We start from the raw sequence: 56,710 nt of genomic DNA, 5'->3' as shown, positions 1-56,710 counted from the left end.
GGCGGCCGGTTCGTGGACCGGTCGGTGACGGGCTCGGTGTTCGGCGGGCTGATCGCCGTCACTGTGATCCTGGTGCTGTTCGGGCTTACCGCGGACATCCCGGTGTTCCTGTTCGCCCTGCTGTTCCTGCTGGGCTTCACCATCCAGATCCTCGCGGCCGCCCTGCAGGTCAGGCTGATGGACGCCTCGCCGGACGCGCCGTCGCTCGCGGCCTCGTCCAACCACTCCTCGCTCAACGTCGCGAACGGCGCCGGTGCGTGGCTCGGCGGCCTGGCCATCGCGGCGGGCTGGGGCTACACCTCGACGGCGTGGGTCGGCGTGGCGCTGTCGGTGGCGGGCCTCGCGATCGCCGTCGCGTCGGTGCTCTACGAACGGCGTGCCTTCCGGCGCGAGACCACGAACCAGACGATGGCGATGGCCAGCGCGGCCAGCACCACCGTCGAGACCCAGCCCAGGTAGCGGTCGACGAGCTCGTAGTTGTCGCCCAGCGCGTACCCGGCGAGGATCAGCGCGCTGTTCCAGACGAGGCTGCCCGCCGCGGTGTAGACCGTGAACTTCACGATCGGCATCCCGGACACCCCGGCGGGGATGGAGATCAGGCTCCGCACGACCGGCACCATCCGCCCGAAGAACACGGCCTTGTTGCCGTGCTCGTCGAACCATCCGTCGGCCTTGTCCACATCGGACGAGGTGACGAACGGGATCTTGTCCGCGAGCTTGCGCAACCGTTCCAGCCCGAGCCACGCGCCGAGGCCGTACAGCACCAGCGCGCCGACGACCGAGCCCGCCGTCGTCCACAGGATCGCGGCGACCAGCGAGATCTTGCCCTGGCCGGCGGTGAACCCCGCCAGCGGCAGGATCACCTCGCTCGGCACCGGCGGGAACACGTTCTCCAGCGCGACCGCGATGCCCGCGCCGGGCGAGCCCAGCGCCTCCATGAGCCTGGTGATCCATTCCATGGTTGTCGAATTACCCGTTTCGCCCGGCTTCTCAACCCTCGGGTGGAGACGGATCTCCACCCAGGCTACTGCGCTGGGTCCACGCGCTGAACTGGGCGAATTCCTAGCGTTGACGGCATGAACACAACCCTGGAGATCGTCCTCATCGCCGCCGTCATCGTCTTCGTGCTGGCACGCAGGTTGATGGGAGAGCCTGCCGTCGGCAAACGGCTGTTGCTGCTCCCTGCGGTCCTGGGCGTGATCGGGCTGACGCAGGTGTCGGAGGGCGCGGTCGGGTTCCTGCTGGTCAGCGTGGCGCTGAGCGTCGTGTTCGGCCTGCTGCGCGGCCTGACCATCCGCACGTACGAGCAGAACGGCATCGTGATGCTGCGCTACACGGCCATGACGATCGTGCTCTGGGTGGTGAGCATCGCCGCGAGGCTCGCCGTCGGGTTCGTGCTGGCTCCCAGCGGGGCGCAGGGCAACGGGCTGATGCTCGTCGTCGGCGCCGGTCTGCTCGCCGAGGGCCTGGTCGTGATGTCGAAGGCCGTGCGGGTGCGTGGCCAGGTCGTGTGGTCGAAGGGTCGCAACGGGGCCCCGCACCGCACGTCGGCGCTCCTGGACTCCTGGCAGGAGAAGGTCCACGGAACCCGGCATGATTCGACCCGATGAGACTCGCCGACGAGATGTTCAGGCCGCTGGTCACGCTCGTGATCGCCGCGGTCACGGTGGTCCAGCTGATCGACCGGCCGCCGCGACTGCCTGAACTGACCTGGACGCTGACCGCCGTGGTGATCGCCGCGGCGGTCACGTCCGTGTTCCTGGCCGACCGCCTGCCCGTCCGCGCACAGGTCGTGCTGGCCTCGGTGTTCGTGCTGTCCAGCGCGCCGATGTTCGCGCTCGCCCCCTCGACGGCGGGGGTGGCGTTCGTCTTCGTCGCGACCGGGTCGGCCGGGCGTCAGCTGGCGTCGAGACGTACCTCGGTCGCGATCGCCGTGGCGGGCTCGCTGGTCGCGATGGCGTCGACGTGGGTCGCGCAGGCCTTGGGCGACCAGGACGTGCCGCCGTGGTGGCTGTGCCTCACCGCCGGGCTCCCGGTGCTGCTGGGCCTGATGCGCCGCGAACGCATCGCCGCGCTCGCGGCCGCCGAGTACACGGCGGTGCTGGAGGAACGCGGCCGCATCGCGCGCGAGATCCACGATGTCGTGGGGCACTCGTTGTCCGGTATCGCCGTGCAGCTGGACATGGCCGACGCCTTGCACGGCGCAGGCAAGACCACCGAGGCGAACGAGGCCGTGCTGCGCGCACGGGCGTTGGCGGTGTCCGGGCTGAAGGAGACCCGTCGCGCCGTGCACGCGTTGCGCGAGGACACCCTGCCGTTGCCGGAGACGATCGCACGGCTCGCGGAGAGCCACCGAGCGTCGTTCCGCGTCTCCGGTGACGCCGCGCCGGTGAGCGTTCAGATCACGCAGACCGTCATCCGCGCCGCGCAGGAGGCTTTGGCCAACGCGCACAAGCACGCGCCCGGTGCGGATGTCGCCGTGTCGCTGGAGTACTCGGCCTCGTCGGTCACGCTGACGGTGACCGACAACGGGACGCGGCACGGGCAGGGGAGCGGGATGGGGCTCGCCGGCATGCGGGAGCGGGCTGCTTTGCTGGGAGGAACGCTGTCCGCGGGCCCGGACGGTCCCGGATGGACGGTCAGGATGGAGCTACCCCGATGATCAGGCTGTTGATCGTGGACGACCAGGCGGCCGTGCGCGACGGGCTCGCCGTGATGCTCGACCTCGACCCGGACGTCACGGTCGTCGGCACCGCGGCCAACGGCCAGGAAGCCGTTGCGGCCGTGGGGGAACTGACCCCCGAGGTCGTGCTGATGGACCTGAACATGCCGGTCATGGGCGGCGCCGAGGCCACGCGCGTGCTGCGGCAGTCGCATCCCGATCTGCCGGTCGTCGTGCTGACGACGTTCGACGACGACGAGTCGATCCTGGAGGCGTTGCGCGCGGGCGCCCGCGGCTACCTGACCAAGGACGCCGACCGGTCCACGATCATCCAGGCCGTGCGCGGTGCACACGCCGGCAACGCGATCCTCGACCCCTCGGTGCAGATGCGGCTGCTGGACCTCGCGAGCCGCCGGCCCGTCGAGCAGCCCGGCGTCGACCTCACGGTGCGCGAGCGCGAGGTGCTCGACCTGATCGGCGAGGGCCTGCGCAACGGCGAGATCGCCCGGCGGCTGTTCATCAGCGAGGCGACCGTGAAGACGCACATCAACAACCTGTTCGCCAAAGCCGACCTGCACTCGCGCGCCGACGCGGTCCGGCTGGCCCTCAAGCTCCGATGAATCTTGTCAATCGCAGGCAACTCTAGTCATTTTCGTTGACATCGCAGGTCGAGACCTCCTACCTTCGGTAATGCCGCCAGGAAGGAAAGGCTCGATGAAAATCGCACTGACGGCTGCCGCGCTGATGCTGGTCACCGTCTCTCCCGCCCACGCCGCACCCGCGTGGAGCCCGAACCCCGCGACCGACGGCCTCAAGGCGTTCGAGGGCATCGAGGTCGACCGGGGCAACAAGTTCCCCGAACGCAAGGGCAAGTACATCGTCGTCCAGGGCGACGCCTACCGGTTCAACATCTGGAAGAACGACCGCGACACCACCGGTGGCGGCGACCGTCAACGCACCGAGTCCAAGGGCATGGTCTCGGGCGGCAACGCGCTGAAGATGAAGAACGGCGAGACGTGGGTCATCTCGTACGAGATGTACATGCCGTCATCGCTGCACGGCACGAGCAAGTTCACGCACATCTTCCAGACCAAGACGCCCAGCACGAACGGCGGCCCGTGGACGACGCTGTCCCTGAGCCGCAGCGGTAGCACCGAGACCATCCGGGCGCGCGCGTTCAGCACTGATGGCGCCCCGGACATCGCCGCCACGAACCTGGCCCCGTTGCGCGACAAGTGGGTCACCGTCGAGTGGACGATCACGCCCGGTTCCAGCGGCACCGTCGGCTTCGTGCTGCGCAACGGCACCGGGGCGAGCGCGCCGATCGCGGTGCAGGGCAAGCGGTCCGGCGTGAAGATCCCGGACGAGGGCGACTACGTACGGCCGAAGTGGGGGATCTACCGCTCGGTCGAGAGCGCTTCCTCGGACATCCTCGACACCTACATCAACTTCCGGAACTACTCGGCGACCAAGAAGTAGGACGTAGTCCGGGTGGCCCGCCGCTCGCGACCAGGTCTACCGTTGAGTGCCTTCACTTCTGGAGGTCGAACGGTGCGAGGCGCGATCGCGGCGGGCCACCCGCTCACCGCACAGGCGGGCGCGGCCATGCTGCGCGCCGGTGGGAACGCCGTGGACGCGGCCGTCGCGGCGATGCTGACGTCCTGCGTCACCGAGCCGTTGCTCACCGGGCTCGGCTCCGCCGGCTACATGATGATCGCACCGGCCGGGGAAACCCCTGTGCTGCTGGACTTCTCGGCCGTCGCACCGGGGCGTGGGCAGACCGGCGAGCGCGCGCCGCTCGACCCCATCACCGTCCACTTCGGTGACGCGGAGCAGGAGTTCCACGTGGGACCGTCGTCGGTCGCCGCGTACGGAATGCCCGCCGGCGCCGCGATTGCCGCCACCTACGGCCGTGCGCCGATGCACGAACTCGTGGCCACGGCGGCGAAGCACGCCCGCGAAGGCCATCGGGTCAACCGGTACCAGGCGTACGTCACGACGTTGCTGCTGCCGCTCGCCCGGAGTGCGGGCCTCACCGCGTTCGAGGAAGGCGACCTCCTCGTCCAGCCCGCCCTCGCCGAGGCGCTCGACCGGCTGGGCAGCGACGGCGCGGCGCCGTTCTACACCGGCGACATCGCGGGCGCGGTCTCCGACTGGATCATCTCCCGAGGCGGCGATCTGAGCCGTGCCGACCTGGAGGCGTACGAAGCCGTGCGGCGCGAGCCGTTGCACGTCGAGCATCGCGGCCGTGGCATCCACACGAACCCACCACCCGCGGCGGGCGGTGCGTTGCTCACGCAGATGCTGGAAGCGTTGCCGGACAAGCCGTCGCAGCAGGACCTGATCCGCGCGCTCGCCACCCCGAAGGCGCACCTGAACCGCCTCGGCTCCACCACCCACATCTCGGTGCTCGACGCGGACGGCACGGCCTGCTCGGTCACCACGACGAACGGCGCGGGCTCCGGCATCTCGATCGCCGGTGTGCACCTGAACAACATGATGGGGGAGGAGGACCTGTCCCCGGACGGGTTCTTCAGCCACGCGCCCGGCGACCGGCTGCCGTCGATGATGGCGCCGACCCTGGTCACCAGGAACGGTCAGGCCGAGCTCGTGCTCGGCAGCGCGGGGTCGAGCCGGATCTGCGGCGCGATCCTGCAGGTGCTCGTGAACGTCCTCGACCGCGGCATGTCCGCCCAGGACGCGGTCGACGCGCCGCGAATGCACCTGAGTGGGGACCACCTCCACGTCGAGCCGGGAATTCGACCGGAAAGCGAGCTCCCGGTCACCCGGTTCCGCGCGCCGAACATGTTCTTCGGCGGTTGCCAGGTGGTCGAAATGACCGAATCCGGCCTGCTCAGGGGTGGTGCAGATCACCGTCGGGACGGCGCGATCGTCGTCGTGTGAGACATTGCCCGCATCATGGGATATCTAGTTTCCTGATTGACCGGTCAACGAGCACGATTAGCGGGTGACGGCACTCAGCGAGAGAAGATCCTCGCCGCTCCTGTCCCGTACGTTCCTCCAACTCTCCGTCATCAGCGTCGTGTCGGGCGTGTCGATGGCGTTCGCGCTGCCGTTCGGCTCGCTGTTCCTGACGAGCGAGATCAAGGTCTCGCCGTTCCAGCTCGGCTTCTTCCTGATCGTGAGCCCGCTCGCGTCGGTGCTCGCCAGCACGATCATGGGCAGGCTGTCCGACGGCCGGGTGCAGCGCCGGTACATGCTCGCCGTGGGCGGTGTCGCCGGTGCGATCGGCTACGGCCTGTTCGCCGTGCTGCGCGACTACTGGTTCCTGCTCGGCACGTCCGTGGTGTTCATCGCGATCACGTCGTCGTTGCTGCCGCAGCTCTTCGCGTACGGCCGTCAGGTCTCACAAGGACCGTCGATGGTCGTCAGCGTCCTGCGCACGCTGCTCTCGGTCGCGTGGGTCGCCGGACCGCCGGTGGCCGCGCTGCTCGTCGCGAAGACCGGCTGGATCGGCCTCTTCGCCTCCACCGCCGTGCTGCAGCTCGGCGTCGCGGTGCTCGCGCTCACGCTGCCGATCCCGGCCGCCCGGGTCGAGGAGCAGGCGGAGGAAGAAGCGGCAGGTCCGGCGCGCGGCGGCATGACGGTCGTGTCCGCCGCTTTCCTGTTCCTGCAGGGAGCCGTGGCGCTCGCGGTCAGCGGCCTGCCGTTGTTCATCACCACCGAGCTGCAGGGCACCGCCGGTGACGCCGGGCTCGCGATGGGGCTGTGCGCGGCGCTGGAGATCCCGATGATGCTGTGGTTCGGCTCGCTGGCGAACCGGATGTCGCAGCACAAGCTCGTGCTCATCGGCGCCGTGATCGGGTTGAGCTACCACGGCGTGATGGTGTTCACCGACTCCATCTGGCAGGTGATGGCCGCGCAGCTGCTGCACGCCACCGTCATCTCGTTGATCATGGGCGTCGGCATCACGTACTTCCAGAGCCTCGACCCCGGCCGCCCCGGCCACGCCACGACGATGTTCAGCAACACCCAGATCGTCGGCGGCATGGTCGCCGGCGCGTTGCTCGGCGTCTCCCAGCAGCTGGGTTTCCGCTGGGTCTACGGCTTCAGCCTCGCGATGTCCGTGCTCGGCCTCGCCCTGCTGCTGGCCGCGGGCAGGCTCACTGCACCGTCGAGGCGGTGACCTTCGGCTTCTCGCCGACGCCGAGGTAGAAGATCCCCTTGACGGTCTCGAAACCGAGGCTCGGGTTGCGGCGCAGCGTGGAGCCCTCGACCGACATCGAGCCCGACTTGTCGTTGCTGACGAAGAACACCGCGCCGCCACCCTCGTTGGCCTGGTTGTCCTCGATCAGCGAGCCGGCGATGCGCAGCGTGAACGTGTTGCCGTCGTTGTAGATCGCGCCACCGCTGCCGCCGCCCGGCGTGCCACCGCGGGCCGGGTTGGCGCCGCGGCCGATGGCCTTGTTGTTCTTCATGAGGCTGTTGAGCACCACGAAGGAGGCGCCGATGCTGCTCAGCGCGCCGCCGTTGGAGCACACGCCGCCCTCGAACGTGCTGTTGACGACGTAGATCGGCGCCTTCTGGGCCCAGTCGGTCACCCGGATCGCGGCACCGCCGAGATCGGGTCCGTTGGCGTCGCACTTGTTGTTCACGAAGCGGGAGTTCACGACCTTGAGCTGACCGCCGAGCACCATGATCGCCCCGCCGCCACCGCCCTCGGTCTGGTCGCCGGTCGAGTTGCCGTCGGCGAGGGTGATGTTCTGGACCACCAGCCGCGGCCCGTTCTGGTCGAGCACCCTGCGCTGGCCCTGGCCGCTCAGCGTGATCCGGCCACCGCCGTCGAGCACTGTCCTGGTACGGATCTTCGCGGTCGCGGCCAGCGGGATGGTGAGCGGGTTCGGCCCGCAGTCGAAGGTGACGACACCACCGGCGGCGGCCGCGTCGACCACGGCCTGCGACGTGCAGGACGCGGGACTGCCGGTGCCGATCACGCGGGTGGGCTTCGAGGTGTCCTCGGCGGCGGCCTCCGGTGGCACGGCGGCGGTGCCGGCCGGGTTGCCGAACTTCGCGACGGGAGGAGGCGGCGGCGGAGGTGGCGGAGCAGGCGGGGAGACGGCGCTGCTGCTCGGCGGTGGCGTCGTCGACACGACGGTGACGGTCTGGGACGCCGAGGACGTCTGAGCCACCTGCTGTCCTGCGACGGGGGAACCGGGGATCGCCGTGCCGCAACCCGCCACGAGGGCGGCAAGCAGCACGACGGCCTGTCTACCTGAGGGCATGGCGGGCACCCTAAACGGGCTGCGGGAGCTTGGCTACTGCCGCTTTCGCCAGCAAGATCGCTCGGTGGCGGGGTCTTCGGTGTCCTTGTCCGCCAGCGTCACCACCACGACCTCGAACAGGGTCGTCTCGAGCAGGTGGAGCCACTAAGGACCCGCCGACAAGCCTGTCCCCAGCCCGTTGCACCCAGTTCCCGAAAGTGCCCCAGGGGCCTTCGCGCGCTCTCTTTTCTGCGGCACGCGGGGGCCCCGCGTGTGTTCTGAGAGTACGTAGGGTCCCCGCGTGAGGTTCTAGAGTTGAGCCGGGTGCGCTCAAGTTCTGGGCTGGGGGCGTAGCCCGTCGGGTTTGGGCAGGGCTTTCGGGCAGGTGATTGGAAGGTCGAACACGTGGTGGCCGCGGTCAGGGCCCGGTTGTCACGCGAGGGAGTGGCCGACGCTGGTGCCGCCGGATCTTGCGCTGATCGACGCCTTGTCCTGAACATGGCCGCACTTGACCGGTTCTGTTGCCCGGAATCACCACGAGATCAAGGCGTTCTGCAGGTGTTTCCGTTCTGTGACACGGAAACCGGGACAAGATCCGGTTTTTCGGGGGAGGGCTGGCGGGTGTGCGCAGGTGCGGCACGGTGCTTAGCTTGACTCACGAGTCAGGAATGAGCGTCCGCTCGGACCAGTGGTTGTGACGGTGCGTAGACGAAACGGGCTAACGGTCGACACAGCGTGCGGTCCATTGAGTGCAAACAACCCGTTCGTGAAAGAACCACACGTTCGAGTAGCCCTGTGTCCCTGGCACACTGCGCTCCGTGCCGACCCAGTTCCCCGACGAACCACCGACCGAGCGTCATCTGGCGCCCGACCCTGCGCTGATGGAGGCCGCGCGCGCCAGGGGAGCCGCGCGGTGGGCCTCGGCCGGTGACCAGCCGCAGCAGGAGGAGAAGCCGCCGGCCCGTCCGCTGACGCCCCGCACCGCCGCGATCGCCGCCATCGCCGCGCTGCTCGTGCTCGGCGGGATCGCGATCGTCACGTTCAACGGTGGCTCCGGCAACGGCACCACGGACGTCGCGAACCCCTCGCACAGCTACATCCCCGGCCTGATCACCCCGCCGGAGGAACTGCCGGCGGAGTCGACGTCGAACGGCATGGACCCCTCGATGGCCTCGTCCGCGCTGGGCCTGGTCCCGACGACGACGCAGAACGTCGCCCCGCCGCCCGCCGGTGACACGGGCAGGGCACCCGGCGGCGCCAAGTCGTTCACCACTGGCCCCGGCTGCGGTGGCTTCACCAGCGTCGGCTCGTACCGCGACGGCCGCAAGGGCTGGGTCGACCACGGCGACGGCAAGTGCGGCTCGACGTTCGTGTCGATCCCGATGTCGGGCGACCCGCGCCGCGACGACACCTCCGCGTACGGGCAGTGGACGTTCGCGGTGACCGGGATGTGCGACGTCTCCGTGCACGTCCCGAACGGCGGCCTGGAGGAGGTCGGGGGTAACCCGACCGTGTACAACGTCTTCGACCGCGCCGGTGTCGGCGGCGCCCCGCTGGCGTCGTTCGCGATCAAGCAGGTCGAGAAGCGCGGTCAGTGGGTCAGCGCGGGGAAGTTCAAGGCCAGCGGAAACCTCACCGTGCAGCTGCTCACCCGAGGTCAGGACTGGAACAGCTCCGGACCGACCCACGCCCATCACGCCGCGAGTGCCGTCAAGGCAGACTGCACGGCGTGACAAGAGATCTGCACCTGGTCCGGCACGGCGAAGCGACGAAGGACGAATCCAGGCTCACCGCGCGTGGCCGAAAGCAGGCCGAGGCGCTCGCGGAACGGTTGCGGGGAACGGGATTCGCGGCCGTGCACCACGGTCCGCTACCTCGGGCCACCGAGACGGCGACGATCCTCGCCGACTTGCTGCGCGTGCCCTGCCGAGTAGAGGCCGCGGCGGACGACTACGTGCCGCACTTCGTTCCCGACCACGACGAGTTCTTCGACCAGTTCCCCGAGGCGGAACGCACCCGCGGCCCCGCACTCGCACACGAGGCCGAGACGAGGTTCGCCCGGCCCGGCGACGGCCCGGTGCTGGTCGTGACCCACTCGTTCCTGATCAGCTGGCTCGTGCGGGACGCACTTGACGCCCCGCCCGAGCGGTGGCTGACGCTGAACCACGACAACGCGGCGCTGACGGTCATCCGCTACACGGCCGGCAAGTCACCCCGTCTGATCAGGTTCAACGACAGCGGGCACCTCAGCTCGCTTTGAGCGTCAGCAAGGTGATCTCACTGGGGGCGAACACGCGCATCGGCGGGCCCCAGAAGCCGGCGCCGCGGCTGGTGTAGAGCTGGGTGCGGTCGCTGTGCCTGCTCAGGCCGGCGACCACCGGCTGCTGCAGCCGCACCAGGTAGTGGAACGGCCAGATCTGGCCGCCGTGCGTGTGCCCGGACAGCTGCAGGTCCACGCCCGCCTCGACGGCCTTCTTGATCTCCGACGGCTGGTGCGCGAGCAGCACGACCGGCGCGGTGGAGTCGGCGTCGCGCAGCGCGCGCGTGAGGTCGGCGGCGTGGCCGGGCTCGCCGGAGTGGTCGGCCGTGACGTCGTCGATGCCCGCGAACACGAGCTTGGCGCCGCCGCGTTCCAGCGCCACGTGCTCGTTGCGCAGCGCCTTCCAGCCCAGGCGGGTCATCAGGTCGATCCAGCCCTGCGCGTTCGAGTAGTACTCGTGGTTGCCGGTGATGTAGAAGCGGTGCGCGGTGTTGACGTCGCCGAGCGGGGTGGCCTGCTCCAGGCGCTGGTCGGCGGTGCCGTCCGCGATGTCACCGACGTGCACGGCGACGTCCGCGTTGAGCTCGTTGACCGCGTCGACCATGCCCCGCGACCACTTCGCGCGGTTGATCGCGCCGTAGTGGGTGTCGGTGATGACCGCGACCGTCAGGCCGTCGAACGCGGGGTCGAGCCGGGGAATCGTCACGTCCTGCCGCTTGATCCGCGGCACGCGCATCGCCTCGTACACCCCGTAGACCGTCACGGTGACGATGAGGACGGCGAGCAGCACGGCGATGAACCGGGAGCGGAACGGGTTCTCGACACCGGCCATCGCCAGGCCGAGCCGGACGACGTCGGAGATCAGCGTCCACACGAACGCGATCCACACGAAACCGAGCAGGAACTGGGAGATCCGCGCGGCGCGGTCGCTGTTGCGCTGTGTGAACAGCACGATCATCGCGATGGCACCGGCCACGAACACGATGGCGGCGATCGGGCGGACCGGGTCCGGCCATTCGGCGCTGGCCGCGAACAGCCCCTCGAACGGCACCCAGAACAGCAGCGTGGTCACGGAGAAGAGGACGAGCGTGAACACCACCCGCCGAACCGTGATGCGGGGCCGGGTAGCGGTGGTCGTCATGCGCGGATCCTCCTGGGTGGATTGGCTCAATCCATCTCAACGCACAAACCGCCCAGTTTGTTCGCTGCGGCTCCGGTAGACGTCCGTCACAGGCGTTCTCGCTGCTCGGGAGCAACCGCCCGAGCGATGGCGCATCCTCATATCAGTACCTCGGTACCCGCCTGACCCGACGACCTAGAGTGGGCCACATGATCTTCTACACCGACGAGGAGAGCCGCACGCTGCGCACCGCCGTGTACGGCGCGATGCTGCTGGTCTCCCACGCAGACCCCGGCCCCGTGCTGGAGGAGCGGTTCGCCGGCCTGCGCGCGCTCGCGAACCTGTCGCCCGACCTGCGCGGCGTTCTCGGTGCCGCCCGCCCGTCCGTGCCCGCCGGCACCGACGAGGAGATCGAGCCGGTCGTGCTCGAGGCGCTGCGGTCCTCGATGAAGACCCTCACGACGAAGTCGCCCGAGGACGCAGCGGACTTCCCGCGCGCCGTACTGGCGATCTGCCGCGAGGTCGCCGAGGCCGACGGTGTCGTCGTCGACGCCGAGGACGCGATGGTCGCCCGCGTCGAGGGCGCGCTCGCTCTCTAGCAGTGTCGAGCCCAGCGTCCCGCCAGGTGGACGCTGGGCCGAATGGCCGATGGCGCAAGGCTTTCACGGTGCCAGGGTGGATCTCCAAGGGGATCGACACTGGGGAGTGCGCCACCATGGAACTGTCACGTCGTGAACTGCTGACCCGCACCGGCCAGGCCGCCGCCGTCGCCACCGCCGCGTCCACGCTCACGATCGGGACCGCGCAGGCGGAACCCGGCGAACGCGTGAAACTCACCCAGGGCACCAACATCTCGGTGTCGCGCTCGCGTGACGGCAAGTGGCTCGCCATCGATCTCGTCACGGCCATCTGGGTCCTGCCTTCCACCGGCGGTGAGGCGCGCAAACTCACCGACGAGCTGCAGGACGCCACGCTGCCGTCGTTCGGGCCGCGCGGTCAGATCGCGTTCCAGTCCTATCGGGACGGCAACTACCACCTCTATCTGATCGGGCTCGACGGCCATGGCCTGAAGCAGCTCACGCGGGGTAAGTACGATCACCGGGAACCCGCGTTCTCACCGGACGGCAAGCGCCTCGCGTTCGTCAGCGACCGGGCAGGCAGCTACGGCGTGCACGTGCTCGACCTGGCCACGAACGCCATCACGCAGCTGACCGGCGTGCCGGACGAGGCCGCGGCGCCACAGTGGTCGGCCGACGGCAAGCGGATCATCTTCACCGTCGGCAACGCGGCGGTCGACACCGTCACGCTGGACGGCAAGCGCGAACGGCTCGTCACGGCACCGGCGGGCACGCAGCTGTTCGGTGCCGCGTTCGGGCCGGGTGACCAGCCCAGCTACACGCAGATGAAGCCCGGTCAGGCCGATCTCGTGCTCGGCACGACGGCGATCACGTCGAAGGAGGACGTGTTCGGGTTCGCGCCGGTCTGGAACGGCGACACCGTCCTGTACACCTCGGACGGCAAGCTCAGGTCGCGCACCGGCGGCTCGGTGAAGGACATTCCTTTCGAGGCAACGGTTCCGGTGCGCACGACCAGGCGGCAGCACCGCACCAAGAACCTCACCGGCGGTGCGGCGAAGGGCATCGCGAGCCCGGTGGTGTCGCCGGACGGCGCGAAGATCGCGTTCCGCGCGCTCAACGCCCTGTACCTGCTCAGCGGTGGAAAAGCGGCGAAGCTGACGGACAACAGGTACTTCGACTCCGATCCGGACTTCTCGCCGGACGGCACGAAACTGCTCTACAGCAGCGACCGCGGCGGCATTCCGCAGTTGCGGGTTCGCGACCTGAAGACCGGTGACGACAAGGTGTTCGCGCCCGCCCCGCACGCGCAGACGACGCCGAGGTTCTCGCCGGACGGCACGAAGGTCGCCTACCTCGACCACGACGGGCAGGTCTGGATCGCCGAACCCGCCGGCCTCCGCCAGGTCACGCCGACGTTGTTCCAGCCGGGCAGGCCGACCTGGTCGAAGGACGGCACCACGGTCGCACTGGCCGCCGTGAAGCCGTTCTCGCGCCGGTTCCGCGAAGGCACCAGCCAGCTGCTGTTCGTCGACCTCGCCGGCGGCACGCTGACCTACACCGAACCGATGCCGTTCCGGTCGATCGCGACGCGCGGCGACGACGGCCCGGTGTGGTCACCGGACGGCAAGAACATCGCGTTCGTCGTGGAGAGCGTCGCCTGGGTCGTCCCGGTGGACGCCAAGGGCAGGTTCCTCGGCGAACCGCGTCAGGTCACCCGCGAGGTCACCGACTCACTGGCCTGGAGCGGCAACGACTCACTGGTGTACTTGAACAACGGTCGAATCCGGAAGTCCACACTGGACGGCAGGGTCACGACGATCCGGCACGACCTCACGTGGCGCAGGCCCAAGGCGCCCGAGCGCAAGGTGATCCGCGTCGGCGCCTACTGGGACGGCCAGGCGCACGAGCTCAAGCGGAACGTCGACATCGTCGTGGAAGGCGGCAAGGTCAAGGAGATCCGGCCACAACGCGGCAAAGCCGACGTCGACGCGGGCACGTTGACCGCCATCCCCGGCCTGATCGACGCCCACAACCACTGGCACCTGCGCGGGCGTCAGTGGGGTGCGCGGCAAGGCCTGACGTGGCTCGCGTACGGCATCACGACGGTGCGCTCGCCCGGTGACCCGGTCTACCAGATGGTCGAGACCCGCGAGGCGCTGGCGGCGGGAACCCTGACGGGGCCGCGGTTCTACGCGACCGGCGAGGCCGTCGACGGCTCGCGCGTCTACTACAACTTCATGCGCCCGACGCTCAGCAAGGCCCAGCTCGACCTCGAACTGCGCCGCGCCCACGAGCTCGACTACGACCTGATCAAGACCTACGTCCGGCTGCCCGTCGAGCTGCAACGCGCTGCCGTGCAACGGTCGAGGGTCCCGCTGTCGTCCCACTACCTCTACCCGGCCGCCAACCTCGGCATGGACGGAATGGAGCACGTCGGCGCCACCAACCGCCTCGGCTACTCCCACACCGTCACCCGCCAGGGCCGGGCCTACCAGGACGTGATCGCGCTCTTCACGGCGTCCGGCATGTCGATCACGCCCACCCTCTTCCAGTCACGCGCGTTGTACGCCAAGGACAAGTCGATCGTCACCGACGAACGCACCCGTGTGCTGTACCCGCCGTGGGAGTACGAGCGGTTCGTCGCCGACGCCAACAACCAGGGCACCCCCGCCGGCACGTCGTCGCTGGACGTCCTGCGCGGCTGGGTCGAGTTCGCCCTGAAGGTCCACCGGGGCGGCGGCTTCGTCATCACCGGCACCGACGCGCCGCTCGACAGCCCCGCCACCGCCACACACACGAACCTCCGCGCGCTGGTCGAGTTCGGTTTCACGCCGAGGGAAGCGCTCATCACCGCGACCCGCAACCCGGCGAAGTGGCTGGGCCTGCCGCTCGGCACGATCGAGCCGGGCGCTCCGGCCGACATCGCGTTCGTGGACGGCAACCCGCTGGCCGACATCAAGGCCGCGGCGAACGTCAAGCTGGTCGCGGTCGGCGGGAGGGTCCACGACATCCCGGAACTGCTCGCGCCGTACCGGAACCAGCAGACGCTCACGGCCCACACCGCTCAGCTGCCGGCGTTGCCCTCAGCCGAGAACAAGCACTGGTGGCACGAGCCGGAGTGGGCCGAGCGCGTCTGCTGCGATCACTGAGAAGGCGCCAGCACGATGTCGAAACGGGAGCGCGCCCACGGCTTGTCGCCGAGCGCCCTCCCGTCCGGCGTCGCCGCACCGGCCTGCTGCTCGTCGAACCGCTTGACCAGCGACTCCTTGACGCCGAACACCGAGTCGCCGATCTCCAGTTGAGGATCGCCTTCGACGAAGATGTGTGTGACGAGCGTGCGGAAGTCCTGCGCCGACACCATGAAGTGCAGGTGGGCGGCGCGCACGGGGGAGCGGTCCACCGCGTCCAGCAAGGCGCCCACGGGTCCGTCGTGCGGGATCGGGTAGGGCGTCGGAGTGGTGCACCAGAACGAGAAACCGCCGTCCTCGCCGGAGAACAGGTGGCCGCGGCCCGCCACCCGCGAGTCGCTGTACTGCACGTCGTAGAAGCCGTCCTCGTCGGCCTCCCACACCTCGATCCGCGCGCCCGGCACCGGGTTGCCCGCGGTGTCGCGCACGGTTCCCTCGACCCAGCAAGGGGTTCCGGCGGCACCCGCCGCGATGTCCCCGCCCACACCGACCAACGGCGACTCCTCCACGAAGAACGGGCCGAAGACCGTTGCCTCCGTGGCGTTCTCGTAGGCCTCGTTGTTCACCGCGATGGTCTGCATCGACGCGCCCAGCACGTCGGACAGCAGGATGAACTCCTGCCGCCTCTCGTCGGTGATGTGCCCGACGGCGGTCAGGAACTCGATCGCCCGCGTCCACTCGGCCTCGGTCAGGCGGGTCTCGCGGATGAACGCGTGCAGGTGCCGGGTGAGCGCCTCCATCAGCTCCTTGAGCCGCGGGTCCGGTGTGCGCGCGAACGACGCGACGACCTCGTCGGTGAGCTGTTCCTCGATGCGCTGTTGAGCGGTCATGCGTCGAGCCCCTTCTGGGCAGCGGTGAGCAGGGCGATCAGGTCGTCCTCGGTGACCGGGCGGGGGTTCGACGCGGGCACGGACGGCAGCACGAGCCGCGCGGCCTCGCGGACGTCGGGCACGCCACGAAGCTCGTGCGAGGCACCGATCTCGTCGTACAGGTCGAGGAGACCACCGCCCAGTGCCTCGGTGATCCTGGCGGCGGCCTCGGGAACCGCAGGGGCGTTGAAGGCCAGCACGTGCGGCAGGATCGCCGTGTGCGTCTGGGCGTGCGGGAGGTTGTAGGCGCCGCCGAGCACGTGGCAGATCTTGTGGTGCAGGCCGGAACCCGCCGACGCGAACGCCACCGCGGCCAGGTAGGCGCCGTAGAGCATCAGCTCCCGGCCCTCGACGTCGCTGACCAGGCGAAGGCCACGGCTCAGCGCGCGAATGCCCTCCAGCGCCAGCGCCTGGTTGATCGGGTCGGCGCGCGGGGCCCACATCGAGTCGACGCAGTGCGCCAGCGCGTTGCAGCCCGAGGCGATCGACAGCTCCCGAGGCAGTGACGACATGAGGTCCGCGTCGTAGATGACGGTCACCGGCAGGACCCGGTCGTCGACGCCGGTGGTCTTGCGGGAGGCCTCGGTCAGGCCCCACACGTTGGTCGCCTCCGAACCCGCGTACGTGGTGGGCACGGCGACGATCGGCAGCCCGGTGGTCAGCGCGACCGCCTTGGCGAGTCCGGTCGTGGAGCCGCCGCCGACGCTCACCAGCAGGTCCGCCCCGGACTCGGCGGCCAGCGCGCGGGCACGTTCGGCGTTCTCCACCGGCACGTGCGGCGCCACGTCCGTGCAGTGCTCGGCCACGTCGATCTTCGCCGTCACCGCGGTGGGCTTCCCGGAGATCAGCAGCACCCTCCGCGCACCGAGCCTGGCCACTTCCGCGGCCAGGTCGTCCGCCGCCGTGCCGGTACCGAACCGCACCCGCTGGCCGAGCGTGACGTGCTCGAACTGCCAGGTCACGCGCTCTCCTCCCGGCTCAGGACCGTGGTCAGGACGGACATCAGCTCCGCTTCCGGGTCGGCGGGCAACGACGAGCCGCGCCACGCGACGTGCTTGTCCGGCCGCACCAGCACAGCGCCGTCCTCGTCCACACCGGACAGTCGAGACCAGTCGAAGTAGAGGTCCGTGACCGCACGCCCTGGCCCGATCACGACGGTCCGCAACGGCACCCCGAGCCGGTCCGCCGCCTTCTGCGCCGCGTCGGCCCACGCCTCGCCGGTGATGCCCGTCAGCAACGTGAACTGCCCGTACGGCACCAGGTCGTGGGTGGAGAGCTTGCTCCTGCTGTCCCCGACCCAGGCGTGCGGCAGGCGCGCCCCCGGCCAGGTCGACGGCTCGTAGTACAGCTCCGGATCGCGCGACGGTGCAGGCTTCTCCCCGCCGTCGGCGACCACCGCGCTGGACTCGTACGACTGACCCATCTCCACTCCGTGAGCGTTGAACTCGTAGTTCTTGAGTTCCATGGCTTCCCGCACCGCGGCGCGCTTGGCGGCACCCGCGAGGCTGCTGTCCTTGCGTTCCTCGATGCGCGCGTCCATCTCGTCGGCGGACTGGGAGGCGTCGAGCCCGAGCGCCTCGAAGAGCGCACCGAACTCGCGGGCGGACTTGTTGGCGCGCGTTACGATCTGCCGTGCCACGGGGGCACGTTCGGCGGAGTAGGTCTCCAGCAGTTCGGCACCCGCCTGTCCATTGAGGACGAGAGCGAGCTTCCACGCCAGGTTGTACGAGTCCTGGATCGACGTGTTGGAGCCAAGTCCGTTGCTCGGCGGATGCTTGTGCACGGCGTCCCCGGCGCAGAACACCCTGCCGCTGTGCAACCGGGTCGCGTACTGCTCGTTGTTGCCCCACAGGGAGATTCCGGTGATCTCGGCGTCGAGTGCTGGGTCGCCGACGAGGTTGCGCACGATCTGCAGCGCGTCGTCCTCGGTCACCTCGGGCACGCCCTGCGCGAGGTCGAAGCCCCAGACGATCAGCCACTCGTTCCACGGCCGGACCATCCGCACGAGCCCGGCGCCGATCCCGCCGACGTTCGCACCGGGCTGGATCACCCAGTACAGCACCGAGGGGCGGTGCCGGCAGAGTTCGGACAGGTCGGCCTTGAACGTGATGTTCATGGACCCGGCCACGTCCATCTCGCCCTCGTAGGGCAGGTCCAGGCCGGCGGCCACGGCTGACCGCGCGCCGTCCGCGCCGATCAGGTACTTCGCCCTGATCGTGTACTCGGACCCGGTCAGCCGGTTGAGCACCCGCACGGTCACCCCGGTCGCGTCCTGCGTGTGCCCCAGGTACTCGGTGCTGAACTGCGTCTGCGTGCCGCGGGCCGTGGCGTTGCGGACCAGGATCGGCTCCAGGTACGTCTGCGGGATGTCGCAGTTGAGCGACGGCGACGCGAGCACGTGGTCGGCGTGCCGGGCGGGGTGGTTGCCCCAGGTGAGGATGCGGCCGATCTCCTCACCGGTGATCGAGGTGCAGAACACCGTGTCGCCGATCAGGTGGTGCGGGGTGGCGTCGGCGAGCACCTGGTCCTCGATGCCGACGTCCCGGAAGATCTCCATCGTGCGCTGGTTGGTGATGTGCGCGCGGGGAGTGTTCGCGGTCCACCGGTACTTGGTGATCATGATGTTCGGAACGCCCAGCGTGGACAGGAACAGCGCCGCGGAGGCCCCGGCGGGACCCGATCCCACGATCAGCACATCGGTCTCGACCGCGGTGCTCGTCGGCGGGGACGTGTCGGCGAGACCGTCGTGGAAAGTCACCATGACGGAACGGTGACAGTCCTGTGTCGTCACCAGGGCCGAGCGCCCGCACGTGGCGGAAACAGGCAAAAACTCAGGACCGCAGCGCCGCCCGGTCCTGCCGGGGCGTCACCCCGAACCTCGCCCGGTAGGTGCGCGAGAAGTGCGCCTGCGACACGAACCCGGTCCGCGCGGCGACCTCGGCCAGCGCGACGGGCTCGACGAGCAGGCGCCGGGCGGCGTCCAGGCGCGCGTTCAGGATCGCCTGCGGCACGCTCTGTCCCGACTTCGCGAACAACCGCGAGAGGTGCCGGTCGGAGTACCCGATCGCGGCGGCGATCCGTTGCGCGCACAGCTCCTGTTCGTGCAGGTGAGCGGCGATGAAGGCGTGCGCGGCTGCCAGATCACCCGTGGTCGTGCGGGCACCGCCCAGCAGCGTGCCGAGCAGGTCGGTCGCGGTGTGCTCCAGCCCGTCCCAGTCGGCCGGTCCGCGCAACGCACCTTGTAGTGCCACCACCAACGCTCGCGCGTGCGCGTCGTCCTGGAAGTTGAACACCTGAGGCTTCACGGTGCCGCGCAGCAGCGACCGCGGTGCCTTCAACACGAGCTCGGTGAGGCCCTCGCCGAACTCACGCCGGAACGGCTGGTCCGCGTCCAGCACGAGCGCCTGGCCTGGCGCGACGAGCTCGTGGCCACCCCGGTGCCGGACGTGGCTCTGCCCGGCCAGCATGAAGTAGACGACCAGCCCGTCGGCCGGGTGCTCGGCGATCTGCCGGACGTCCCGCTCGACGGCGTGCGGTGACCCGCTCACGCGTGCGACGTGCAGGCGGGGGAGGGACAGGTTCACCTCGGTGCCGTCGAACGGCCTGCCCGCCCGCGGCTCGACCCGCAGCCCGACCAGCGCGCGGGCGTTGTGCTCCTCCCACCCGGCGAGCCTGCGCGAGCCGGGCAGGTCGTGCGTCCGGAACCTGGTCAGGCCGGGCGGGTGCACGAGTGCCATCCGTCCAAGGTAATACGAGGCCGGGCAGAATGATCGGCGTGAGCCCGGACAAGCTGACCGTCGACCTGCACCCGATCTTCCGCAGCGACCAGGACATCGCGCAGGCCGTGCGCAACGCGCTGTTCCGCGCCGCCGGGCAGAAGGTGCCGCTGGTCGAGATCATCACGGGCAAGGGTTCCGGCAAGCTCAAGAGCCGCGTGCTCGCGATGTTGAGGCAGCCGCACGTGAAGAGGCTCTACCGGCGGGTGGAGGTCGCTCCCGGCAACGACGGGATGGTGCTCGTGCACCTCAGGTGAGGCTCAGCGTTCGCTGGTCCGCCGCATGACGCGGGCGAGCAGCTCGGCTTCCTCGCTGCCCTCGTCGTCGTTCGCCGTGAGGGCGAGCAGGAAGATGATGATCACGCTGACGCCGGCGCCGCCGATGATGAGCGACGTGATGAGTTCCTGGGAGTTGCCGACGACGATCGACGCGCTGTGGTCGTGCGCCATGCTCATCGCGTACATGCCGGTGTAGTGCATGCCCGTGACGGCAACGCCCATCACCAGCGCGGCACCGATGACGGCCGCGAAGCCGCTGACCTTCCGGGTGAACCACAGCGCGACGGTCGAGGCGACCACGGCGATCACGACGGAGACCAGCACGAGGCCGATGTTGTAGGAGACGTGGGCGTTGATCACGATCGCGGCCATGCCGGTGTAGTGCATCGCGGCGACGCCGAGCCCGGTGACGAGCCCGCCGGCGGCGAGCGGCCAGAAGCGCGTGTCGCCGTTCACCCCGTAGCGCCGCACCAGGAACAGGCCTGCGGCCACCACCACGATGGCGACGACCATGCTCAGCAACGTGATCGGGATGTCGTAGGAGACGTTCGCACCCATCCAGGTGCCGAGCATCGCGGTGAAGTGCATGCCCCAGATGCCGAGCCCGCCGATCGACACGGCGGCCACGGCGATCCACCAGTTCCGCGTCGTCCGGTTCGCGTTTCGCGCTCGCTCAGAAGACAGGAGACCGAGCACCGAGCCCAGAACCGCGACGACGTAGGCAGCGATCGGCGTGAGCGTCCCCATGTCCATGGTCGAGATGAAAACATTTCGAATCTATCTGGCACAAGGCCGGTGTGGACACTGGTACCAGGGAAAACGTTGTGCGATCAGGCAGACACACCGCGTGTGCGCTGTCCGTCCACAAAGGATTCACACGCGCAGTGACCGATCAGGTGCGGCGAGCATGCGCTGGGCCCTGGGAAAGTCCCGAAGTTCTACTGAGAGTAGGTCCAGGGTGGGTTTCAGCACCTGCGACGGCACTCCGCGGGCGTCGAGCACCTCGCCGGTCCACGACAGAAACGTTTGGAACAACGCGTCATCGTCCACGTACAGAGCGGTGGCGAGATATTCGACGATGTGCGCCAAGTCCTCCGCCGTGTGCTGGCGCTGGGCGTCGGTGTAGGACTTCATGGCGGGCACGCGTTCTTCCATAGCCTTGAACACCGAGCGCACCAGATCACGCGCACTGCGTGACACGAGCGTGTACTCCTGGTCGGCGAGGTGCGGCAGGTCGTCGATCGGCTGGTGCGGCGCCGACGGCCGGGGCATCGTCTGCGACATCAACATGTCCGCGGCCGACCGGGCGTCGGCGGCCCACGCGTTCGCGCCGAACCGCCGCGCATGCCTGCCGTCCGCGCCGAACGCCGCCCCGCCCACCATCACCGGCACACCCGCCGCCTGGCAGGCCGTCATCGTGGCGTGCGCGGCCGGCAGCCTGGTGGCGATCGAGCTGGACAGCGCCACCACGTCCGGGCCGGTGCGGTGCAGGTGCGTGATCAGGTGCGGTGCCGGCACCTGCGCGCCCAGGTAGTCGACGGCGAAACCACGCGACGCCAGCACCTCCGCCAGCAGTCGCGCGGGCAACGCGTGCCACTCGCCGTCCACGCACGCCACCGTCACGCGGCCGTGCACCGGTTTCCGCCGAGGCCTGCTGAGCGACAACGCGGTGACCGCGCGGTCGTTGATCGCGGTGATCGCGTGCTCCTGAGCCACGCTGATCTGGTTCGCGGCCCACTCCTGGCCGACCCGGCGCTGCACGGCGCCGATCACGTCGAGCAGCACGAACTCGTGGCCGTGGTCCTCGGCGGCCGCGAGCACCACGTCGGTCGCGCGGTGCTCGTCGCCGTCCAGCGCCGCTTCCCACAACGCGTCGACGGAGCTCACGAGGACCTCCTGCGCGGCGCGGTGATCGCGAGAACCGCCATGTCGTCGTGCACTCCGCTGCCGACCCATTGCGACGCAAGCATGTGCACGTGCTCGACGAGCGCCTCGGCCGGCATGCCCCCGCACGCCGTCAGGGCGCGCCGCAGCCGTTCCTCGCCGAACTCCTCGTCGCCGAGCGGGCCGCCGTTGGCCTCGGTGATGCCGTCCGTGTAGAGCAGGCACGAGTCGCCGGGCGCCAGCAGCACCTCGTCGGTCGCCGTGACGATCTGCGGCAGGATGCCGACGAGCGTGCCCTTGGTCGAGGCCGCCTCGACCGCGCCGTTCGCGCGCACGATCAACGGTGGCAGGTGCCCGCCCGAGGTCAGCGTCACGTGCAGATTGCCGTTCTCCGGCCGCACGGTGCCGACGACCGTCGTGATGAAGCGGGAGCTGTCCGTCGTCAGCAGTGCCTGGTTGAGGGCCTGCAGCATCTGGTCGTGGTCGGTCACGACCTGCAGCAGCGCGTGCAGGGTCGTGCGGACCTTGCCGGTCTGCGCCGCCGCGTCCAGTCCCTTGCCGCAGACGTCGCCGAGCACGACGAACAACTGGTCGTCGGGCAGCGGGTGCACGTCGTAGAAGTCGCCGCCGACGTGTTCGGTGTCGCCCGACGCCCGGTAGCGCCCGGCCAGTTCGACGTGCTCGTAGCGGCGGAGCACGGGCGGCAGCAGGTCGCGCGTCAGCCGTTCGGTGATCACGGCCTGGTGGGTGAACAGGCTGGCCGCCGAGATCGCCACGCCCGCCCTCGACGCGAACAGGCGCGCGAACGCCTCCTCGTCCTCGGAGAACCGCTTGTCCCGCCGGATGAGGATCAGCGCACCGGCCGGCACGCCATGACCGGGCAGCGGCGTCACGACGATCGAGACACCGTCGCTCGCCAGCCAGTCCGGCGCCGCGGCCGGGTCGATCCAGCGCGACGGCACGGGCGGGAAGCCGCGCAACGCCTCGCTGAGGCCCACGACCTCCTCGACGTCGACGTGCTGCAGTTCATACGTCGGCGCCTGGCCCCGCAGACAGCGCGTGACGGGATGGCCGTGGTCCGAGCGGGGAGCGATCACCAGTGCCTCGTCCGCGAGGTGCTCGGCGGCGAGCTCGGCGACGACGGTCATGCACCGCTCGGGGTTGAGCGAGGTCATCAGGGCGTTGGACATCCGCCCCAGCAGCGCGGCCCGTTCCCGTTCCAGCAGCAGGTCGGTCTCGTCGAGCAGCCACCAGGTGACAGAGCCGTCCTCGTGGTCGACCCTGTGAGCTGCATAACTGCGTTCCGCGACGTGCACGGACTCGCCGTGCTGCCACTGCGGCGGCAAAGCCTGTTCGGGGAAGAGCGTCTTGGCCGCATCGTTCATGCCGTGCACCGCACCGACGGCGTCGACGACGAGCGCGGGACACGGAGAACGCAGCCAGCTGGATACCGTGACCACGCTCCGAGTGTCGCATCAGAAGCCGATCAAGAACAACGTTTGAGATCGGCGTGGCGTGGGTATGAGGTCCTCAGAGGACGATCACAGCGCCACCTGCCCGGTGATGCCGAGCACGGTGTTCCCGCCCACCCAGATCTCGCCGTCCACCTGCGAGAGGTGCACGCGCCCGCGCCGCCCGAGCACCGTCCCCTGGGCCGCCACGTACTCCTCTTGAGCGATTCCGGCGGGAATCAGCCACTGCGCGATCGAGGCGTTGAGACTGCCGGTCACCGGGTCCTCCTCGAACCGGCTGCCCTCGTTGATGAACGCCCGCACCTCGAACGCGGCGTCACCACCCTCGCGATGCGGCCCGACCACCCCGATCCCCGTGAACTCGCCGAACCGCTGGTAGTCCGGCCTGGTCGCCAGCACGGCCTCGGCGGAGTGCAGCAGCACCGCGACCCAGCCGGGCCCGTTGTCGGCCCACTGAGCTCCTGCGATGTCCTCCGGAGTGATCGCCAGCGCGTCGGCCAGCGCCTGGTGGTCCTCGACGGGGCCGCCGCGCAGCAGCGGGGGAGCGGCGAACGCCAGCCGCTCGCCGTCCCGGCGCACCTCCACCAGCCCGGCGCCGCACTCCTGCACGACTTTGCCCTGGTCCTGCGGTGTGTGACCGGCCGTGAGCCACACGTGGGCCGACCCGAGCGTCGGGTGGCCGGCGAACGGCAGCTCGCGGCTCACCGTGAAGATCCTCACCCGGTAGTCGGCGGCGGGGTTCGTCGGCGGCAGCAGGAACGTGGTCTCCGCGAGGTTCGTCCAGTTCGCGAAGGCCGCCATCTGCTCCGTGGTCAGGCCCTCCGCGTCGTGCACGACCGCGAGCGCGTTGCCCTTCATGAACTCGTCGGTGAACACGTCGACCTGGCTGAACGTCCGCATGCGGCCAACCTACTGTCAATGGTGCGGTTCGACGTCTGCCCACCGTACGAGGTGGCGACCGCACACGTGGTGCCGTCCATTTATCGGCTCTTAACCTCAAAAGCATGTCCTGCCTGCAATGACGGAGGCGAACACATGCGACTGAGCAACGCGCTCCTGGCACTGGCCGCGGCCACCGGCCTGGCCGCGGCTTCCCTGTCGATCTCGCTGGCGGCGGTCCCGCCACCACAACCCGGCGGCCTGACCAAGTACAACATCACCGGCACCTACGTCAGCGGCCTGTCCTCCGGCGGCTACATGGCGAACCAGCTCCACGTCGCCTACTCCAGCGTGTTCCAGGGCGCGGGCATCTTCTCCGCCGGCGCCTACGACTGCGCCCAGAACAACGTGAACACCGCCCTGCTCGCCTGCATGGACACCTTCCAGGCCCGCAAGACACCCGCGGAACTCGAACAGCTGACCAGGACCCGTGCCACCGCGGGAACCGTCGACCCGCCGCAGAACCTCTCCGGCGACCCGGTCTGGCTGTTCCACGGCAGCGCCGACGACACGGTCGACCGCGCGGTGAACGACGACCTCGCCACCTACTACCGCGACTTCGGCGCACGCGTGGTCTACAACAACGCCACCGCGGCCGGTCACGCGTGGATCAGCCCGATCGGACCGAACGCCTGCGGCACCACGACTTCGCCGTACGTCAACAAGTGCGGCACCACCGACCCGGTGAAGGAGATGCTGGGCCACCTGTTCGGCCCGGTGAACGCGGCTGCCTCGACGTTGTCCGGCAAGCTCGTCCAGTTCGACCAGAACACCTACGCGCCCGGTGGCAACGCGGCTTCGATCAGCATGGGCCGTGAGGGGTTCGCCTACGTGCCACGTGCGTGCGAGACCGGTCCCTGCAAGCTGATGGTGACGCTGCACGGTTGCTACCAGTACTTCGGGCTGATCGGCAACGCGTTGATGGACAAGGCTTATCTCAACGAGTACGCCGACACGAACAACATGATCGTGCTGTACCCGCAGGCCACGACGATGACCGGGAACCCGCGCGGCTGCTGGGACTGGTGGGGCTATCAGTCGGCGCAGTACGCGCTCAAGGCCGGTCCGCAGATGGCGGCCGTGGTGAACATGGTGAAGGCGTTGAGCAACGGTGGGCCTCCGCCGACGACGACCACAACCACGACCACCACGACGACTCCGCCTACTTCGGAGTGCGTGACCGCCAGCAACTACGCCCACACCGTTGCCGGTCGTGCGTACGCCAATCTGGGTCAGACCTACGCGCTGGGGTCGAATCAGCTGCTGGGGCTGTGGAACACCTTCACCACCAGCGCGATCCGGCAGACGTCGCCGAACTACTGGGTGAAGTGCTGAGCGATGGAGATCAGAGACTGACGGATCGCTCTGCGGCCTGGTCGACCACGAACGGCTTCCCGGGGCAGCTTGGTGACCAGCCGGCGGCGAGGGCCGTGCGAATGCTGGTGGCGACGTCGGCCGGCCTGACCGGAGCGGTAGGTGCGTTGATCCAGTTGCTCGGGTGCGGCCGGCCGGTGTTCACGACCAGGACGGTTCCCGCGGAGTCGAAGTGTTCGACCGCATAGCTCAGCGGCGTCCAGGTGAGGCCTTGGCTGTACGTCGGCTTGTGTCGAACGCGCCAGCGATAGACCGTGCCGTCGACGACGATCCGCCGAGAGCGTTTTCTTGCCAGTGTCATGCCCGCCCCACAGATTTGCTTGTCAGGGCATGAAAAGTACCTGAACTGGCACTGTCGTCCACACTGATATCCACACCCGACGCCGCGCGAGAGAGCCCCGGGGTGGCGGCGAGCACCGCCACCCCGGTCCCGTCAGCAGTGGTCGAACGCGTAACCGGACTGACCAGGCCCGACGAGGTAGCGGTCGCGCAACGTGGTGGTGGCCGGCGTGTCCGGGTCGTTGCACACGTCCTCGAACGTGCCGCGCAGGTCATCGGTGTACTCGATGTCCATCACATGCTCTTTGTAAACGTCGGAGTAGGACGAGCACTCCTCCCAGCGGTGGCATTCCTCGGAGACCGCGAAGTCGAACCCGACCTCGGAGCGTCCGCGCGCGGCCTGCTCGGCGGAGTTCTTCTGACCGATGGCGAGGCCGCGGTTGTGCGAGCGGTCGGCGAGCAGCTTCGCGTAGGCGAGGTTGTTGCTGACGCTCAGCTTGCCCTTGGAACGCAGGTAGGAGTCGAGGTTGTCGACCTCGACGGCCTTGAAGCCCTTGTTCGCGCACTGGTCGATGGTCGCGCCGATGATGCCGGCGAGCTCGGTGCGCTTGGCCGAGGTCGAGGTGTCGAGCAGGAACTCGTCCGGCCAGTTCGGGTCGATGATCGGCTTGCCCGACGAGTCCTTGAGGATCAGGTGCTTGCGCTGGTTCAGCCAGACGTCGCGGTCTCCCGGCTGGGTCTGGAAACCGTTGACATAGCAGATGTTGTAGATGCCGGGCGCGGGCGTGGCGGTGCTGTCGCGGGTCACGAGGTTCACGCCCTGGGGCGGCGTGTACGCGGCGCCGAGTTGGTAGTCGAGGACCGCGCCGGCAGGGGGCAGCTCGAACGCGGCGGCCGAGAGGCCTTCCGCCTGGCTCGACGAGGTCAGGGGTCCGGCCACGCAGGCAGCCAGCGCGACTGCGGCCAACGCGGTTCCGGTGAGGGCGCGTGCAGGGGAGGTCATAGGCGCCAAACTCCTTGATCGCTCATAAGTGGTGATTGAGTGTGAGCGACTGTAGCGAGATAGGACGTGACGGGCCAGTAACCAATCTCAATCGGTCATAAGTATTGCTTGTTTGAGCGATTCGCGCTTAGTGTTCGCGACCACACAGCCGCATCCACGAAGCGAGGGAGTCGACATGGCGGACGGCAGAGGGCTCAGTCGCCGCACGGTGCTCACGATGGGTGCCGCGCTCCTCATGACGGCCGCCTGCGGCACGGGCTCCGGCGGGAACGGCAAGGTGAAGGTGTGGCACGGCTACACCGACAAGGAGGCCGCCGCGTTCGACAAGCTCGCGGCTCAGTGGAACACCGCGCACCCCGAACAGCAGGTCGAGCTGGTGTTCAACGGCGGCAACGACAACGCGCTGCAGAAGACGCTGGCGTCGTTCGCGTCCGGCAACCCGCCAGAGGTCTCCTACCAGTACGGCTCCTCGATCACCGGGCTCACCGGCCGTCCCCAGACCCAGGACCTGACCGAGGACCTGCGGCGCGACGCCGGGTTCGGCTGGGACGACCTGTTCCCCGCCGGGCGGGAGGCCGCGACGGTGGACGGGAAGATCTACGGCGTCCCCGCGCTCGTCGACAACCTCTCGCTCGTCTACAACAAGAAGCTCTTCGACGAGGCCAGGGTCGAGCACCCGACCGAGTCGTGGACGTGGGACGACTTCCGGTCCGCCGCGCAGAAGCTCACCTCCGACGGCAAGTTCGGCTGGGCCTACGTCAACGACGGCACCGAGGACACGGTCTGGCGCTTCCTCGCCCTGCTCTGGCAGGCGGGTGGCGACCTGCTCTCCCCGGACAACAAGAAGGCCGCCTTCTCCTCCGACGCCGGCCGGCAGGCCATGCAGCTGCTGCGCGACATGGCCGTCACGGACAAGTCGGTCTACCTGGACGCGGGCGACCAGCAGTACCTCAACCTCTTCAACTCCGGCCGCATCGGCATGCTGTGGACCGGCCCGTGGGACCTCGGCTCCATCAACGAGGACGTGTCCTACGGCGTGCAGATCCTGCCGGGCAAGGTCACCCACGCCACGATCGCCGGACCGGACACGTTCGTCGTCTTCGGTGACAACGGCCGCAAGAACGCGCTGCCGTTCCTGAAGTGGCTGCTCTCGGCCGAGATCCACCTCGAGTTCGCGATGGAGACCGGCCACCTGCCGATCCGCCAGTCCGAAGTGGACCTCCCGGGCTACGCCGACTACGAGGCCAAGTACCCCGGCACCAAGGTGTTCGTCGACAACCTCGCGAAGAACGTGACGAAGGCCCGGCCGAACATCCCGCAGTACCCGAAGATCTCGCAGATCCTCGGCACCGCCGTGCAGTCGGTCCTGCTCGGCCAGGCCGAACCGCAGGCCGCGCTCGACCAGGCGCGGACCGAGGTCGACCAGGAGCTGGCGGGCTCATGACGCTCGACAGGCGCCGGCTGGCCGACCACGCCGCCGGATGGGGGTTCGCCGCACCCGCGGTGATCCTGATCGGGGTGTTCGGGCTCGTCCCGGTGGTGTGGTCGATCGTGCTGTCCTTCCAGCACACCGATCTGACCTCGCCTGGCACGTTCGCCGGCGGCGACAACTACGCCAAGCTCGTCGCCGACCCGTTGTTCTGGGACGCGGCCCGCCGCACGCTCGTCTACGTCGTGCTGTTCGTGCCGATCACGCTCGCTCTCGCGCTGCCGATCGCGGTGATGCTCAACCAGAAGATCCGCGGCGTCGTGTTCTACCGGCTCGCCGTGTCCGTGCCGCTGGTGACCTCGACGGTCGCGACCGGCATCATGTTCAGCTGGCTGGCGAACCCGCAGTTCGGGCTGGTCAACGCCGCGCTGGAGGCGGTGGGACTGCCGAAGCAGGGGTTCTTCTCCGATCCCGGCCAGGCGCTGTTCGCCGTGGTGGCGATGACGGTGTGGGGCTGGCTCGGGTTCGCGGTCATCATCTACCTGGCGGCACTGCAGAACGTGCCGAAGGACCTGCTCGAGGCGTCCTCTTTGGACGGCTGCGGGCGGACCAGGTCGTTCTGGCACGTCGAACTGCCGCTGGTCGCACCCGCCTCCGGTTTCCTGCTGGTGTGGCTCACGATCAACGGCCTGCAGCTCTTCGACGCGGTCTACGTGACGACCAAGGGCGGCCCGCTGCGCGCGACCACCGTGCTCGTCTACCACCTGTACAACGAGGCGTTCGTGAGCTTCGACGGCGGGTACGCCGCGGCGATCGGCTGCGCGGTGTTCCTGATCATCGGCGTGTTCACCCTGGCCCAGCTGCGGTTCAACCGCCGCACGTCGCACTACGAGGTTCGATGAGAAGGCCCAGCGCGCTGCACCTGATCCTGTTCCCGCTCTCCCTCGTCATGGTGACGCCGCTGGTGTGGATGCTGCTGGTGTCCGTGTCGACGCAGGCGGAGTCGCGGCGCTTCCCGCCCGGCCTGCCGAGCGGGATCGAGTGGGAGAACTACCTCGCCGCGATGCGGGACGCGCCGCTGGGATCGTGGCTGGTCAACAGCTTCGTGGTGTCCGTCGTCTGCGTGGCCGGCAACCTGCTGCTCTGCTCGCTGGCGGGCTACGCGTTCGCGCGCATCCCGTTCTTCGGCAACAGGGTCGCGTTCGTGCTCATGCTCGCGACGCTGATGGTGCCGTTCCAGATCGTCATGCTGCCGCTGCTGATCATGATGCGGTCGCTGGGACTGATCGACACGCTCGGCGCGCTGATCGCGCCGAACCTCGCCACCGCGTTCGGGGTGTTCCTGATGCGGCAGTTCTTCACGACCCTGCCCAGGGAACTGGAGGAGGCCGCGCGCATCGACGGCGCGAGCAGGCTGCGGACGTTGCTGCAGGTGCTGCTGCCGCTGATGCGGCCCACCCTCGCGACCCTCGCCGTGCTCACGTTCCTGCAGACCTGGAACGACTTCCTGTGGCCGCTGATCGCGGTGCAGAGCCCCGAGGTCATGACCGTCCAACTGGGACTGCAGAGCTTCCAGGGCGCGCACACCACCAACTGGCCCAAGCTCATGGCCGGCACGGTGCTGAGCCAGCTGCCCGTCCTGCTCGTCTTCTTCTTCGCCCAGCGGTTCTTCGTGCGGTCGGTGGCCGCAGCGGGCATCAAGTGACTGATCAACCAAAGGAATCCGCCATGCACACCAGGTCCGCCGAGCAGCTGCACACCACCGCGGAGATCGCGTCGCAACCCTCCTGCTGGCGCCGGGCGATCGCACTCGCCACCGACCCCGCCGTCGTCGCCGCCCTGCCCGCCCCCGGTGAACGCGTCGCGGTGGTCGGCTGCGGCACGTCGTTCTTCATGGCCCAGGCCTACGCCCGGCTGCGGGAGGACGCGGGACTGGGCGAGACCGACGCGTTCGCCGCCTCGGAGTTCCCGTTCAGCCGCAACTATGACCGCGTCGTCGCGCTGTCCCGGTCCGGCACCACGACCGAGGTGATCGACGTGCTGCGGCGGCTTCAGGTGCCCACGACGGCCATCGTCGGAGCCCCCGGCACCCCGGTCACCGAACTGGCGGACCAGGTCGTCGCGCTGGAGTTCGCCGACGAACGCTCGGTCGTCCAGACGCGGTTCGCGACGACCGCGCTCGTGCTGCTGCGCGCCCACCTCGGCGAACACCTGGAGCGCGCGGTGCTCGACGCCGAGCAGGCGCTGGCCGACCCGATGACCGCGGACCTGGTGGAGCGCAACCAGTTCACGTTCCTGGGCGGCGCGCCCTGGACCACCGGACTGGCCGCCGAGGCCGCGCTGAAGATGCGCGAGGCGTCGCTGAGCTGGGCCGAGTCCTACCCGGCCGCCGAGTACCGCCACGGGCCGATCGCCATCACCGACGAGGGCTCGCTGGTCTGGGTGTTCGGCACGGCACCGGAGGGCCTCGACCTCGACGTCGCCGGGGTCGGCGGCCGCTGGGTCGCGCGCGAACGGGACCCGCTCGCCGAGCTCGTCGCGGTGCACCGCCTCGCCGTGGAGGTGGCGCTGCTGCGCGGGCTCGACCCGGACTCGCCGCGCAACCTCACCCGCTCGGTGATCCTCGACGGCACGCCATGAGGGCGTTGACCGTCACCCTCAACGCGGCACTCGACGTCACCTACCGCGTCGACGCCCTGCGGCCGGGTGCCACCCACCGGGTCACCGAGGTCGCCGTCCGCGCCGGTGGAAAGGGCGTCAACGTGGCACGCGTGCTGTGTGCGCTCGGCGTGCCCGTGGTCGCGACGGGACTGGCCGGTGGTTCTGCCGGGGCGGCGTTGCGCGACGACCTGAACCGCTCCGGTGTGCCGGAGGCCCTGTTCCCGATCACGGGGGAGACCCGTCGCACGGTCACCGCAGTGGACGGCTCCGGGCAGGCGACGCTCTTCGCCGAGCCGGGCCCGCACGTCACACCCGAGGAGTGGGCGGGGTTCCTCGGCCACTACCGGGATCTCGCCGCGGAGGCGGACGTCGTGGTGCTGTCCGGCTCACTGCCCGCGGGACTGCCGGTCGACGCCTACGCGGCGCTCGTGCGCGGGACGTCCGTGCCGGTGGTGCTGGACGCAGGCGGGCCTGCGCTCGCCGCGGGGGCATCCGCCGGACCCGCCGTCATCACCCCCAACCGCGGCGAGCTCGCGGCAGCGTCCGAAATGGACGATCCACTCGCTCTCGGCGCGGCCGCGGCACTCGTCTCCGATGGCGCACGAGGAATGACCGCCTACACCTCTGACGGCGTGTGGACGGCGGCCCCGCCCGAGGTGGTCACCGGCAACCCGACCGGCGCCGGGGACGCCGCCGTCGCCGCGCTGGTCGCCGCCTGGCACCTGCCGTGGCCGGAGCGCCTCGCCGAGGCCGTCGCGTTGTCGGCCGCCGCGGTGCGTGCCCCGCTCGCCGGAGATTTCGACCGCGCCTTCTACGACCAGCACCGGGCGGAGATCACGCCCAGGGAAGTTCACGAGGACTAGAACATGCCATTGGTCCAGCTCCGCGACATGATCGGCGGGCACTCACCGGTGCCCGCGTTCAACGTCATCCAGGTCGAGCACGCCGAGGCGATCGCCGCCGCGGCACAGGAGACAGGCGCCCCCGTGGTGCTGCAGATCAGCGAGAACGCCGTGCGCTACCACGGTTCCCTGCGCCCGATCGGTGCCGCCGCGCTGTCCGTCGCCGCCTCCGCGTCCACCCCGATCGCCGTACACCTCGACCACGCCACCTCCGAGGACCTCGTGCGCGAGGCCGTGCGGATCGGGTTCGGGTCGGTGATGTTCGACGCCTCCGCGTGCCCGCACGAGGAGAACGTCGCCCGCACCGCGGCGGTCGTGCGCGAGTGCCACGAGGCCGGTGCCGGCGTCGAGGCGGAACTCGGTGAGATCGGCGGCAAGGACGGGGTGCACGCACCGGGTGTGCGCACCGACCCGGACGACGCCGCCGCGTACGTGGCGGCGACCGGGGTGGACTTCCTCGCCGTCGCGGTCGGGTCGTCGCACGCCATGCTGACCCGCGACGCCGAGCTCGACTTCGAGCTGATCGCGTTGCTGCACAGGGCAGTGCCGGTGCCGTTGGTGCTGCACGGGTCGTCCGGTGTCGCCGACGAGAGCCTCGCGTCCGCCGTGCGGTCCGGGATGTGGAAGATCAACATCGCCACGCAGCTCAACAAGCACTTCACCGCGAGCGTGCGGACCGTGCTCGACGACCACCCGACGCTCGTCGACCCCCGGCGCTACCTCGGCGCCGGACGTGAGGCCATGTCCGCCGAGGTCGCTCGGCTCATCCGGGTACTGGAAGGCTGATCAATGTTCACCATCGCGTTCGTGGGCGCGGGTTCCGTCGAGTTCACCCGCCAGCTCCTCCGCGACGTCCTGTCGTTCCCGGAGCTCGCCGGTTGCACGATCTCGTTGCACGACATCGACTCCGAACGGCTGGAGGTCGCGGCTGCACTCGCCCGGCTGGCCGGCGCCGCGCACATCCGCACCTCGTTGTCGCGCCGTGAGGCGTTGGACGGTGCGGACGTCGTGGTCAACATGGTCGCGATCGGCGGCCACGCGGCGACGTTGCGGGACTTCGACGTGCCGGAGTCGTTCGGCCTGCGGCAGACCATCGGCGACACGCTCGGCATCGGCGGGATCTTCCGCGGGCTGCGCACCTTCCCGTTCCTGGACGGGCTCGCCGCCGACATGCTCGCGGTGTGCCCCGACGCGTGGTTGCTGAACTACACCAACCCGATGGCGATGAACATCCAGTACCTCGCGACGGTCGCCCCGCGGCTGAAGGCGGTCGGCCTCTGTCACTCGGTGCACTGGACGATCCACGACCTGAGCGCGCTGGTCGGCGTTCCGCACGAGGAGGTCGACTTCCTGTCCGCGGGCGTGAACCACCAGGCGTGGATCCTGCGCTGGCAGCACCGGGGCCGCGACCTCTACCCGGCTCTCGACGCCGCCGTCGAGGCGGATCCGGAACTGGCCCGCCGGGTGCGCGTCGACCTGTACCGCAGGCTCGGCTTCTACCCGACGGAGACGAGCGAGCACTCCTCCGAGTACGTGCCGTGGTACCTGCGGCACGAGTCCGAAGTGGAGCGACTGCGCATCCCGGTCCGCGAGTACGCGACCATCAGCGCCGAGAACGTTGCCACGTATGAGAAGACGCGGGACGCGCTGACCGCGGGGGAGTCGTTGCCGCCGCTGGCCGACGACGCGGTCGAGTACGCGCCGCAGGTGATCCACAGCCTGGTCACCGGCCAGCGGCGCACGATCCAGGTCAACGTCGCGAACCACGGCCTGATCGCCAACCTGCCGCAGGGCGCCGCCGTGGAGGTGCCCGCCACCCTCGACCGGCTCGGCGTGCACCCGCACCACGTGGGCGACCTGCCGCGCCAGCTGGCCGCGGTGAACAGGAACTTCCTCAACGTGGTCGAGCTGACCGTGGCCGCGGCCGTCGAAGGCGATCCGGACCACGTCCGGCATGCCGCGTTGTGCGACCCGGCGACCGCCGCGGCTCTCACCGTCGACCAGATCGGCGACCTCGTCGCCGCGATGACGGCCGCGCACGGAGACCTGCTGCCCGCTGCCCTGCGAGGCGCCTGATGCTGGATCTGCTGGTGGTGGGTGACGCGAACCCGGACGTACTGGTCTTCGGCGCGCCGGGCACTCCCGCGTACGGCCAAGCGGAAACCCTGGTGGAGCAAGGGGTTCTCGCGCTGGGAGGGTCGGCGGCCATCGTCGCGCACGGCGCCGCGCGGCTGGGACTGGCTGTCGGCCTCGCGGCGATGGTCGGCCGGGACGCGGCGGGTGACTTCGTACTGGACGAGCTGAAGTCCGCAGGCGTCGACATCAGCGCGTGCGTGCGGCACCCGGACCTGCCGACGGCGTTGACCGTCTGCCTCAACCAAGCCGGCGGGGACCGGGCGATCCTGACCGCACCGGGATGTCTGGCGGCGTTCGGGCCCGACGACGTCCCCGAGGTCGCAGCCCGGCACGTGCACGCGGCGTCGTACTTCCTGCAACCGCGCCTCGCGGCCGGTCTGCCCGAGGTGTTCCGGGCCGCCCGTCGCAGTGGTGCCACCACCTCGCTCGACACGAACGACGACCCTTCGGGTGCTTGGGCACTGCACCCGGACCTGTTGGGGCAGTGCACCTTCGTGCTGCCCAACCAGGCCGAGGCGGTGGCGCTGACCGGTGCCGCGGACCCGTTGCCGGTGCTCGCGGCCGCCGGACCCGTGCCGGTCGTCAAAGCCGGCGGCGACGGTTGTGTCGCGCTGCAGGGGCAGGAGCGGATCAGCGCGAGGCTGCCTGCCGTCGAACCGGTGGACACGGTCGGCGCCGGTGACTCGTTCGACGCCGGCTTCCTCGCGGGATGGCTGCACGAGCGGGATCTCCGCACCGCCCTGGCACTGGGCGTCGCCGCCGGTGCCCTGTCCACGCGCGGGGCCGGGGGAGTCGCCACGCAGCCCACCTCGGCCGAGGCTGCGGCGCTTGCACGGAACGTGGAGATAACGAGCATGCAAACTGCGTGATTACCGTTCAAAAGTCCCAAACCGAGCACCATTCGTGCGTTATAGTGATCGGATGCGTCAAGAGCAGCGCCTGGCTGCGATCCTGGGCAAGCTCGCGGAGGTGGGCTCGGTGAGCGTCGTCGGGCTCGCGGAGGAGCTGGGCACGTCCGTCGCGTCGATCCGCCGAGACCTCCAGTCGCTGGAGGAGCAGAAGCTGCTCAAACGCACCCACGGCGGCGCGGTCGCGGTCGAGGTCATCTACGAACTGCCGCTGCGCTACCGGGTGGGCCGCCGCGAGGAGAAGCGCCAGATCGCCGAGGCGGCCGCGCGGTTCGTCACCGAGTCCGTCCACTCCGTCGGCTTCAACGGCGGCACCACGACCACCGAGCTCGCGCGCCTGCTCGCGGTCACTAGGCCCCTGAAGGTCGTGACGAACGCGCTCAACATCGCGTCGGACCTGTGCCCGCGCCCCCTGATCGACCTGGTGGTGACCGGCGGCGGTGTGCGCCCCGAGAGCTACGAGCTGGTGGGCCCGCTCGCCGACCGCGCCCTCGCCGGCATCAGCCTCGACCTGGTCTTCCTCGGCGTCGACGGCATCGACGCCCGCACCGGCATCGCCACCCACGACGAGGTCGAGGCGCAGACCGACAACTGCCTGCTGCGCACCGCCGACCGGGTGGTGGTGCTCGCCGACGGCTCGAAGGTCGGCAAGCGCGCGTTCTCCCGCATCGCGAGCATCGCCGACGTGCACGTGCTGATCACCGACTCCTCCGCGCCCGCAGACGAGCTGGACCGGTTGCGGGCGGCGGGTGTCGAGGTCGTCGTCGCGTAGCTGTTGCGGCGCCGGCGTGGAATGTTGGCTGCACCGTGATCGCCCGCGCACGTCCTGTCGTTGTAGTTGTTGTGGGCAAATGGACTCCACCTGTTCGGGCTAAAGAATTGGGGGAGGCGGGAGCGGACGCTGGACGCTTGCAGCTCCGCCGTCCGATTGGAGGCCAGTCATGGCCGCTCCCGCGAACTCCGAGATCAAGGGTCTGCTCGGGGACACCTCCCGCGCCGACGTCGTCGCGGAGGTGATGCGGCACGTGGAGGACCTGGGCCAGATCGAGGCGGAGCTCGCCACCGACAACGCGGCGGTCGTCCGCAAAGTCGCGCCCGGACGTGCTGAGTACGGCACCGCACCGGAGGTCGGCGCCATCCCGAACTCGTTGCCACCGCTGGAAGAAGCCGCGCGAAGACGGCTCGAGTCCTACGTGGACGCCAGCCGCACCGCGGTCGCCCGGCTGCGGCAGGACGTCCCGGCGGAGGAGCTGACCCAGGACGAGCTGGACGGCCTCGAAGCCATCGTCCTGCTCATGGCCCGCCCGGCGATCCTGGTGCAGGACGGCCACTTCTTCGCCGCCCCGGAACCGTGGGGCGCCGACCTGGAGACGCGCCGGCCCGTGATCGAGTCGGTCATGAAGAGCGTCGGGCGGATCGAGGTCACCGGGCACCCGATGTTCGACTGGATCGGGACGGGATGGCTCGCGGCGGAGAACGTCATCATGACGAACCGCCACGTGGCCAACGAGTTCGCGAAGGCCGACGGCGCGAGCTGGACCTTCTGGCCTGGAATGAAGGCACAGGTCGACTACAACGAAGAACTGTCTCCCGGTGCACCGCAGGAGTTCACCATCACCGGCATCATCGGCGTCCACGACAAGGTGGACCTGGCGTTGCTGCGCTGCGAGACGGCCGCCGCGGCACCCCAGCCGTTGAGCATCGCCCGTCGGCCGGTGGTCCAGAACGGCAGGAAGGTCTACGTGGTCGGCTATCCGGCCTCCGACTCCCGCCGCAACGACCCCGCCGAGATGCGGCGGATCTTCTCGAACATCTACGACGTCAAACGCCTGCAGCCCGGCGCGATCCGCGAGGTCGACAACGCACAGCCGCTGCTGACCCACGACTGCTCGACGCTGGGCGGCAACTCGGGTTCGTGCGTCGTGGACCTCGAGACGTCCCAGGTGCTGGGCCTGCACTTCGGCGGCCGCTACCTCAAGGGCAACCTCGCCGTCGCCCTCTGGAAGCTGGCCGGCGACCCGTTGCTGCGCTCGGCGGGCATCAACTTCTCGTGACCTGGACTGGACATCCGGACACCGTGGTGGCGTCCTGCGCGGTGGCGTTGTACGGCCAGTGGGGACTCGGTTTCCCCACAGGCCCCCAGCTCGACGGCAGGCTGCGCGTCACGACCACCGAGATCGTGGTCGACTGCGGCGACGACGAGGAGGAGCTCGCGTTCTCGCTGGGCATCCTGTTCACGCCCCTGTGGCGCACGGCCACGCTCATCGGCTCGCGGATGGGCGTCGTCGAGATCCGCAGGGTGAGCGACCACAAGGCGTTCTACCTGCTCCTGATGACCGATGTCGGCGAGGCTCGTCGCATCCACGCGGCCGTCACGCAGGTCTGGCACGCCTACCACCACCGGTGGGCGTCGCGTCCGCCGCTGGGCCGGCCGGCGCCGTCCACGCCCGCGGAGGTGCACGCCCAGCTCGGCAGGTACTTCGAGGCTGCGCGGACCGGGATGGGCCTGGCGCCCCCGGTTCTGGCCGGCGACTCCTACCGTTGGGGCGTCTCGGGTTTCCCCGTGCACATACGCGTGGCGCCCACCTCCGAGAGCCTCGTCGTCGAGGTGGTCGCCGTTGTGGGGCACGGGGTTCGGCTGGACCGGGCCACGCCGGCGGCACTCGCCGAACTGGCCGCCGTCCCGGAGGAATCCTGCGCGTTGCTCCGCCTCGTCCCGGCGGGCGGCGGGTGCGACCTGGTCGCCACGAGCGTGATCACGGCCCACCCGCTGCTGCTCACCGACCTGGACGAGGCGGTCAGGGCCACCGTGGCCAGGGCGAGAGCCGCGCTGCCGCTCGTGGCCGCGCTGAACGGAGTCCCCGCCTCTTCAGCCGCGGCACCGCCGTTGCCCGCGAGGCCCGACCCCACCGATCACCCGTTGCGGGGGAACGAGGAGAGCACCTTCCTGCGGGTGCTCAGCACGGTGGAGACGATGGGCATGCCCGTGACCGACTACCGCTGGTCGGCAACGGAGGCCCGGTTCAGCGTCAGCGCGTTCGCCGTCAGTCTGCGAAGAGGCCCGGTCCCGGTCGTCACGCTGCGCATGATCCTCGGCGAGACGAGCCCGGCGGCACTGACGCCCGCGTCGGTCTGGGAACTGATCGGGCCGCGGACAGGTCCGTTCCGGATCGCCTGCCTCACCCACGCCGCCTCGGGGACGGTCTGGCTGACCAGGTCGGCCGACGTCGTGGTGTGCGAGCAGGGTGGCAACAACATCGCGACCACGCTGGAACTGCTGGCGGCCCCCGACGCTGCCATCGACGCGCTGCGGGTCCGCTTCGGGTGCCGCTAGGACGTGAACGTCTGCGCACCCAGAACGTCCAGCAGCGCCAACGCCTCGGCGTCGCGAGACCCCGGCGGCGCGCTGTACAGCACGAGGTGCTGGTCGCTGTCGGTGAGTGCGAGCGAGTCGCAGTCGACGGTGATCTCGCCGACCACCGGGTGCCGGAACGTCTTGGTGAGCATCGCTGCGGCCTGCACGTCGTGCCGTTCCCAGAGCCGGGCGAACTCGGCGCTGCCCTCGCGCAGTTCGTCGACCAGCCCGGCCACCGCGGGATCGGCCGGGTAGCGCGCGAGCGTGCTGCGCAGCTGCATGACGACGTGGTGCCGGAACTCGGTGGCGTCCGAGACCCCGTACAGCTCCGGGCGCGGGTCCAGGAACGCGCGGCGGGCGAGGTTGCGTTCCTGCGGGGCGAGCTCGCGGAAGTCCTCCATCAACGCGGCCGCGAGATCGTTGCACGCCAGCACTTCGAACGTCGCCGAGGTGACGAACCCCGCTGTCCGCGGCAGCCGTTCGAGCAGCGCGAGGATGCTGGGCCGCACGTCGCGCCGGTGTCGTCCGTTGCGGCTGGGCGCGGTGCCCGCGAGCACGTGCAGGTGGTCGGACTCGGCGCCGGTGAGCCGCAACGCCCCGCTGATGCCGGCGAGCACCTCGGCCGACGGTCGTGGCGCCCGGCCCTGTTCGAGACGGATGTAGTACTCGGTGGAGATGTGCGCGAGGACCGCGACCTCCTCGCGTCGCAGCCCCGCCGTCCGCCGCCGCGGGCCCGCGCTCAGGCCGACGTCCTCCGGCTTGAGTCGCTCACGCCGGCTGCGCAGGAACGCCCCGAGCTGCTGCTTGTCCATACTCCGAGTATGCGCGGCGGGTGGCCGCCCAGCCTGGTACAGCCTGTGCCTCCCTGCGACGCCGAACGCGCTCGACTCTGGAGTCCATGACGAACACCCACACCGGCCTGCTCGCCGGCAAGGTAGTGCTGATCACCGGCGCCAGCCGAGGCATCGGGGAGGCCGCGGCGAGGCTCTTCGCCGAGGAGGGCGCCTCCGTGGTCCTCGCCGCCCGCAGCACCGACGCCCTGGACCGCGTCGTCAAGGAGATCCGCGCCGAGGGTGGCACCGCCGACGCGATCACCCTCGACCTCGCCGACCGGGCGGGCATCCGTGCCGCGATCAGCCAGGTCGAGGAGCTGCACGGCCGGCTCGACGGCGCCTTCAACAACGCCGCGGTCGTCCAGCAGCCCGGCCCGCTCGACACGACCAGCGAGGACGAGATCGACGAACAGTTCGAGGTGAACTTCCGCGCCCACTGGACCGCCATGACCGCGGAGGCGGCCCTCATGCGGCGGAACGGGGGAGGCGCGATCGTGAACACGTCGAGCATCGGCAGCCGCCGCGCCAACCCCGTTCTCCCTGCATACGGCGCCATGAAGCGCGCGCTCAACAGCCTCACCGAGAGCGCCGCCGTGACGTGGGCGCGGGAGGGCATCAGGGTCAACGGCATCACCCCTGGTGGCACGGCGACGGCCATGATCGACCAGTGGGAGGCGGCGACCCCCGGCGTCATCGAGCGGATCAACGCGATGAGCCCGGTCGGGCGGATGGCCGAGCCCCGCGAGGTCGCCGAGGTGGCTGCGTGGCTGCTCAGCGACCGTGCGTCGATGGTGAACGGGGCGATCGTGCCGGTCGACGGAGGCGCGGGCGCGTAGTCACGCGGAGTGACCGGCAGGCGCGTCGGACGTGACTGTCGGAAGAACTTGAGAAGCGGGTCTGACCTGCGTGTTCAGGTGCTCGGCCAGCCGGTGTACCCACCGACCGGCCTTGTGCTGTGCCCGCAGCCGTGCCTATATTTGCCGAAACGGACGTATGTAAGCGCTTACATTGAGTGCACGTTAAATGTAAGCGCTTACATGATCCAGCCGGGCAACGACAGGGCGGCAGCGCAGTGCGAAAGCAGCAGGTCACACCCAAGGGACAGGCCGAGGGGGCGACGATCTACTCGGTCGCCGACCTCGCCGGCGTGTCCATCGCGACGGTCTCGCGGGTGCTCCAGGGCGTGACGGTCGTGGCCGAGACGACCAGGCAGAAGGTGCTCGCCGCCGTCGAGGAGCTCGGGTACGTGCCGCTCGGGGCGGCGCGGAGCCTGGCCGTCCGCCACCACGAGGCGCACGGGCTCGTGCTGCCGGAGCTGTCCGGTCCCTACTACGCCGAGCTGCTGATGGGCTTCGAAGCCCGCGCCGCCGAGCTCGCCCAGTCCGTCGTCCTCGTGCTCACCGACAACCGCACCGACCTGGCGGCGGCGGTGCGGCAGCTGGCCACGAGGGTCGACGCCATCGCGGTGTTCGGCTCCGCGGCGATCTCGGGCGAGATGGTCCGGTTGCTGCGCACCAAGAAACCGGTGGTCGTCATCGCGGGCGAGCCGGAGGACGGTGCCGAGGCGGTCGCCGCGGAGAACGAGGAGAGCGCGCGGGAGCTCGCCGGGCACGTGCTGGACCACGGGAGGCGGCGGATGCTCTTCGTCGGCGACCCGGACAGCGGGCCCGACATCCGCCACCGGTACGCGGGGTACGCCGCCGCGCACCGGGACCGGGGACTCGACGTCGCCGAGCCCGTCCGGATGGCGTTGTGCGAGAGCGATGGCACCGCCTTCGCGCGTCAGCTGCTGGCCGGTGCGTACGAGGCGGACGCCCTGATGTGCGCCAACGACGAGCTCGCGTTGTCGGTCATGACGACGCTGCAGGACGCGGGCAGGGACGTGCCCGGTGACGTCGCCGTCGTCGGCTGGGACGACGTGATGGCCGCGCGGTACGTGCGGCCCGGGCTGACCACCGTGCGTCAGCCCGTGCACGAGCTCGGCGCGCTGGCCGCCGACCGCCTGCACGAGCTCGTCGGAGGAGAAGTGCCGCGGACGCAGGTGCAACTGCTGCCGACGAGGCTCGTCGTGCGTTCGTCGTGCGGCTGCTGAACCACCGTCCACTTCAGACTCAAGGAGGAGTCCATGCGCAACACGACCAAAGCGCTCGCGGGGGTGTCGGCCCTCGTGCTGGTGCTGACCGCCTGCGGGCGTGGTGACGACCAGACCGGTGGGCAGAGCAGCGCCGGCATCGCCGAGGGACCGGCCACGGGCACCATCACCGTGTGGGCCATGGGCGCGGAGGGGGAGAAGCTCCCCGCGCTCGCCAAGGAGTTCGAGGACGCGAACCCCGGCGTCGACGTCCAGGTGACCGCCATCCCGTGGGACGCCGCCCACAACAAGTTCACCTCGGCGATCACGGCGGGCCAGGCACCCGACGCGGCCATGGTGGGCTCGACGTGGATGGGTGAGTTCGCGGGCATGGACGCGCTCGACCCGACCCCGTCCTCGATCGACAAGGGCTCGTTCTTCGAAGGCGCGCAACGCACGACCGAGGTGGGTGGGACGTCGTTCGGCATCCCCTGGTACGTCGAGACGCGGCTGCTCTACTACCGCAAGGACCTCGCCAAGACGGCCGGGTACGAGACACCGCCGAAGGACTGGGCGGGCCTGAAGGAGATGGCGAAGGCCATGCAGGCCAAGGCGGGTGCCAAGTTCGGCATCGGGCTGCAGGCGGGTGGCACCGGTTCGTGGCAGTCGCTGCTGCCCTTCGCGTGGTCGAACGGCGCGGCGCTCACCAAGGACAACGGTGGCGCGTACAACTTCGACAGCCCGGAGATGAAGGAGACGCTGGAGTACTACGGCTCGTTCTTCAGCGAGGGCATCGCGGACAAGGGAGCCCCGGCGCAGCCGACGACCGAGCCCGACTTCGTGAGCGGGCGCGTGCCGATGTTCATCTCCGGTCCCTGGATGATGTCCGCGGTCGAGAAGCTCGGCGGTGACGGCTTCAAGGACAAGTACGAGGTCATGCCGATGCCGGTGAAGAAGACCTCGTCGAGCTTCGTCGGCGGCTCGAACTTCGTGGTCTTCAAGGAGACCAAGAACCGCGACTCCGCCTGGAAGTTCGTGAACTGGCTGGCGAGCCCGCAGACGCAGGTGAAGTGGTACCAGCAGTCGACCGACCTGCCGTCGGTGAAGAGCGCGTGGCAGGACCCCGCCCTCACCGCCGACACCAAGCTCTCGACGTTCGGCAAGCAGCTCGACACCGCGCAGTCGCCGCCGACCTTCGCCACGTGGGAGCAGGCGATCACCGCGCTCGACACCGAGGTCGAGAAGGTGGCCCGTTCCGGCGCCGACCCGGCCGGTGCGCTGAAGGCGGCGCAGTCCGCGGCCGACTCCATCGGCACCGGGCGGTGAGCTCGCCGGCCCCGGCCCGCCGCCACGGGGTCGAGCGGGCGGCGTGGGGACTGATCCTGCCGTTCTGCCTGCTGTTCCTCGTGTTCACCGCATGGCCGGTCATCCAGTCGCTGTTCATGAGCTTCACCGACACGCGCAACCGCGACCTGCGCACGCCGTTCGCGGTGGAGTTCGTCGGGCTGGACAACTACGTGCAGGCGTTCACCGACCCGCTGTTCCGCACGGCGGCGGCGAACACCGCGTACTTCGTGCTGGTCGGCGTGCCGCTCACGCTGGCCATCGCGCTACTGGCGGCGGTGGTGCTGGACAAGGGGATCTCGCGGTTCCGCGCGTTCTTCCGGCTGGGCTTCTACACGCCGGTGATCACGTCGATCGTCGCGGTCGCGGTGGTGTGGAGGTTCCTGCTGCAGGACGAGTTCGGGCTCATCAACACCGTGCTGGGCTGGGTCGGGATCGACGGCCCGAACTGGCTCGGCGACCCCGACTGGTCGATGCCCGCGCTGATCCTGATGGCCGCGTGGCGCAACTTCGGCACCGCGATGATCATCTTCCTGGCCGGGCTGCAGGCGGTGCCGGCGTCGCTGCACGAGGCCGCGTCGATCGACGGCGCCGGTGCGGTGCGGCGGTTCCGGCACATCACCCTGCCGTTGCTGCGCCCGACCATCCTGTTCGTCTCGGTGACGACGGCGATCGGTTACCTGCAGTTCTTCGAGGAGCCGTACGTCATGACCAACGGCGGTCCGCTCAACTCGACCATCTCGGCGTCGATGTACACCTACCGGCAGTTCGGCTTCGGCAACTACGGCTACGCCTCCGCGATGAGCTACCTGATCTTCGTCGTGATCGCGGTCGTCACCGCCGTGCAGTTCCGCCTGCTGCGCGAGAGGAGCTGACCATGACCCGGAACCGCTGGTGGATCTACGTTCCGCTCACCGTCGCGCTGATCGCCGTGATCGCGCCGTTCGCGTGGATGGTGCTGGGCAGCTTCAAGGGCGAGGGCGAGATCCTGGCCAACCCGCCGACGTGGCTGCCGCAGGCCGCGTCGCTGGACAACTACACGCAGCTGTTCTCGCGCCTGCGGTTCGGCACGTACTTCCTGAACTCGGCGATCGTCGCCGTGCTGGTCACCGCGGGCAACCTGCTGTTCTGCTCGATGGTCGGCTACGCGCTGGCCAAGCTGGAGTTCAGGGGGAAGCGGGCGCTGTTCCTGATCGTCATGGCGACCCTGATGATCCCCGGCGTGGTCACGTTCGTGCCGCTGTACGTCCTCGTCGTCAACGCGGGGATGGCGAACTCGCTGCCCGCGCTGATCCTGCCGTTCCTCGTCACGCCGTTCGGGGTCTTCCTGATGCGCCAGTTCATCACGGGCCTGCCGAACGAACTGCTCGACGCAGGACGGGTCGACGGCGCGAGCGAGGTGCGGATCTTCGCCAGGATCGTCCTGCCGCTGTGCGGGCCCGCGCTGGCCACGCTCGGCATCCTCACGTTCCTGGGCAGCTGGAACAACTTCCTCTGGCCGCTCGTGGTGGCGCAGCAGGAGAGCTCGTACACGCTGCCCGTCGCCCTCGCGCTCTACTCGACGGGCCAGAACTCCATCCAGTACGGCCTGCTCCTCGCCGGGGCCACCATCGTCGTCGCCCCGGTCCTGCTCGTGTTCCTCGTGTTCCAGCGGCGCTTCATCGAAGGCATCGCGACCACCGGCATCAAGTGAGAGGTCCAAAGGGGACTCACATGACATCGCCAGCAAGGATCACCCGCCGAACCCTGCTCTTCGGAACCGCCGCCGCGCTCGCGGTTCCTGGAACCGCGCTCGCGGCGCCCGGACCTCGTGGTTACGACCCGGCGCGGGTGCGTGGCTGGGCGCGCGACACGTGGCGCAGTCTCGTCGCCATGACCCCGTCGGGCACGGGCCTGCCCGCCGACAACATCCCCGAGTCGCTCGCCCCTGCCGACCGCTCCGGCTACACCTCGCCGACCAACATCGGCGGTTACCTGTGGTCGACCGTCGTGGCCCGCGAACTCGGGTTCATCTCGAAGGACGAGGCGTCGGCGCGGCTGCTCCGCACGCTCACCACCCTCGACCGGATGGAACACCACACCGCCAGCGGCATGTACTTCAACTGGTACGACGAGGAGACGGGAGAGGCGTTGCGCGCCTGGCCCGGCACGGGCGCGGTCGTCCACCCGTTCTGCTCCAGTGTGGACAACGGCTGGCTCGGCGCGGCACTGCTCGTCGTGGCGGGCGCCGACCGCGCAGCGTCTTCGTCGGCACGGCGGCTTTTCGCGCGCATGCGGTGGGACGCCTTCTACAACCCCGGTGACGACCCCGCGCACCCGGTGCGGCCCGGCGGCCTGATCCACGGCGGGTTCTTCCCGTTCGACCACGACCGGCCCGGTGGCGTCTACCAGGGCACGCACATCGGTGGCGACCCGGTCTGGCTGACCACGCACCACTACGACACCACGGTGTCCGAGACGCGCATCACCAGCTACCTCGGCATCATCACCGGGCAGATCCCGCCGAAGCAGTACTTCGCGATGTGGCGGACGTTCCCGGCGTCGTGCGACTGGTCGTGGCACGAGATGCAGCCCGTGGGGGAGAACCGGACCTACTACGGCATCGAGGTCTTCGAGGGCGCCTACACCTACCGCGGCATGCGCATCGTGCCCGGCTGGGGCGGCTCGATGTTCGAGGAGCTCATGCCGGACGTGTTCGTGCCCGAGGCGAAGTGGGCGCCGAGGTCGTGGGGCCGCAACCACCCGCTGCACGTCCGGGCGCAGCGCGAGCACGGGCTTTTGGAGGCCAAGTACGGCTTCTGGGGCTTCAGTCCGTCGAGCAACCCCGCCGGCGGCTACCGCGAGTACGGCGTCGACGCGCTCGGCATGGGTCCCGGCAACGAACCGGGCAACGGCGCCAACGGCTACTTCTCCGACCAGGAGATGACGAACTACGACGTCGGCTTCGGCACCTGCCGCCCCGCAACGGCTCCGACGCCCTCGTTCGGTGACGGCGTGGTCACCCCGCACGCGGCGTTCCTGGCGATGATGCACGAGCGGGACGAGGCGTACACCAATCTCGTTGGCATCCAACAAGAACTCCGCGCCTACGGTTCCGGCGGCTTCTTCGACGCGGTCGCCGTGCGGTCGGGTGCCATCGCGCGCCGGTACCTCTCGCTGGACCAGGCGATGGTCATGGGAGCGATCGGGAACGTCCTGTGCCGCGACGTGATCCGCAGGGCGTTCGCGACCCCGGCGGTGGAACGCGCGTTGCGGCCGGTGATCGGTGTCGAGGAGTTCGGCGCGAGCCGAGTTTGAGCACAACGGAGGTGTTGGCATGCGGCCCGTGCGGCTGATTTCCGAGGACGGTGTCGAGTACCGCGACCTCAACGGCAACGGCGTGATGGACCCCTACGAGGATCCACGTCTGTCCTTTGAGGAACGGGTGGAGGACCTGCTGGGGCGCTTGTCGCTGGAGGAGAAGGCCGGTCTGCTGTTCCACACCGTCATCGAGGCGGGCACGGACGGCACCGTGAAGGAGGCTCCCGGCGCCATCAGCAAGTCGCCCACGAGCGTTGTGGTGAAGGAGAAACACCTGTCGCACTTCAACGTGCACGCTCTCCACGACGCCCGCATGGCCGCACGCTGGCACAACAACCTCCAGCTCATCGCCGAGAGCACACCGCACGGCATCCCGGTGACCATCTCGACCGACCCGCGGCACGCGTTCCTCGAGAACGCCGGGGTCTCGTTCACCGCCAAGGCCTTCTCCCAGTGGCCGGAGTCGCTCGGCCTCGCCGCGCTGCGCGATCCGGCCCTGGTGCGGCGTTTCGCGGACATCGCGCGCCAGGAGTACGTCGCGGTCGGCATCCGCTACGCCCTGCACCCGGCGATCGACCTGGCCACCGAACCGCGCTGGGCCCGGCAGGCGGGCACGTTCGGCCAGGACACCGCGCTGACGGCCGAGCTCGGCGTGGCCTACGTGCAGGGGTTCCAGGGTCCCTCGCTCGGACCGGACTCGGTCGCCTGCACCAGCAAGCACTTCCCCGGCGGCGGCCCGCAGAAGGACGGCGAGGACGCGCACTTCCCGTACGGGCGCGAGCAGGTCTACCCCGGCGGCCGCTTCGACGACCACATGGCACCGTTCCGCGCGGTCGTCGAGGCGGGCACAGCGGCGGTGATGCCCTACTACGGCATGCCGATCGGACTGGAGGTGGACGGCGAGCCGATCGAGGAGGTCGGGTTCGGCTACAACCGCCAGGTCGTCACCGGCATGCTGCGCGAACAGCTCGGCTTCGACGGCGTGGTGCTCACCGACTGGGAGCTCGTCATGGACAACCACGTCGGCGACAAGGTCCTCCCCGCACGTGCCTGGGGCGTCGAGCACCTCGACCCGCACGGCCGCATGGAGCTCATCCTCAGCGCGGGAGCGGACCAGTTCGGCGGCGAGGAATGCGTGGAGATCCTGCTGGACCTGGTGGCACAGGGCCGCGTCACGGAGGCGCGGATCGACTCCTCCGCGCGCCGGGTCCTCGCGCTGAAGTTCCGGCTGGGGCTGTTCGACGACCCGTTCGTCGACGAGGACCAGGCGGCGGAGATCGTGGGACGGCAGGACTTCCGCGACGAGGGCCACGCCGCCCAGGCCCGATCGGTCACGGTCCTGCAGTCGGGTTCCGACGCGGCCGCGCTGCCGTTGGGGCCCGGCCTCAAGCTCTACGTGGAGAACGTCTCGCCGGACGTCGCCGCACGCCTGGGCACCGTCGTCGCCACACCGGCCGAGGCGGACGTGGCGCTGGTGCGGCTCATGGCGCCGTTCGACCCGCGCTCGGACCTGTTCCTGGAGTCGTGGTTCCACCAGGGTTCCCTCGACTTCCAGCCGGGCCTGGCCTCCCGCCTGGCGCGGATCGCCGCCGAGTGCCCGCTGATCGTCGACGTGACGCTGGACCGCCCGGCGGTGCTGACACCGTTGCTGCCGATCGCGTCGACCCTCGTGGTCAGCTACGGCAGCACGGACGAGGCGCTGGCGGACGCGCTGACCGGCGTTTTTCCCGCAGAGGGAAGGCTTCCGTTCGACCTGCCCCGGTCGATGGAACAGGTGCGCCGCCACCCCGAGGACGTCGCCGGCTACGAGGACCCGCTCTTCCCCTTCGGGCACGGAGGCTGACTGCTCCGTTCGAGGCATTTGTATCGGCAGCGTAACGACCCGATCGCTCACAGAGACATCAGCCTTGGTGTCCGCGCGAGGTGAGGGTGTGCCGATGAAGATCGACCTGTTCAACGAGATCCAGAACCCCGGCCCTGCCCCCGAGCAGTTCCGCTTCCGCCAGGCCCTCGACCAGGCCCGCCTGGCCGACGAGCTCGGCTACGGCTGCTGGTGGCAGGTCGAGCACCACGGCGCGGGCGAGTTCAGCCTGTCCTCCGCCCCTGAGCTGATGCTCGCCGCCCTGTCCCAGCAGACCTCCCGCATGCGCCTCGGCCACGCCGCCGTGCTCGCACCGGGCCGCTTCAACCACCCGATCCGCGTGGCCGAACGCGCCGCCACCCTCGACCACCTCAGCGGCGGCCGCGTGGAGCTGGGTCTGACCCGTTCCACCATCCCGGAGTGGAACCTCTTCGGCGTGACCCCGGCGGAGGCACGAGCGCAGACCGCGGAGGCGTTCGAGATGGTCCCGAAGATGTGGACCACCGACAACTTCTCCCACACCGGCGAGCACTACGACGTCTCCGACGTCTCGATCATCCCCAAGCCCCTGCAGACCCCGCACCCGCCGCTGTGGCAGGCGGCGGCCTCCCCGACGTCCTTCGAGGAGGCGGGCCGCCGCGGCGTGGGCGTGCTGGGCACCACGATCTGGGAGTCCATCGACCGCGTGGCCCGCATGATCGACCTCTACCGGGCCGCCGCCAACGAGTGCACCTCGCCGGTCGGCTCGTTCGTCAACAACCAGGTCGCCTACTTCACCTTCGTGCACTGCGCCGAGACCGACGAACAGGCCATGCGCAACGGCGCGGCGGCCGCAGCCGCCTGGTACACCGTGACAGCACTGCGCTTCTTCAACGCCGCGGCCGAGTTCGCCGCGACCATGCAACGCCACCAGGACATCCTCGCGGCCGGCGACGGCGGCCTCACCGGCGAGTTCCTGCGCGCCGAGGTGGACGCCGCGCCCACCGAGGCGCAGCTCGTGATCGGCCGGATCATCCAGGGCGAGGACGTGCCGGAGGACGAGGTGTTCGAGGTGCTGTCGGCGCAGCAGTCGCTGATCGTCGGCAGCCCGGACACGTGCCGCAAGAAGCTGCGGGCCTACGCGGACCTCGGGATCGACCGGTTGATGTGCCTGCAGCAGATCGGGCCGATCGGGGCGGACGAGGTGATGACCAGCATCAGGCTGATCGGGGAGCTGATCCCGGAGTTCGACAGGTCCTGACCAGGCCCGCGTCAGAACTCGGCTCACTCGAGGTACTTGAGGCTGAAGCCCGTGTCCCCGTTCTCTCCCGGCAGGGCCGGCTGCTCCCGAGGTGGGTGGTCCGGCGCTCGAACTCCGAGCGCCGCAGACGATCGTGGCCGCGCAGAGGGCCTGAATTGATCTGAACCGGTGATCGGCGTGGTGTGGCGCGGCGAGGACTCTCGCCGCGCCACGTCCCGGTTCAGAGACCGAGGTGCACGCTCGCGTGCTGGTACACCTTGGACTGCGTGGGATCCGCCTCCGGCATGTTCACCTTGAAGCACAGGCTGGCGAGGGTCTGGGGTTCCTCACCGGAGTGCCGGAACGGCAGGTCCTTGTGCCACAGTCCGGGATCGACGGCCGCCGTGGCGGTGATCAGGGCGTCGCGGACGGTGCGGAACCGGTCGTGCACCAGCTCCGGTGGCAGCAGCCGGCCAGCCGCCACGCCGCCCGCGTTCAGCGCCCGGCCGCAGTCCTTTGTCTCCCAACGGGAATCGACGTACCAGTGGGCGCGGCCCGCCTGGGCCTCCGTGAGCACGGCCAGCACGATCTCGTCCCACATCGACACGTGGATCACCAGGTCGGTGATGGTGATCGGCTCTGGGCGGAGCGGGTTGTGGTGGATCTCGGGAGGACTTCCCCCGAGGTCCGCCTCGATCGCCGCGAGCAGGTGGTCGCGGTCGGTCGTCAACGCCTGGCAGGCGGTGTCCTGGTCCATGTAGTCGGGCAACGCGTCATCTCCCCGCTTGGGTCTCTGCTTCACGGCGCAGTTCGCCGTCGAAGTCCAGCTTGCCGCCCGGCCGGGCGAAGGATCGAGCCCTGCCCGAGGTGCGGCGGATCACCGTGAGGCTGTTCTGCATCATCTTGTGCGGTTCCAGCAGGTTGACGAGCTCCAGTTCGCCCGGCTTCGCCCGCCCGACCTTCGCGATGTAGTCGAGGATGGCCTCCCCCTCCGGGTAGGTCATCAGGTAGTGCATGACGAGCAGACCGCCGTCCGGGTTGATCAGGTCCCAGAAGTGGTCGAAGAAGTACAGGCACTCCCACGCGTCGACCCACGCGAGGTCGATGGGGGCGAACCCGGCCGGCAGCAGCGCGCGGCACTCCCGGACGTCGGCGTTGATCACCTGCACCCGGTCCTCGAGCCCGAGGGATGCGAGCACCTCCAGCACCTGCCCCGCCGACGAGTCCGGGATGGACAGGTCGTCGACCGCCACGAACTGCGGGTCGTAGGGCTCCAGGTAGAAGCCCGGCGCGCGCAGAGCGGGTTCGGCGTAGACCCAGTCGGTGTCGAGCGGTCTGCCTGTGTCCAGGTGCCGTGCCGTCTTCGTGGCGAGCGCGGCCGACTCGGCCCGCACCTGGTCCTCCACCTGCGCGAGCGCCGCCACGAGGTAGGGCGTCGTGTACCCCATGCCGACCTCGAGGACCCGCCGCGGGCGCGTCAGTTGCACGAGCGACGACAGCAGCGGTGCCACCACCTCGGTGCCCGCCGCCGGTACCTGCAACCGCTTCACCGCAGCCTCGAACGCCGCGTCGTACATCGTTCCCCCTTGGCCTTCTCCCGGCATTCCGGACATCGGTCGAATGGTTGGGAAATCAACTAACCCGCCGTGATCGATAGATGAAACGGGCTCCTGCGGACGGGATTGTTGCACAGCTCGGTGGTCGACCGGTGGGCGAATGAGATGAACGGATCTCCGCTCCGCAGTTCAACTGAACGGCGTATTGCGGCCCCTGATGGCCCAGTTATCGTTGTGCAACTGACGCAGCGGTGCGCGCCTTTGCGTCGTCTGGGTCCGGGGGGATCCGCTCGGGTACTGGGCGAACAAACCTTTTGGGCTGAACCGAAAAGGTCGCATTCGAGTTCGAAATGGGCATATTCGAGATCCTTATGGGGTCTGTGCAATTCATTTAGTCGGGGGTGTGGATCAGTGCGTCAGGAAAGAACCGTGATGTCGCTCGTCCGGGATCAGGTGGCCCGGCGGCCCGGCGCTGTCGCCGTCAGCGGTGCCGGAGAGGACCTCACGTACCGGCGGTTGTGGGACCTCGCGGGTTCGCTCGCCGGTGAGCTCGTCGAGCGCGGGGTGCGACGCGGTGACCTGGTCGCCGTCGCCGTGAACCCGTCGGTTGACCTCGTGGTCGCGTTCCTCGGCATCATCCGCGCCGGCGCCGCCTACCTGCCACTGGACAACCGCGCGCCCGCGGACCGCCTGGCGGTGATCCTCGACGAGGCCGCGCCCCGCGTGGTCGTGTGCGCACGGGACGAGAGCCGCTGGTCGACCCCGCTGCCGTCCGGCCTGCCGCGACTCACGGTGCCGGAAGAACCGTCGTACCAGGTCAGCGACGTGGAGATCGGCGCGGACGACCCCGTGTACGTGGCCTACACCTCCGGTTCGACCGGACGGCCCAAGGGTGTGGTCGTCCCGCACCGCGCGGTGGTCCGGCTGGTGACGGAGGCGGCGTACTGCCCCGTCGGGCCCGAGGACAGGGTGGCGAGCCTGTCGAACCCGGCCTTCGACGCGACCACCTTCGAGGTGTGGGCGCCCCTGGCCGTGGGCGGCGCCGTCGTCGCCATCCCTTCACCGGTGGACCTCACCCTCGACGACTGGGTGGCCGCCCTGCGCGACCTGTCGATCACCACGATGTTCCTCACGACGTCGTTGTTCCACTCGATCGCGCGCGAGCTCCCGTCGGCCTTTGAACAGCTGAAACACCTGGTCGTCGGCGGTGAACAGCTCGACGCGGACATGGTGCGCCGGGTGCTGGCCGCCCGTCCGCCCGGCCGGATCGTCAACGGGTACGGACCCACCGAGACCACGACGTTCGCCGCCACCTTCGAGTGCGGAGCGGACGCCATGCGCGGCGTGACCCGCACCCCGATCGGGTTCCCGCTGCAGAACACGACGCTGCACGTGCTGGACGAGGACCTGGAGCCGGTTCCAGCAGGTGAGACCGGTGAGCTGTGCATCGGCGGTCCCGGTGTGGCCCTCGGTTATCTCGGCCGCCCGGAGCTCACCGCCCAACGGTTCGTCGTGGCCGCGGGGGAGCAGGTCTACCGGACCGGTGACCTGGTCCGGCGGCTGCCGGACGGGGCGCTCGAGGTGGTGGGCCGCCGGGACCGGCAGGTCAAGCTGCGCGGCTTCCGCATCGAGCTGGAGGAGGTCGAGCAGGCGATCGCGGCGACCGGGCTGGTGGACGCGGTGTTCGTGGAAAAGATCGGAGAAGGCCCCACCGCGACGCTCGTTGCTTTTGTCCTGCCGACTGCCGGTGGCGCGGACGAACTGCCCGGACTGTTGCGGGCACGAGTGGCGGAGAGGTTGCCCGACTACATGGTTCCCGGACGGTGGACGGTGCTGTCGAAGGTGCCGCTCGGACCGACCGGAAAGGCTGATCGAAACGAGTTGATCGCGCTCTTGGATGCGGCGCCGGCAACCGGCGGCAATCTACCCATAGAAACAGTTGATGACGTCTGTCGTATCTGGCGGGAAGTATTGCGCGTACCTCGTGTCGAGCCGTATGACAACTTCATTGATTTGGGTGGAAACTCATTGCTCGCGGTACAGGCCGCCGCACGACTCAATGAATTCGTGGTATCCGGAGTGGAACCCGCGGAAATCCTGCTGGCCGAGTCCGCGGCGGAGCTGGGTGCCCGGCTGCGGCCGGCGGGGGCCGTCTGATGAGCGGACCCCGCAGGCTCCACGCGACGGTCGCACCGCTGTCCTTCGCCCAGGAGCGGCTGTGGTTCATCAACGCCGCCGCACCCGAGTCCTCGATCTACAACGTGCCGCTGTTCTTCCGCTGGCGTGGCGAGGTCGACCTCGGCGCGCTGCACCGGGCGCTGCTCGCGGTGATCGAGAAGCACGAGGTGCTGCGGACCACCTACGAGGACAGGGACGGTGAACGCGTCCAGGTCGTCGGCGAGGCACGGGTGACGGTCGAGGTCGTCAGCCATGATCCTGACGTCGAGGCACGCCGCGGGTTCGACCTGGCCACCGACCCACCGATCCGGTGCGCCGTCTGGAAGGGACGGCCGGACGGGGACGCGGTCCTGCTGACGATCCACCACATCGCTGTGGACGGGTCGTCGCTGGCGGCGCTGTTCGGCGATCTCGGGGCCGCGTACGACGCCGAGGTCGCGGGGCGTGCACCGGACCTGGGTGAACTGCCGGTCCAGTACGCCGACTTCGCCGTGTGGGACCGCGCCGGGCTCGACGAACGGCTGCTCGCCCGTCGTGCCGGTGACCTGGCGAAGGTGCCCACCGGATTGAAGCTCGGCGGCGCCAGGCCGGTCCCGGACGGCTTCCACTCCTCTCAGCAGCACCTCTTCACCGTTCCGGCCGACGTCCAGCAGGCCGTCGGCGAGCTGGCCAGGAAGCTGCGCGTCACGCCGTTCGTCGTGCTGCTCGCGGCCTACGCCGAGGTGATTGGCCGCTGGTCCGCGCGGGACGAGTTCCTGATCGGCGCCGTCACCGCCAACCGCGCGCACCCGGCGGTCGAGGACCTGGTCGGCTTCTTCGTCAACACCGTCCCGCTGCGGTGCGCCACCCGGCGGCCGACGTTCGCGCAACGCTGCACCGAGCTGCGCGGCGAGGCGTTCGGATCCATGACGTACCAACGTGTTCCGTTCGACCAGCTGGTCGCGAGGGCACCGGGGCGTGGTCTGGTCGAGGCCGGGTTCGCGTTGCAGAACATGCCGGCGCCGGACACGACCAGGTGGACGGCGCCCGAGGTGCTGCCGACCGGGACCGCGAAGTTCGACGTCCTGCTGATCGTCGACGAGACCACCGGCGGCATGACCGGCACGCTGGAGCACGACACGGACCTCTACCCGGTCGAGCTCGGCCGGCGGCTGGCCGAGGACTTCGTCGCGCTGCTCGGTCACGCCGTGACGGCACCCGAGGCGCCGCTGGCGGAGTTCGAGCTGCCGAACGGGCCGCTGGAACGGCCACAGCCGCTGCCGGTGTCCACAGTGGAGCCCGAGTGGGGTGAGCTCAGCGAACCCGAACGGCGAGCGGCGGAGCTGTTCCGCGCGGTGCTGGCCGAGACCGGCGTCGTGGTCGCGGAACCGGCCAGGAACGCCAACTTCTTCACGCTCGGCGGGCACTCGCTGCTGGCGGTCGGCATGCTGGCCCGCGCCCGGCGCGAGCACGGCGCGGTCGTGCGGCCGAGCGAGTTCCTGGCGGAGCCGACCGTGGCCCGGCTGGGAGCGTTGCTGGCGGCGGGAGTGGTGAAGACCGAACCCACGACCGCGCCGGAGGAAGGTCCGCAACCGGCGACGTCCACCCAGCAACGGTTCTGGTTCCTGGACCGGATTCCCGAGCTGCGCGCCGCCTACCTCGTACCGACCGTCGTCGAGTTCCCGGCCGACGTCGGCGTCGACGAACTGCGGGACGCGGTCGACGTCGTGCTCGCCCGGCATCCGGCCCTGCGCTCCCGGTTCCGGTTGGACCACAAGCAGAAGCGGGTCGTCCGCACGACTTCCGGGCCACCGGCGCGAGCAACCGTCACGGACGCCCGTGGCTGGGACGAGGGCAAGCTCGCCGACCACGTCGCCGAGCTGTGCTGGACGCCCTTCGACCTCGCGGTCGAAGCCCCGGTGCGCGCGGAGATCGTGCTGCTCGCGACGAGCGTGCGGATGGTGTTGTGCGCCCACCACATGGTGGTCGACGGCGCGTCGGTCCGGGTGTTGCTCGACCAGATCGCCGCCGTTGTGCACGGCGAAGAACTGCCGGAACCTGTGCGTCCCGAACCCGAGGGCACACCGGTCGACACGTCGGAACTGCTTGCCGCACTGGAAGGTGCGCCGACGGACGTGTGGCTGCCGCACGACCGGCCACGCGCCTCCGTCCAGAGCATCCTCGGCGCCACCCGCTGCACGGACACCGTGGATCTGCGCGCGGTGGCGAAGGAGTCGGGCTGCAGCACGTTCCTGGCCACGGCGGCGGTGCTGGCCGTGACGCTGGCCAGGAGGTCGGAGCAGCGCGACTTCCTGTTCGCCTTCCCCTGGTCCGGCCGGGAACACCCGGACGCGGTCGGGATGTTCGTGAACACCCTGGTGCTGCGGGCAGACCTGCGCGGTGACCCGACGTGGCGGGAGGTGCTCGCCCGCGTCCGCCAGGCCGCCTCGGTCGCGTACCGGGCGGCGGACGTGCCGTTCGACGAGGTCGTGGGCGCGCTGCACCCGGACCGCGACCTGAGCCGCCCGGCGCTCACGCCCGTCTACGTGGCCGCTGGGGACGAGTGGCGGCCACCGCTGCGGGGCGAACTGCTCCCGCTCGACCCGGTGGCCGTGAAGTACGAGCTGGAACTGACCGTCACGGAGACCAGCGGCGGTCTGCGGCTCAACGCCGCCTACCAGGCCGACCTGTTCGACGACGACACGATCGAACACCTGCTGGCGGACGTCACGGACGTGGCGGCCGCACTGGTGCAGAACCCCGATGGACCCGCCTGTGAGGAGAAACTGAGTTGACCAAGCTCGATCACGTGCGGGAGGCGTGGGCCGAGGCGCTGGACATCACGCCCGGCGAGGTACCGACCGAGGTGAGCTTCTTCGACGCCGGCGGGAACTCGTTGCTGTTGCTGCTGCTCTGGGAACGCCTCAACGACCTCACGTCCCGCGACCTGAAGGCAGCCGACCTCTTCGAGCACAGCACCGTGCTGGCCCAGGCGGAGTTCCTCGAAGGGGATGACGACCAGGCCGTCGCCGCGACCTCGTCGCGGTCGGCCCTGCTGGGCCGGTCCCGCCGGGAAGCGTCATGAGCGAAACGGACATCGCGGTCATCGGTGTCGGCTGCCGCTTCCCGGACGCCTGGACTCCGCAGCAGTTCTGGGACAACATCGACGCCGGTCGAGTGTCCATTCAGGACCTGAGCGAGGAGCAACGGCGCGCGGGCGGCATCTCCGACGACGTCGCGGCACAACCGGGTTTCGTCGCCAAGGGCACGTCCCTGCCGGGTGTCGCCGACTTCGCGGGCGAGTTCTTCGGGTACCCGCCGGCGGAGGCCGACATCATCGACCCGCAGCAGCGGATCTTCCTGGAGGTCTGCTGGGAGGCGCTGGAAGCGGCGGGTCACCCGCCCCGCAAGGACGGTCCCGTCACCGGTGTCTTCGCCGGCAGCGCGGCCGGGACCTACTCGGCGGCGGTGTTCGCCGCGAAGACGCAGGCGGAAGGCCTCGCCGCGGCCATCGACGACCTCGGTCTCACCCTCGGCGGCCAGGCCGACTTCCTGACCTCACGGGTGGCCTACAAACTCGGCATGCGCGGCCCGGCCGTGAGCGTGCAGACGGCATGCTCGTCGTCGTTGTACGCGGTGCACTACGCCGTGCTGAGCCTGCTGTCCGGGGAGTGCGACATCGCGCTCGCCGGTGGCTCGACCGCTCTGGAACCCCTGGCCGGCTACCACCACCAGCCCGGCGGCCTGCTGTCCGACGACGGTTACTGCCGATCGTTCGACGCGAAGTCGAGCGGCACGTCGTTCAGCTCCGGTGTCGGTGTCGTGGCGCTGCGGCGTCTCGCGGACGCGCTCGCCGACGGTGACCCGGTTCTCGCGGTCGTCAAGGGCAGTGCGGTCGGCAACGACGGCGCCGACCGTCCCGGCTACACCGCGCCGAGCCCCGCCGGGGTGGCCGAGGTCGTCACGACCGCGTTGCGGATCGCGGGCGTGTCCGCGGACGACCTGCGGTACGTCGAGGCGCACGGGTCGGGCACACCGCTCGGCGACCACGTCGAGCTCATCGGGCTGAGCAAG

52 protein-coding genes (2 of these 52 cut by a window edge) are annotated in these 56,710 nt (G+C 69.7%); 36 read left to right on the top strand and 16 right to left on the bottom strand.

Features of this window, described 5'->3' with window-relative positions; translation table 11 throughout:
• On the top strand, positions 1-459 hold the final stretch of the coding sequence (locus ACSHWB_RS46095; protein ID WP_439659666.1) for an MFS transporter. Its footprint begins 750 nt before the window's first position; only the last 459 of its 1,209 coding nucleotides appear in the window; its start codon lies off the left edge, out of view; its stop codon occupies positions 457-459.
• On the opposite strand, the gene ACSHWB_RS46090 is transcribed toward ACSHWB_RS46095, so the two are convergent.
• Positions 366-959: a DedA family protein gene (locus ACSHWB_RS46090; RefSeq protein WP_439659665.1), complete on the bottom strand. Its 594-nt coding sequence runs from the start codon at positions 957-959 to the stop codon at positions 366-368. The genes ACSHWB_RS46095 and ACSHWB_RS46090 overlap by 94 nt on opposite strands.
• A 117-nt stretch (positions 960-1,076) precedes the next feature.
• Between ACSHWB_RS46090 and ACSHWB_RS46085 the strand changes: the two genes are divergently transcribed.
• The 6 genes from ACSHWB_RS46085 (at position 1,077) to ACSHWB_RS46060 (ending at position 6,809) form a co-directional block, all read left to right on the top strand.
• On the top strand, positions 1,077-1,610 hold the full coding sequence (locus ACSHWB_RS46085; RefSeq protein ID WP_439659664.1) for a DUF1453 domain-containing protein: 534 nt from the start codon (positions 1,077-1,079) through the stop codon (positions 1,608-1,610).
• Positions 1,607-2,662, top strand: a complete 1,056-nt coding sequence (locus tag ACSHWB_RS46080) for a sensor histidine kinase (RefSeq protein WP_439659663.1) — start codon at positions 1,607-1,609, stop codon at positions 2,660-2,662. The genes ACSHWB_RS46085 and ACSHWB_RS46080 overlap by 4 nt, the downstream gene beginning before the upstream one ends.
• Positions 2,659-3,282, top strand: coding sequence for a response regulator (locus tag ACSHWB_RS46075; RefSeq protein ID WP_439659662.1), 624 nt, complete (start codon positions 2,659-2,661; stop codon positions 3,280-3,282). The genes ACSHWB_RS46080 and ACSHWB_RS46075 overlap by 4 nt, the downstream gene beginning before the upstream one ends.
• 94 nt (positions 3,283-3,376) lie before the next feature.
• Positions 3,377-4,141, top strand: coding sequence for a hypothetical protein (locus ACSHWB_RS46070; RefSeq protein ID WP_439659661.1), 765 nt, complete (start codon positions 3,377-3,379; stop codon positions 4,139-4,141).
• A gap of 72 nt (positions 4,142-4,213) precedes the next feature.
• Positions 4,214-5,566: a gamma-glutamyltransferase gene (locus ACSHWB_RS46065; protein WP_439659660.1), complete on the top strand. Its 1,353-nt coding sequence runs from the start codon at positions 4,214-4,216 to the stop codon at positions 5,564-5,566.
• A gap of 64 nt (positions 5,567-5,630) precedes the next feature.
• On the top strand, positions 5,631-6,809 hold the full coding sequence (locus tag ACSHWB_RS46060) for a sugar efflux transporter (RefSeq protein WP_439659659.1): 1,179 nt from the start codon (positions 5,631-5,633) through the stop codon (positions 6,807-6,809).
• Here ACSHWB_RS46060 and ACSHWB_RS46055 read toward each other — a convergent pair.
• Entirely contained in the window at positions 6,787-7,905 is a 1,119-nt protein-coding gene (locus ACSHWB_RS46055; RefSeq protein WP_439659658.1) for a hypothetical protein, read from the bottom strand. The two genes, ACSHWB_RS46060 and ACSHWB_RS46055, sit on opposite strands and share 23 nt — an antisense overlap.
• A 797-nt stretch (positions 7,906-8,702) precedes the next feature.
• Between ACSHWB_RS46055 and ACSHWB_RS46050 the strand changes: the two genes are divergently transcribed.
• On the top strand, positions 8,703-9,617 hold the full coding sequence (locus tag ACSHWB_RS46050) for a hypothetical protein (RefSeq protein ID WP_439659657.1): 915 nt from the start codon (positions 8,703-8,705) through the stop codon (positions 9,615-9,617).
• A complete protein-coding gene (locus ACSHWB_RS46045; RefSeq protein ID WP_439659656.1) occupies positions 9,614-10,144 on the top strand; it encodes a histidine phosphatase family protein in 531 nt (176 codons plus the stop codon). The genes ACSHWB_RS46050 and ACSHWB_RS46045 overlap by 4 nt, the downstream gene beginning before the upstream one ends.
• Here the strand turns inward: ACSHWB_RS46045 and ACSHWB_RS46040 are convergent.
• The gene (locus tag ACSHWB_RS46040) at positions 10,131-11,285 is read right to left on the bottom strand and encodes a metallophosphoesterase (protein WP_439659655.1); all 1,155 of its coding nucleotides are present in this window, start codon (positions 11,283-11,285) and stop codon (positions 10,131-10,133) included. The genes ACSHWB_RS46045 and ACSHWB_RS46040 overlap by 14 nt on opposite strands.
• 188 nt (positions 11,286-11,473) lie before the next feature.
• Between ACSHWB_RS46040 and ACSHWB_RS46035 the strand changes: the two genes are divergently transcribed.
• Together ACSHWB_RS46035 and ACSHWB_RS46030 are read left to right on the top strand one after the other, a co-directional pair.
• Complete coding sequence (locus tag ACSHWB_RS46035) at positions 11,474-11,863, top strand: hypothetical protein (protein WP_439659654.1); 390 nt, start codon at positions 11,474-11,476, stop codon at positions 11,861-11,863.
• Positions 11,864-11,979: 116 nt separating this feature from the next.
• The gene (locus tag ACSHWB_RS46030; protein WP_439659653.1) at positions 11,980-14,991 is read left to right on the top strand and encodes an amidohydrolase family protein; all 3,012 of its coding nucleotides are present in this window, start codon (positions 11,980-11,982) and stop codon (positions 14,989-14,991) included.
• On the opposite strand, the gene ACSHWB_RS46025 is transcribed toward ACSHWB_RS46030, so the two are convergent.
• The 4 genes from ACSHWB_RS46025 to ACSHWB_RS46010 form a co-directional block, all read right to left on the bottom strand.
• Positions 14,985-15,860 (bottom strand): dioxygenase, encoded by an 876-nt coding sequence (locus ACSHWB_RS46025; RefSeq protein WP_439659652.1) that lies wholly within the window; start codon positions 15,858-15,860, stop codon positions 14,985-14,987. The genes ACSHWB_RS46030 and ACSHWB_RS46025 overlap by 7 nt on opposite strands.
• Complete coding sequence (locus tag ACSHWB_RS46020; protein WP_439659651.1) at positions 15,857-16,861, bottom strand: maleylacetate reductase; 1,005 nt, start codon at positions 16,859-16,861, stop codon at positions 15,857-15,859. Before ACSHWB_RS46020 ends, ACSHWB_RS46025 begins: the two co-directional genes overlap by 4 nt.
• Complete coding sequence (locus tag ACSHWB_RS46015) at positions 16,858-18,660, bottom strand: FAD-dependent oxidoreductase (RefSeq protein ID WP_439659650.1); 1,803 nt, start codon at positions 18,658-18,660, stop codon at positions 16,858-16,860. Before ACSHWB_RS46015 ends, ACSHWB_RS46020 begins: the two co-directional genes overlap by 4 nt.
• Positions 18,661-18,730: 70 nt before the next feature.
• Complete coding sequence (locus ACSHWB_RS46010) at positions 18,731-19,636, bottom strand: AraC family transcriptional regulator (protein ID WP_439659649.1); 906 nt, start codon at positions 19,634-19,636, stop codon at positions 18,731-18,733.
• A 38-nt stretch (positions 19,637-19,674) separates the two neighbouring features.
• On the opposite strand from ACSHWB_RS46010, the gene ACSHWB_RS46005 reads away from it, so the two are divergent.
• Complete coding sequence (locus tag ACSHWB_RS46005) at positions 19,675-19,932, top strand: Smr/MutS family protein (protein ID WP_439659648.1); 258 nt, start codon at positions 19,675-19,677, stop codon at positions 19,930-19,932.
• A 3-nt stretch (positions 19,933-19,935) separates the two neighbouring features.
• Here the strand turns inward: ACSHWB_RS46005 and ACSHWB_RS46000 are convergent, their stop codons facing one another.
• The 4 genes from ACSHWB_RS46000 to ACSHWB_RS45985 all read right to left on the bottom strand — a co-directional run bounded on the left by ACSHWB_RS46000 (position 19,936) and on the right by ACSHWB_RS45985 (position 24,209).
• On the bottom strand, positions 19,936-20,706 hold the full coding sequence (locus ACSHWB_RS46000; protein WP_439659647.1) for an MHYT domain-containing protein: 771 nt from the start codon (positions 20,704-20,706) through the stop codon (positions 19,936-19,938).
• Positions 20,707-20,826: 120 nt separating this feature from the next.
• Entirely contained in the window at positions 20,827-21,840 is a 1,014-nt protein-coding gene (locus ACSHWB_RS45995; RefSeq protein ID WP_439659646.1) for a cobalamin B12-binding domain-containing protein, read from the bottom strand.
• A complete protein-coding gene (locus ACSHWB_RS45990) occupies positions 21,837-23,297 on the bottom strand; it encodes a PP2C family protein-serine/threonine phosphatase (protein ID WP_439659645.1) in 1,461 nt (486 codons plus the stop codon). The genes ACSHWB_RS45995 and ACSHWB_RS45990 overlap by 4 nt, the downstream gene beginning before the upstream one ends.
• 81 nt (positions 23,298-23,378) lie before the next feature.
• On the bottom strand, positions 23,379-24,209 hold the full coding sequence (locus ACSHWB_RS45985) for a PhzF family phenazine biosynthesis protein (RefSeq protein WP_439659644.1): 831 nt from the start codon (positions 24,207-24,209) through the stop codon (positions 23,379-23,381).
• Positions 24,210-24,344: 135 nt separating this feature from the next.
• Between ACSHWB_RS45985 and ACSHWB_RS45980 the strand changes: the two genes are divergently transcribed.
• On the top strand, positions 24,345-25,583 hold the full coding sequence (locus ACSHWB_RS45980; RefSeq protein WP_439659643.1) for an extracellular catalytic domain type 2 short-chain-length polyhydroxyalkanoate depolymerase: 1,239 nt from the start codon (positions 24,345-24,347) through the stop codon (positions 25,581-25,583).
• A gap of 10 nt (positions 25,584-25,593) precedes the next feature.
• On the opposite strand, the gene ACSHWB_RS45975 is transcribed toward ACSHWB_RS45980, so the two are convergent.
• Both ACSHWB_RS45975 and ACSHWB_RS45970 read right to left on the bottom strand, forming a co-directional pair.
• Entirely contained in the window at positions 25,594-25,923 is a 330-nt protein-coding gene (locus ACSHWB_RS45975; RefSeq protein ID WP_439659642.1) for a hypothetical protein, read from the bottom strand.
• A gap of 132 nt (positions 25,924-26,055) precedes the next feature.
• Complete coding sequence (locus tag ACSHWB_RS45970; RefSeq protein WP_439659641.1) at positions 26,056-26,904, bottom strand: endo alpha-1,4 polygalactosaminidase; 849 nt, start codon at positions 26,902-26,904, stop codon at positions 26,056-26,058.
• A 175-nt stretch (positions 26,905-27,079) separates the two neighbouring features.
• Between ACSHWB_RS45970 and ACSHWB_RS45965 the strand changes: the two genes are divergently transcribed.
• The 11 genes from ACSHWB_RS45965 (at position 27,080) to ACSHWB_RS45915 (ending at position 38,274) form a co-directional block, all read left to right on the top strand.
• Positions 27,080-28,348, top strand: coding sequence for an ABC transporter substrate-binding protein (locus ACSHWB_RS45965; RefSeq protein ID WP_439659640.1), 1,269 nt, complete (start codon positions 27,080-27,082; stop codon positions 28,346-28,348).
• The gene (locus ACSHWB_RS45960; protein WP_439659639.1) at positions 28,345-29,235 is read left to right on the top strand and encodes a carbohydrate ABC transporter permease; all 891 of its coding nucleotides are present in this window, start codon (positions 28,345-28,347) and stop codon (positions 29,233-29,235) included. The genes ACSHWB_RS45965 and ACSHWB_RS45960 overlap by 4 nt, the downstream gene beginning before the upstream one ends.
• Positions 29,232-30,038, top strand: a complete 807-nt coding sequence (locus ACSHWB_RS45955) for a carbohydrate ABC transporter permease (RefSeq protein ID WP_439659638.1) — start codon at positions 29,232-29,234, stop codon at positions 30,036-30,038. The genes ACSHWB_RS45960 and ACSHWB_RS45955 overlap by 4 nt, the downstream gene beginning before the upstream one ends.
• Before the next feature lie 23 nt (positions 30,039-30,061).
• Positions 30,062-30,973 (top strand): SIS domain-containing protein, encoded by a 912-nt coding sequence (locus tag ACSHWB_RS45950; protein WP_439659637.1) that lies wholly within the window; start codon positions 30,062-30,064, stop codon positions 30,971-30,973.
• The gene (locus ACSHWB_RS45945) at positions 30,970-31,857 is read left to right on the top strand and encodes a 1-phosphofructokinase family hexose kinase (RefSeq protein WP_439659636.1); all 888 of its coding nucleotides are present in this window, start codon (positions 30,970-30,972) and stop codon (positions 31,855-31,857) included. Before ACSHWB_RS45950 ends, ACSHWB_RS45945 begins: the two co-directional genes overlap by 4 nt.
• Before the next feature lie 3 nt (positions 31,858-31,860).
• Positions 31,861-32,682, top strand: coding sequence for a class II fructose-bisphosphate aldolase (locus ACSHWB_RS45940; protein WP_439659635.1), 822 nt, complete (start codon positions 31,861-31,863; stop codon positions 32,680-32,682).
• A gap of 3 nt (positions 32,683-32,685) precedes the next feature.
• Complete coding sequence (locus ACSHWB_RS45935) at positions 32,686-33,972, top strand: alpha-glucosidase/alpha-galactosidase (protein ID WP_439659634.1); 1,287 nt, start codon at positions 32,686-32,688, stop codon at positions 33,970-33,972.
• Entirely contained in the window at positions 33,972-34,901 is a 930-nt protein-coding gene (locus ACSHWB_RS45930; protein ID WP_439659633.1) for a carbohydrate kinase family protein, read from the top strand. The genes ACSHWB_RS45935 and ACSHWB_RS45930 overlap by 1 nt, the downstream gene beginning before the upstream one ends.
• Positions 34,902-34,953: 52 nt before the next feature.
• Positions 34,954-35,712, top strand: coding sequence for a DeoR/GlpR family DNA-binding transcription regulator (locus ACSHWB_RS45925; RefSeq protein ID WP_439659632.1), 759 nt, complete (start codon positions 34,954-34,956; stop codon positions 35,710-35,712).
• A gap of 169 nt (positions 35,713-35,881) precedes the next feature.
• Complete coding sequence (locus tag ACSHWB_RS45920; protein ID WP_439659631.1) at positions 35,882-36,994, top strand: trypsin-like serine peptidase; 1,113 nt, start codon at positions 35,882-35,884, stop codon at positions 36,992-36,994.
• A complete protein-coding gene (locus tag ACSHWB_RS45915; protein ID WP_439659630.1) occupies positions 36,991-38,274 on the top strand; it encodes a hypothetical protein in 1,284 nt (427 codons plus the stop codon). The genes ACSHWB_RS45920 and ACSHWB_RS45915 overlap by 4 nt, the downstream gene beginning before the upstream one ends.
• On the opposite strand, the gene ACSHWB_RS45910 is transcribed toward ACSHWB_RS45915, so the two are convergent.
• Positions 38,271-39,107: a helix-turn-helix transcriptional regulator gene (locus tag ACSHWB_RS45910; RefSeq protein WP_439659629.1), complete on the bottom strand. Its 837-nt coding sequence runs from the start codon at positions 39,105-39,107 to the stop codon at positions 38,271-38,273. The two genes, ACSHWB_RS45915 and ACSHWB_RS45910, sit on opposite strands and share 4 nt — an antisense overlap.
• A gap of 86 nt (positions 39,108-39,193) precedes the next feature.
• Here ACSHWB_RS45910 and ACSHWB_RS45905 point away from each other — a divergent pair, with 86 nt between their 5' ends.
• From ACSHWB_RS45905 to ACSHWB_RS45870, 8 genes are all read left to right on the top strand, one after another.
• Positions 39,194-39,964, top strand: a complete 771-nt coding sequence (locus ACSHWB_RS45905; protein ID WP_439659628.1) for an SDR family NAD(P)-dependent oxidoreductase — start codon at positions 39,194-39,196, stop codon at positions 39,962-39,964.
• A gap of 236 nt (positions 39,965-40,200) precedes the next feature.
• A complete protein-coding gene (locus ACSHWB_RS45900) occupies positions 40,201-41,220 on the top strand; it encodes a LacI family DNA-binding transcriptional regulator (RefSeq protein ID WP_439659627.1) in 1,020 nt (339 codons plus the stop codon).
• A gap of 33 nt (positions 41,221-41,253) precedes the next feature.
• The gene (locus ACSHWB_RS45895; RefSeq protein WP_439659626.1) at positions 41,254-42,525 is read left to right on the top strand and encodes a sugar ABC transporter substrate-binding protein; all 1,272 of its coding nucleotides are present in this window, start codon (positions 41,254-41,256) and stop codon (positions 42,523-42,525) included.
• Positions 42,522-43,418 carry a carbohydrate ABC transporter permease gene (locus tag ACSHWB_RS45890; protein WP_439659625.1) on the top strand — a complete coding sequence of 299 codons (897 nt, stop codon included), beginning with the start codon at positions 42,522-42,524 and terminating at the stop codon, positions 43,416-43,418. The genes ACSHWB_RS45895 and ACSHWB_RS45890 overlap by 4 nt, the downstream gene beginning before the upstream one ends.
• A 2-nt stretch (positions 43,419-43,420) precedes the next feature.
• Positions 43,421-44,236, top strand: a complete 816-nt coding sequence (locus tag ACSHWB_RS45885; protein ID WP_439659624.1) for a carbohydrate ABC transporter permease — start codon at positions 43,421-43,423, stop codon at positions 44,234-44,236.
• A gap of 20 nt (positions 44,237-44,256) precedes the next feature.
• The gene (locus ACSHWB_RS45880; RefSeq protein ID WP_439659623.1) at positions 44,257-45,840 is read left to right on the top strand and encodes a glucoamylase family protein; all 1,584 of its coding nucleotides are present in this window, start codon (positions 44,257-44,259) and stop codon (positions 45,838-45,840) included.
• A 19-nt stretch (positions 45,841-45,859) separates the two neighbouring features.
• Complete coding sequence (locus tag ACSHWB_RS45875; RefSeq protein ID WP_439659622.1) at positions 45,860-47,686, top strand: glycoside hydrolase family 3 protein; 1,827 nt, start codon at positions 45,860-45,862, stop codon at positions 47,684-47,686.
• 94 nt (positions 47,687-47,780) lie between these two features.
• On the top strand, positions 47,781-48,944 hold the full coding sequence (locus ACSHWB_RS45870; protein ID WP_439659621.1) for an LLM class flavin-dependent oxidoreductase: 1,164 nt from the start codon (positions 47,781-47,783) through the stop codon (positions 48,942-48,944).
• 220 nt (positions 48,945-49,164) lie between these two features.
• Here the strand turns inward: ACSHWB_RS45870 and ACSHWB_RS45865 are convergent, their stop codons facing one another.
• Positions 49,165-49,725, bottom strand: a complete 561-nt coding sequence (locus ACSHWB_RS45865) for a hypothetical protein (RefSeq protein WP_439659620.1) — start codon at positions 49,723-49,725, stop codon at positions 49,165-49,167.
• Positions 49,697-50,500 (bottom strand): class I SAM-dependent methyltransferase, encoded by an 804-nt coding sequence (locus ACSHWB_RS45860; protein ID WP_439659619.1) that lies wholly within the window; start codon positions 50,498-50,500, stop codon positions 49,697-49,699. Before ACSHWB_RS45860 ends, ACSHWB_RS45865 begins: the two co-directional genes overlap by 29 nt.
• Positions 50,501-50,890: 390 nt before the next feature.
• Here ACSHWB_RS45860 and ACSHWB_RS45855 point away from each other — a divergent pair, with 390 nt between their 5' ends.
• The 4 genes in view from ACSHWB_RS45855 to ACSHWB_RS45840 are tightly spaced (each overlapping or abutting the next) and all read left to right on the top strand, a layout consistent with a single transcriptional unit that may run on beyond the window.
• On the top strand, positions 50,891-52,636 hold the full coding sequence (locus ACSHWB_RS45855; protein WP_439659618.1) for a non-ribosomal peptide synthetase: 1,746 nt from the start codon (positions 50,891-50,893) through the stop codon (positions 52,634-52,636).
• The gene (locus tag ACSHWB_RS45850; protein WP_439659617.1) at positions 52,636-55,431 is read left to right on the top strand and encodes a condensation domain-containing protein; all 2,796 of its coding nucleotides are present in this window, start codon (positions 52,636-52,638) and stop codon (positions 55,429-55,431) included. Before ACSHWB_RS45855 ends, ACSHWB_RS45850 begins: the two co-directional genes overlap by 1 nt.
• Complete coding sequence (locus ACSHWB_RS45845; RefSeq protein WP_439659616.1) at positions 55,428-55,721, top strand: acyl carrier protein; 294 nt, start codon at positions 55,428-55,430, stop codon at positions 55,719-55,721. The genes ACSHWB_RS45850 and ACSHWB_RS45845 overlap by 4 nt, the downstream gene beginning before the upstream one ends.
• On the top strand, positions 55,718-56,710 hold the 5' end (the start) of the coding sequence (locus ACSHWB_RS45840) for a thioester reductase domain-containing protein (RefSeq protein ID WP_439659615.1). 2,316 nt of this gene lie beyond the right edge of the window; 993 of the gene's 3,309 nt are visible here — the first part of the coding sequence; its start codon is at positions 55,718-55,720; its stop codon lies off the right edge, out of view. Before ACSHWB_RS45845 ends, ACSHWB_RS45840 begins: the two co-directional genes overlap by 4 nt.

Origin of the sequence: Lentzea sp. HUAS TT2 (assembly GCF_051853195.1) — a bacterium.
Classification (GTDB): Bacteria; Actinomycetota; Actinomycetes; order Mycobacteriales; family Pseudonocardiaceae; genus Lentzea.
Note: the sequence above shows the minus strand (reverse complement) of the source record. Positions and strands in the feature narration are given on the sequence as shown.

Coding starts and splice junctions, on each gene's coding strand:
- ACSHWB_RS45895 (WP_439659626.1), top strand. CDS start 41,254: ATGCGCAACACGACCAAAGCGCTCGCGGGGGTGTCGGCCCTCGTGCTG.
- ACSHWB_RS45910 (WP_439659629.1), bottom strand. CDS start 39,107: ATGGACAAGCAGCAGCTCGGGGCGTTCCTGCGCAGCCGGCGTGAGCGA.
- ACSHWB_RS45960 (WP_439659639.1), top strand. CDS start 28,345: ATGACGCTCGACAGGCGCCGGCTGGCCGACCACGCCGCCGGATGGGGG.
- ACSHWB_RS45880 (WP_439659623.1), top strand. CDS start 44,257: ATGACATCGCCAGCAAGGATCACCCGCCGAACCCTGCTCTTCGGAACC.
- ACSHWB_RS45955 (WP_439659638.1), top strand. CDS start 29,232: ATGAGAAGGCCCAGCGCGCTGCACCTGATCCTGTTCCCGCTCTCCCTC.
- ACSHWB_RS45970 (WP_439659641.1), bottom strand. CDS start 26,904: ATGACCTCCCCTGCACGCGCCCTCACCGGAACCGCGTTGGCCGCAGTC.
- ACSHWB_RS46010 (WP_439659649.1), bottom strand. CDS start 19,636: ATGGCACTCGTGCACCCGCCCGGCCTGACCAGGTTCCGGACGCACGAC.
- ACSHWB_RS46040 (WP_439659655.1), bottom strand. CDS start 11,285: ATGACGACCACCGCTACCCGGCCCCGCATCACGGTTCGGCGGGTGGTG.
- ACSHWB_RS45870 (WP_439659621.1), top strand. CDS start 47,781: ATGAAGATCGACCTGTTCAACGAGATCCAGAACCCCGGCCCTGCCCCC.
- ACSHWB_RS45875 (WP_439659622.1), top strand. CDS start 45,860: ATGCGGCCCGTGCGGCTGATTTCCGAGGACGGTGTCGAGTACCGCGAC.
- ACSHWB_RS45925 (WP_439659632.1), top strand. CDS start 34,954: ATGCGTCAAGAGCAGCGCCTGGCTGCGATCCTGGGCAAGCTCGCGGAG.
- ACSHWB_RS45885 (WP_439659624.1), top strand. CDS start 43,421: ATGACCCGGAACCGCTGGTGGATCTACGTTCCGCTCACCGTCGCGCTG.
- ACSHWB_RS46070 (WP_439659661.1), top strand. CDS start 3,377: ATGAAAATCGCACTGACGGCTGCCGCGCTGATGCTGGTCACCGTCTCT.
- ACSHWB_RS45935 (WP_439659634.1), top strand. CDS start 32,686: ATGTTCACCATCGCGTTCGTGGGCGCGGGTTCCGTCGAGTTCACCCGC.
- ACSHWB_RS46015 (WP_439659650.1), bottom strand. CDS start 18,660: ATGGTGACTTTCCACGACGGTCTCGCCGACACGTCCCCGCCGACGAGC.
- ACSHWB_RS45860 (WP_439659619.1), bottom strand. CDS start 50,500: ATGTACGACGCGGCGTTCGAGGCTGCGGTGAAGCGGTTGCAGGTACCG.
- ACSHWB_RS46025 (WP_439659652.1), bottom strand. CDS start 15,860: ATGACCGCTCAACAGCGCATCGAGGAACAGCTCACCGACGAGGTCGTC.
- ACSHWB_RS45980 (WP_439659643.1), top strand. CDS start 24,345: ATGCGACTGAGCAACGCGCTCCTGGCACTGGCCGCGGCCACCGGCCTG.
- ACSHWB_RS45985 (WP_439659644.1), bottom strand. CDS start 24,209: ATGCGGACGTTCAGCCAGGTCGACGTGTTCACCGACGAGTTCATGAAG.
- ACSHWB_RS46055 (WP_439659658.1), bottom strand. CDS start 7,905: ATGCCCTCAGGTAGACAGGCCGTCGTGCTGCTTGCCGCCCTCGTGGCG.
- ACSHWB_RS45905 (WP_439659628.1), top strand. CDS start 39,194: ATGACGAACACCCACACCGGCCTGCTCGCCGGCAAGGTAGTGCTGATC.
- ACSHWB_RS46035 (WP_439659654.1), top strand. CDS start 11,474: ATGATCTTCTACACCGACGAGGAGAGCCGCACGCTGCGCACCGCCGTG.
- ACSHWB_RS45945 (WP_439659636.1), top strand. CDS start 30,970: ATGAGGGCGTTGACCGTCACCCTCAACGCGGCACTCGACGTCACCTAC.
- ACSHWB_RS46090 (WP_439659665.1), bottom strand. CDS start 959: ATGGAATGGATCACCAGGCTCATGGAGGCGCTGGGCTCGCCCGGCGCG.
- ACSHWB_RS46075 (WP_439659662.1), top strand. CDS start 2,659: ATGATCAGGCTGTTGATCGTGGACGACCAGGCGGCCGTGCGCGACGGG.
- ACSHWB_RS45965 (WP_439659640.1), top strand. CDS start 27,080: ATGGCGGACGGCAGAGGGCTCAGTCGCCGCACGGTGCTCACGATGGGT.
- ACSHWB_RS46085 (WP_439659664.1), top strand. CDS start 1,077: ATGAACACAACCCTGGAGATCGTCCTCATCGCCGCCGTCATCGTCTTC.
- ACSHWB_RS45930 (WP_439659633.1), top strand. CDS start 33,972: ATGCTGGATCTGCTGGTGGTGGGTGACGCGAACCCGGACGTACTGGTC.
- ACSHWB_RS46030 (WP_439659653.1), top strand. CDS start 11,980: ATGGAACTGTCACGTCGTGAACTGCTGACCCGCACCGGCCAGGCCGCC.
- ACSHWB_RS46000 (WP_439659647.1), bottom strand. CDS start 20,706: ATGGACATGGGGACGCTCACGCCGATCGCTGCCTACGTCGTCGCGGTT.
- ACSHWB_RS45950 (WP_439659637.1), top strand. CDS start 30,062: ATGCACACCAGGTCCGCCGAGCAGCTGCACACCACCGCGGAGATCGCG.
- ACSHWB_RS46080 (WP_439659663.1), top strand. CDS start 1,607: ATGAGACTCGCCGACGAGATGTTCAGGCCGCTGGTCACGCTCGTGATC.
- ACSHWB_RS45850 (WP_439659617.1), top strand. CDS start 52,636: ATGAGCGGACCCCGCAGGCTCCACGCGACGGTCGCACCGCTGTCCTTC.
- ACSHWB_RS45975 (WP_439659642.1), bottom strand. CDS start 25,923: ATGACACTGGCAAGAAAACGCTCTCGGCGGATCGTCGTCGACGGCACG.
- ACSHWB_RS45940 (WP_439659635.1), top strand. CDS start 31,861: ATGCCATTGGTCCAGCTCCGCGACATGATCGGCGGGCACTCACCGGTG.
- ACSHWB_RS45920 (WP_439659631.1), top strand. CDS start 35,882: ATGGCCGCTCCCGCGAACTCCGAGATCAAGGGTCTGCTCGGGGACACC.